Below are 57,671 nucleotides of genomic sequence, written 5' to 3' on the forward strand. Positions count from 1 at the left end.
TATAAAGCTCGTCATAAAGGGGTAAAATCGCGCCGCCGGGATAGCCAAAAATATGCTCAACGCCGTGACGCTTGAGGGAGTCTATCAAGGCAAACCCTCCCGTTACTCGTCTAGCAACTACTATGGGCGCGATCGCTCTTTCTATGCTTACGAGTTCTGAAGTTAGAGAATTATTTTTAAGAGGCGATTCCCCGGCGGGGATATTTCGTGAACGCACTGAATAAACCTCACGCAATAGCTAATTTAATAGTTAGGATTTTTTGTATTCAAAGATTCATTTTAATTGAAAATCTGACTTTATTAGCAATTCTTGTCAAGATTAGATTACATTACGCAGCACGCGCCGAGTGCTGTTCCAAGCCCATATACCTACAGTACAAACGATCGCACTCATTCCCACCAACACGATCTTTAAACCCAAAGTTTGCGACCCTACAGCGTTGCTAACTGCATCGGTAATCGGGCCGGTAATTGCTAAAGGCGCACTCAAGGCGATATTCACCAAATTATTTTGAAATCCAAACACCTTACCGTGCATATCCGAAGGAGTTTCTCTTTGAATCAACGTTTGCATTGGTACGCCTACCATTGCCCCACCTACTCCCAACAAAGCACTCAGCCCCAAACCCAGCCACAAATTGCTAACAAAGCTAAAAACAGCCAAAGCAAACGCCATTGTCAAAAAACCAACTAAAGGCAAGGGCTTATGATGAAAGACATCGCCCCAATGACCCAAAATTCCTGCGCCTAATACTATTCCCACTCCTGCCGCCGCCAACAAAAAGCCGTATTGCTTCTCTGATTGCAAGCCAATTTGCGGAGCCAAACTAAAAGTCAGCACAATCAGCGCCGCAATTACACAGTACAAAGTTGTCAGTTGCAACATTGCATTCCAAACTAGGCGGTTTTGCTTGAGATATCTAAAGCCAGCTTTGATTTCTTGCCAAGGATTCACCATGATGCCGCCAGCATTAGTTATGGTTTCTTTTAAAACAACGGTTTGTAACATCATTGCCGCCAAAACATACAAACCACCCACCAACAACTCTTGTCCTTGATCTCCTCCCCAGGTTTGGCTCAGACTTAAAACTGGTTCTCCGATCGCAAAGCCAACAATAAACGCCCCCATCATTGTTGTAGTAAATAGAGCATTGGCGGCTAACAAGTTCTCGCGGGGGATTAGTAACGGGATCGCGGCTTGTTCGGCGGGCGCAAAAAATTGCGTAACCGTAGAAACAATAAATGTTATTAGTAATAAAACAACAAATTCTTTGGGTAAAACCGGAATAGCAAATATTAAAAGCGCTCGAATCAAGTTGGAAACGACAAGTATTAACTTTTTTCCCAATCTATCTACAAAAATTCCCGCCGCCGAGCCAAATAAAATTGCTGGCAAAGTAAAAGTTAGTAGTAAAATTGAGCGCATAGAGTTTTCTGTTCCCGTTGCCGTGGGATAAACTGCTAAGAGCGCAATCAGTAGAGTTAAAAGAATTTTATCTGCTATTTGAGAAAGTAATTGTCCAAACCATAACGCTAGAAAGGAACGGTTTTTGAGCAAAGCGCGAAACCCAACTTGCTTTGCGGTTGGTTCTTCTACGGGAAACATAAAATATCTAATAAAATTTAAGTATTGCTCCCAATCTACTCAATTTCTTGGTAGCGCTTCAATAGCATCAAAATAAATTCCGCCTCGCTCAGGTACGATCGCACCAAAGGGCGATGGGGGCTAACTACCCATCCCTTTACCGTAGAAGGCGATCGCCACATTTGCAAATGCTCTATCCCCGGATCGGCATAAAAACTATCTTCCTGGCAACTTAAATTTATTGATGTTTTGTGGGTAAAATAATCGTGACTGAGTGTGTGGATAGGAAAATTACCCACCAATGGCACACCCCAACCATCAATAGCAATCACTGCTTTAACTTTTCCTCCCCTTAGCTCCCATCCCCAAGCCGCACCGAGCGCTCCAATTACTCCGGCACTAAAGCCTATAAGTAATATGGGTGCGGTTTGTGGCGGTTGTCCGTAATTTTTGACCAAATCGTGTGTTATGTGTAATGCTGATAAAACTGTATAACTTTGTACTGAAAAGCTACGTGTATTTGCTAGTAAGTTAGAGGGAGCTTGGGCAGATAATAGCAATTCTTGCAAAAAGCATTGTGTTAATTGAGGCAAGTGAAATCCAGGACAGAGAAAAATATTCATAATGAAAATCTAAATAAAATCTTAAAATCAGTAATGGAATGTAAGTTTTAGCAGCTTTTGTCCTTATACAGAAAACAATCTATAACTAAGATAGAAAATATGTAAACTGCCATCGTAGCCATAATCACAGGATGGCAAACTGCGATCGCCAGATTTAGGTAGCCAAAGATAAGAAGGTCGTCAGCCAAAGGTACGGGAAGTAAACTTTCTAAGTTGGTGATTGGTAAATAATGAAAAATAAAATTACACCGCCAGTACCTAAAAATGAAGACGCAAGGCTAAAAAACCTATGCCAATATCAAATTATTGATACTCCAACAGAAAAAGCCTACGACGATATTACCCGTTTGGCTGCTTCTATTTGCGGTACTCCTACAGCCATAATTAGTATTGTCGATGCCAATCGTCAGTGGTTCAAATCCAAAGTTGGCTTAGAGATCGAGGAAACATCCCGCGAACAAGCTTTTTGTGCTTATACAATTTTGGGACAAGAAGTATTTATTGTTCCTGATACTCTAAAAGATGAACGTTTTGCCCATAATCCGCTAGTAACTGCTGATCCTTTTATTCGCTTTTACGCGGGCGTACCGTTAATTACATCCCAAAACTACGCTTTGGGTTCGCTCGCCACCCTCGACTATGTACCTAGGGAACTGCAACCCCAACAAATTGAATCGCTCAAAGCCTTAGCACGTCAAGTTGTCAAGCTAATTGAACTACGCAGCGACCTAGCGGCATTGACAAAAACAGCTTTTAAGTCGCAACAACGACACCAAGAAAGCAAATCATTTTTCCGCAGAGTCATAGTAGGACTGGGACTCGCCTCCGCCATTCTAGCTGCTGGTGGATTTATTGCCCACGATAGCCTCAACAATACGGTGAATAATACCCAAAAACTGATAGAACGCTATAAAATAATTGACAATTTGGAAGATATAAATTTAAAAATGCAAAAAGTAGCGATCGCCAAACATCGCTACATCAATAGCCCGCAGCTAAAATATTTGGAGCCATACTACAGCGTTAAAGTATCGGTAAAGCAAGAAGTTACACAATTAAGAGCGCAAGTTGCCAACAACCCCGACCAACAAAAACGTTTAGCACTGCTCGATCGGCTAATCGATCAAAAACTAACAGAAGTAGAAAACGCTGTTAATCTCCGCAAACAAGGCTTTGACGCGGCGGCGCAATCGTTAAGAACCGAGCAAGGTAAATATATTTCCGATCGGCTCGACGCAACAATTCAAGAAATGGAAGCGGCGGAAACTCAATTATTAACAAGAGCTTCGCGCTCAGTTCAAGCCAATACCTACAACTTTGGAGTTGTATTTGCCACGGGTATCGCCCTCAACTTTTTGGTGTTGGCGATTGTTTATTATTTTATTGAACGAGAAATTAACGAACGCCACAAAGTAGAAATCGATTTAGAGCAAGAGCGAGACTTTACTTTTACGATTTTGGACACGATCGCCTCTTTAGTAATAGTTTGCAGCGCTGAAGGTAAAATTGTCCGCTTCAACCGCGCCGCCGAACAGATATCTGGTTATTACAGCGATGAGGTTAGAGGCAAATATTTATGGGATCTATTTTTACCGTCTGAGGAAGTAAGCAGGGTAAAAAACACTATCCAAAACATCCAATCGATTAGTGTCAATAGCTACGAAACTCACTGGCTAACCCGCAATGGCGATCGCCGTTTGATTGCCTGGTCAAATAGTCAACTGCATGACCAAACTGGCGCAATTGAGTATGTACTAGCTAGTGGTAACGACATCACAGAAAGCGCTGAAGCATCCATGGCTTTACAAGAAAGTCAAGGGCGCTATCACGATTTATTTGAAACCGCCAGCGACTTGATTCAAAGCGTCGCTTTAGATGGGCATTTTATTTATGTAAATCGGGCTTGGCGCGAAGCTCTAGGCTACAGCGAAGCGGAGATTAATCATATTTCATTGTTTGACATTATTTCTCTTGACTATCAAGCCCATTGTCAAGAGTTGTTTGGTCGCCTGATAAATGGAGAAACTCTAGGAGCGGTGCAAGCAGAATTTGTAACTAAAGATGGCAAAAATATCTTAGTGGAAGGCAGCGCTAGTTGTAAATTTGTGGATGGCAAACCCGTTGCAACTCAAAGCATTTTTCGCGACATCACTCATCGCACCCAAACCGAAGCCGAGCTTCAGCAGACAAACGAGCGTCTCAATCGCTCGATAAAAGAACTAGAACAGCGCAATCATGAAATCACTCTACTGAGCGAAATTAGCGATGTTCTCCAAGCTTGCCGCACTATTGAAGAAGCTTATACAGCAATTTCTACTTTTTTAAAGTTGATGTTTCCTGATGTTCCCGGCGGCATCTTTTTAATCAATTCCTCCAAAAATGTAGTTGAAGCTGTAGTAAATTGGGGCGATTTGCCCATGACTAGCAATACATTTTTTACACCCAACGATTGCTGGGCATTGCGGCGGGGGCGATTGCATTTTGCTGGCACGTTACACGGCAGCTTGCAGTGTCAACATCTAACTCATCCCCTGCCTACAGCCTCTCTATGCGTACCAATGATTGCCCAAGGAGAGGCGTTGGGAATGCTTTATCTAAGCTCCCTAGAGTCGGGAACGGCAATTGAAGCTAAACAACAGTTAGCAGTCACCGTCGCCGAACATATTTCCTTGGCGTTAGCAAATATCAAACTGCGAGAAAAATTAGAAAATCAAAGTATTCGCGATCCGCTCACAGGCTTATATAATCGCCGTTATATGGAGGAATCTTTAGACCGAGAAATTTTCAGATGCGATCGCAAACACCAACCCCTAGGAATTATCATGCTTGACGTTGACCACTTTAAGCGCTTTAACGATACCTTTGGTCATGAAGCTGGAGACAGCGTACTCAAAGAACTAGGGGATTTTCTCCAAAAATACGTTCGCGGCTCAGATATTGCTTGTCGTTATGGAGGAGAAGAATTTATCTTAATTTTACCGGAAGGCTCTTTAGAAATTACCAGTAAGCGAGCAGAGCAATTAAGAGAAGGTATCAAACACTTAAATCTCAAGTATCGTCATGAACCTTTAGGTCAAATCACCCTTTCTTTAGGGGTAGCAAGTTTTCCCGAACATGGGATGAGTGGACAAGATGTGATTCGCGAAGCCGATGCAGCGCTCTACAAAGCCAAACAGGAAGGGCGCGACGCTGTTAGACTCGCACCTTAAACAAATATAGACATTGCTTAAAACTCCTAGCTACTTAAACAATCCCCCGGTAGGGGATGTTAACCTAATGAATGAAGAATTGACTATTTAGCTCAACAATCTAAAATTTATCTAGCAGAGGATCTTTATAGTGGTAGCGACCCCTGAAAAATATCATTCAACTATGCCCGCAACAACTGGCAAAGACCGAGTTGCCGTATTGCTTATGGGTTATGGTGAAGTTGAAAGCTACGAAGATTTTGCCAACTACAACGAACAAGCCTTAAATCTACTTACAGCTAAGTTTGCTCCCGTGCCAACGTGGATTTATCCGCCGCTTGCAAAGCTATTAGCCTTGTTCGATCGCCATGAATGGGATCACCAGCACGATCATTTTGTCTCGCCTCACAATGCGATTTTTGAACAGCAGCGTGCAGGCATAGAAAAGTGTCTGCAACAGAAATGGGGCAATCAAATTCAAGTATTCAAAGCCTTCAACTTTTGCGCTCCTTTCCTTCCCGAACAAGTGTTAGAGGAAATTAAAGCGCAAGGATTTGACAAGCTGCTAATTTATCCGCTTTTAGTTGTAGATTCAATTTTTACAAGCGGGATTGCCGTCGAGCAAGTCAACTTAGCTTTAACCAAGTTAGCTGATGAAGGCGAACACTGGGTAAAAGGACAGCGTTATATTCCTTCTTTTTACAACGAAAATGCCTACATTAAGTTAATGGCACAAATGGTTGAGGAAAAAATAGCTACAGATTTAGCGGCGGCTTATTTGCCTTCCCAAATTGGCATCGTGCTAATGAATCATGGTTGTCCGCATAAAGCTAAAGGCTTCACTTCGGGAATTGTTGAAAGTCAAGCACTCTACGATCGCGTTAGAGATGAACTTATCAACCGTTATGCGTTAATTTCTGTAGGCTGGCTCAACCACGATACACCCTTAATTGACTGGACGCAGCCCAACGCCTTTGTCGCTGCCAATAATTTAATTGATTTGGGGGCAAAAGCGATCGTGTTTATGCCCATTGGTTTTGCAACGGAAAATCACGAAACGTTGCTTGATGTAGACCACATTATTCATGCCTTACAGCGCAAACATTCGGAAGTAAATTACATCCAAATGCCTTGTGTAAACGATCGCACGGAATTTGTAGAAATGGCGGCTTCTTGGGCCGATCCCCACATTGCCGAATTACTCTCAGAGCAAGCAGTGGCGGTCAATTCCCAAAGGGCTGTAGCTCCCAAGAGCGGTCATCACCACCATGACCACGACGGTCATCACCACCATCATTAAAGTTAGGAATTGGGAATTGAACTTATCACCAATTCCCAATTTACCATTACCCGTTACCCCTCAACTTTCGGGTATTATCAACCAAACTTTGAGCAAACTTATCGAAGCGTTGGGCTACTTGCTCGTCCAAAATTTTGCCTTCTGGTGAAAAAGCTTTCCAAGCTTGAGCAATAGCAATTTGTTCAGGAATTACCCAAGCGTGTACCCAACGCAAAATTACTCGTAAGTCATTGAGCGCATTACTATTAGCTTGACCGCCTAAGACGCTAATTAATCCTGCAACTTTGCCATCTAACTGCTCAAAACTCATTAAGTCAAGCGCATTTTTAAGTACGCCGCTAACGCTGCCGTGATACTCTGGTGTGGCTAAAATTAAACCATCGGCTGTTTTTACCGCCTTTTGCAGTTTCTCCACGTCGGGGTAGTCTGGATACTCCTCTCCCCCATCGCAAAACGGTAAATTCATTTTCCTTAAGTCTAATATTTCTACTTCTGCTCCCAAGGCTTCGGCGCGCTTTGCGGCTAGAGCCAAGACAATTTGACTGTAAGAATCAGCCCGTAAACTTCCGCCAATACCAACAATCTTGACCATAGTGGTTTTAACCCAACTTTAGTTGCGTGGGTACAAAGAATTTTTAATAACTCATAGTCGTAACGACTACATATAATAGTTTAACAGTTTTACCTAGATTTTGGCAAAGCATATATCGATAGTTTTTAGCGCCAAGCTCAAGCAGTAGTTGAGGGAGGAAAGTTAGACTAGATTTGAGTATAGGTATATTTAGAAATTGACTTAATTATTGAGTCAACAGCACCAATGATGGTTATTCGTTAACAGACAAAGGGCAATCAAATATGAGTAATTACCGGGAAAAAGCATTGATAAATCAGCAACCAGTAAAAAGGTTAGCAAAAAAAAATATTGGTACAGCAAAGCAACGTCTAGGCAGATTAGCGGCTTTTTCGCTGCTAATAGTGCAGTCAATGCTAATAGGCACATTTCCGGCTAATGCCCAAAAGTCAGAAACTGAAGCTTTATCCTATGGCGACTTGTTAGAAAAAATTGATAGCGGCGAAGTTACAAGGGTAGAGCTAGATCCAGAGCAACCAATTGCCAAAGTCAAACTTCGAGGACAAAAGCCCGACGAGCCTTTACAGGAAGTCAAAATTTTTGACCAAAATCCGGAGTTAATTAAAAAAATTCGTAGCAACAAAAATATTGAACTAGAAGTTAATTCTTCCGCTAATAGTAGAGCCGCGATGTGGTTTTTACTTAACTTGCTGTGGATTGTGCCATTAGTTGCCATCATGTTGCTATTTTTGCGCCGCTCCGCCAACGCGGGTAGCCAAGCCATGAACTTCGGCAAATCAAAAGCCCGCTTTCAGATGGAAGCAAAAACCGGAATAACTTTTAGTGATGTCGCCGGGATTGATGAAGCTAAAGAAGAATTAGAAGAAGTAGTTACTTTTCTCAAACAACCTGAACGATTTACAGCTATTGGGGCAAAAATTCCTAAAGGAGTGTTGCTAATTGGAGCGCCGGGAACAGGTAAAACCTTACTAGCTAAAGCGATTTCTGGCGAAGCGGGAGTTCCATTTTTTAGCATCTCTGGCTCCGAATTTGTGGAAATGTTTGTGGGGGTTGGTGCTTCCCGCGTCCGCGACTTGTTTAAGAAAGCCAAAGAAAACGCTCCTTGTCTAATTTTCATCGATGAAATCGACGCAGTCGGGAGACAAAGAGGGACGGGGATTGGTGGGGGAAACGACGAAAGAGAGCAAACCCTTAACCAGCTACTTACAGAAATGGACGGATTTGAGGCAAATACAGGCATTATTATTATTGCCGCTACCAACCGCCCCGATGTTTTAGATATTGCCTTATTGCGTCCAGGACGTTTTGATCGCCAAGTAACGGTAGATACTCCCGACTTAAAAGGGCGATTGGAAATATTACAAGTCCATGCTCGAAACAAAAAAGTCGATCCCTCTGTATCAATAGAAGAAGTTGCTAGACGCACTCCAGGCTTCACTGGGGCCGACTTAGCCAATTTACTTAATGAAGCGGCAATTCTCACCGCCAGACGACGGAAAGATGCCATTACGGTGCTAGAAATCGACAATGCTGTAGATAGGGTTGTAGCGGGAATGGAAGGTACGCCTTTAGTTGATAGCAAGAGCAAGCGCTTGATTGCTTATCACGAAGTCGGACACGCCTTAATTGCCACTAAGCTCAAAGACCACGATCCTTTGCAGAAAGTGACGCTAATTCCACGCGGACAAGCAAAAGGCTTGACTTGGTTTACTCCTGATGAAGAACAGGGTTTAAACTCTAAAGCGGAGATTTTAGCTAGAATTACAGCGACCTTGGGAGGTAGAGCCGCCGAAGAAGTTGTATTTGGTAGAGGAGAAATTACCACTGGCGCGGGTCAAGATATTCAACAATTGACCAATATAGCGCGGCAAATGGTGACTAAATTTGGGATGACCGATTTAGGATTAGTTTTATTAGAAGAACAAAATAGCGACGTATTTTTAGGTCGAGATTTAGGAAAGAAGTCGGACTCTTCGGAGGAAATTTCTAGCAAGATTGATGCTCAAGTTAGAGAAATCGTTGGCAAGTGCTACGTTCAGGCTGTAGAAATTCTGCAAGAAAATCGCGCGCTGATGGATTTATTGGTAGAGCAGCTAATTGAACTTGAGACAATAGATGGCGAAGTTTTCCGGCAAATTGTGACTCAATTTGCCCAGCCAACAGAGCAAAAACTATCGCTTGCTAAAAAATAGAGAATAGAGACGTTGCACCGCAACGTCTCTACAACAATTTAAAACTCTGAAACTTTGCTGTTGACTAGCTGTTGCTGGCTAACGGCAGTCTGTTGAACATTGGTTGGTTGTTGGGCATACATAGCTCTTAAAACCAAAGCCGGGTCTACATAATTACTGGCATATTTAAGCCCCCAGTGTAAGTGAGGGCCTGTGGTACGTCCAGTCATGCCTACACGTCCAATTCTAGTACCTGCGCCTAGCTGCTGACCTTCGCGAATTTGTACCCCACCTTCACGATCGACTAAATAGCGATCGCCTCCCGCCGTTGCCACATGACCTTTCATGTGGCAATATTTATGTTCCCACTGCCCCGATTGGATAATTATATGGGTTCCACAAGCATTGCGATCAGCAACTTTTACCACTTTTCCCGCCCACCAACTGCGAATATAACTCCCTTGGGGTGCAGCCAAATCTAAACCGCCGTGAAATTCCCAATTAGAGCCTCCGGTCGCCGAGCGACGATAGCCAAAAGCTGAAGTATAACCGCGAAAATTTTCCACCGGAAAGGACGCACCACGCCATGTATTTCTACTAGCTACTTGTTGTTCATCTGTCTCTAAGGCTTTAACACTTTGTTGCCCAGATACAAAAGCTGGTACAGTAATTATACTTATAAAAACTAATAGCAAACTTTGCAAACAACGGGCATTCAAAAATGGGTAATGGGGTTTAGATAGTTGGTTCATACTTGACACTCCTCAACAAAAAATACAAACACCGATATAAGTTAAGCGATCTTGGCATTTTTCCAATTGCGATCGCAACTATTGTGGCAATGATAACTGAGTAGTAAAAGTTTTAGATGCAGTTGCCCGCGCTAATTTTTTTTAGGAACAGCTACAAATAAAACTCAATTTTTGGAAACTATGATAAGCGATCGCCCTTAAAAGTAGTAATTGCTCCAATTGCCAAGGTTATTAAGTAGAAAAACTAAATAGTTAATATTTTTACTTAATTCAATAACAATCTTGAGCAAAGGTATTATTTTTCCTAAAGTTAGTAAACGATATATCTTACCTTATGCTGGAGCATTGTCAAGCAAAGCCAGAAAAAATTAGGTAGCCTAAAGCACAGTCTTGACAGAAAATTTGATAAGTAATTGGTTTTGTGAATAGGCTGGTTTATCGTTAAAATTTTTTAAGCAGTGTTTGTAAATTTAACGATCGCTTAACCTAGTATATGCTCGAAGATATTTTTCCTTTTAGGTTCGATATAAATGCTAGTGCGATCGCCGGGGCGAGTTTGTGGTCATTGGCATTATATTTAGGCTTTTCACCCTTTAGCGACTGGTTGATTTGGCAATTGCAACGCTGGTTTAACTTTGCCGAGCGCAGTTTATATATCAACGAAAAAGAATTTGAACGCACTCGCAAAGCCAGAGAAGCACAAAATGCTTTTTATGCGTCAATTTTTAGTATTTTGCCATTTTTAGGTTTGGGCGCACTGTGTAACTACGGCGTGGAATTAGGCTTAGGAGGTAGTTGGGCGATTAGCATGGGAGTCATTGCCTGTATGGGTTGTGGTGTTTATGAGCTAGGGCGCAGAGATGGACAATCTTCCAAATAAAGGGAATTGGTCATTGAAATTATTACCTATTACCCTAATTCAGCTTTAACTAAAACCGCTAACTTTCGAGCCGCTCCAGATTCGCCGCGTATACTCCGCAAGATGTCGCTTATTTTCTGGAGTTTTTCAGGATGCTCTAAATACTCCAGTACCATCGCCGCTACTTCGGTTGGTTGCAAATTACCTACAAGTTCTGGTACTACCTCAGATTTTGCCCAAATATTGGGCCAAGCATACAAACGTCTGGGTAAATGTAAGATTAACCAATTGATAAGTTTTGCCATACTTGTACCGACTATCGGCAAATTTGCCAATAAGCCCGGAATTCCATCCCAAGAACGCATCGCGTCTAATTGTTGCGTTGGCAGTAATATAATCATTGGTACAGCTAAAGCCCCAAGTTCTGCCGTATTCGCGCCTACGGTAGTCAAACACATACGACATTGAGACAAAACATCGTAAGCTGGCGACTTCAGCCACAAATCGACCTCTAAGCCACCAGCAGTTTTTAATTTGAGAGGATTGGAGACAATAATTGCACTAACTCCTCCTAGGCGCTCAATTACTGGATTAAATTTGGGATTGGCAAACTTGGCTAAAGTTTCTAAGTCAACGGTGGGAGCTACAGGAATCACAAAACGAGTTTGCGGACGAGCCGCCGCCACAAGTTCGGCGATCGCTAACATTAAAGGCACGCCTTGCCCTAGTTTTGCCGCCTTTGAGCCTGGTAATATACCGATTAGTTCTGTTTTAATGTCGCTTGCTGGTTGTTCCTGTGCTGCCTCTAGCATCAAATCCCCGACTACTGTAGATTTATGGGCAAATTTAGGATTAATAGCTTGGGCTTGCATAACTCCAAAACGGTCAATCCAGCGATGCCAGCGAGTTTCCCACTCGGCATATACTACCGTTTTATAACCTAAGCGTTTGCCAATCACTACGGAAAAAAAGCTATCGCCACCTAAAAACAGTACGACACCGCGATCGCAAAATTCCCAAGCTTCCGCCGTTTTTCCCCACAATAAAAACTGCCAAAAATCCTTAGCTTCTTGTACTCTGTCTACTTCCTCATAACTGCGGCAAATCTCCGCTTCTTTGCCCGTTGCGTGGGGACAAGGCGATAAAACTATCGAAATCCGGGTTTTGTCGTGGCTACCTAATTGCGATCGCAAAGCCCGAACCACCGGACGCACCCAGGTTGTGACTTCTCCTGGCCCATTGGCAAGAATCAAAACATCAAAATGTGTTGCTTTTGTCATAAATGGTTGAGTTACTACTACTTTTTTTGTCAAGTAATACAAAGAATTGTTGCGGTATATTAATACAAATTGTGTCATAAAAGCGCTTAACCCCCCATTGGTAAGCATTTTTTGATAAAAAATAACTTAGAAGTTATCAGTTAATAGCGTTTTTAAATCCTAGGGGCAATAGATCCCACATCACAGGAGATTTAGTCTATGTTCACTCACGTCAAGTCCACCATCCGACATATCGCGCCCGACAATCTACAGGGGCGATCGCTCATTAAAGTGGTCTATGTCGTGTTAGAGTCCCAGTATCAAAGCGCCCTATCGCAGGCGGTGCGGTCAATTAATGACAAACACCCATCGATTGCGATTGAAATTTCTGGCTACTTGATTGAAGAACTGCGATCTAACGAAAACTACGAAGAATTTAAAAAGGATATTGCTACAGCCAATGTATTTATTGGTTCGCTAATTTTCATTGAAGACTTAGCTGATAAAGTCGTAGCCGCCGTAGAACCTCACCGCGATAACCTAGATGTAGCAGTGGTTTTCCCTTCTATGCCTCAAGTAATGCGCCTAAATAAAATGGGTAGCTTCTCGATGGCGCAGCTAGGACAATCAAAAAGTGCGATCGCGCAATTTATGCGCAATCGTAAAGAAAAATCGGGCGCGTCCTTTCAAGATGGAATGCTCAAACTATTGCAAACTCTGCCTAAAGTGCTGAAGTATTTGCCCATAGAAAAAGCCCAAGATGCCCGTAATTTCATGCTGAGTTTTCAATACTGGCTGGGGGGATCTTCAGAAAACTTAGAGAATTTTCTACTGATGCTGACAGATAAATATATTTTTCCTGGCGCATCTAAAGCCGCATTAAAGTACCAAGATCCGGTAACTTATCCCGACATGGGGATCTGGCATCCCTTGGCAACGCGGATGTTTGAAGATGTCAAAGAATACCTCAACTGGTACAACAGCCGTAAAGATGTTAATGCCGACTTAAAAGACCCTCTAGCGCCTTGTGTGGGCTTAGTATTGCAACGTACCCACCTAGTAACGGGGGACGATGCCCATTATGTGGCAATGATCCAGGAATTTGAAGCAATGGGAGCGAAAGTAATTCCCGTTTTTGCTGGCGGGTTGGACTTTTCTAAACCTGTGGAGGCTTATTTTTGGGATAGCAAGGGTCAAGAAGGCAATTGTTTAGTTGATGTAGTCATATCGCTAACCGGATTTGCCTTAGTAGGTGGCCCCGCAAGACAAGATCACCCTAAAGCCATTGAAACGCTAAAACGCTTGAATCGCCCTTATATGGTGGCATTGCCTTTAGTTTTTCAAACAACCCAAGAATGGCAAGATAGCGATTTGGGATTGCACCCAATTCAAGTAGCATTGCAAATTGCGATTCCTGAATTAGATGGAGCAATTGAGCCGATAATTTTATCAGGACGCGATGCAAATACGGGAAAAGCGATCGCATTGCAAGATCGAATTGAAACAGTAGTAAAACGGGCGATGAAGTGGGCAAACTTACGCCGTCAGCCAAAATTACAAAAAAGAGTTGCTATCACCGTTTTTAGTTTCCCTCCCGATAAAGGCAATGTGGGGACGGCGGCTTATTTAGATGTATTTGGCTCAATCTACGAAGTCATGCAAGCTCTTAAGCGCAACGGTTACGACTTGCCAGAATTGCCCGAATCCGCCTCAGCCTTGATGCAGGAAGTTATCCACGATGCTCAAGCGCAGTACAATAGCCCCGAATTAAATATTGCTTACAAAATGTCTGTACCAGAGTACGAGGAATTAACCCCCTACTCTCATCGCTTGGAAGAAAACTGGGGAGCGCCTCCTGGACATCTCAACAGCGACGGACAAAATTTGCTAATTTATGGCAAACAATTCGGCAATGTATTTATTGGCGTACAACCTACCTTTGGCTACGAAGGCGATCCCATGCGGTTGTTATTTTCCCGCTCGGCGAGTCCTCATCATGGTTTTGCCGCTTACTATACCTATTTAGAGCAAATCTGGAAAGCTGACGCAGTATTGCATTTTGGTACGCACGGTTCATTAGAATTTATGCCTGGTAAGCAAATGGGAATGTCGGGGGACTGTTACCCAGATAATTTAATTGGTTCAATTCCCAACCTTTATTACTACGCCGCTAATAATCCTAGCGAAGCCACGATCGCTAAACGACGCGGTTATGCTGAAACTATCAGCTATTTAACCCCACCTGCGGAAAATGCCGGATTGTACAAAGGTTTAAAAGAACTCAGCGAACTAATTGCGTCTTACCAAACCCTCAAAGGCAGTGGTAGAGGGATTCCCATTGTCAACACCATTATGGACAAGTGCCGATTGGTGAATTTAGACAAAGATATCGCCTTACCAGAAACCGATGCTAAAGATATGTCCGCCGAGGAGCGAGATAATATTGTAGGGATGGTTTATAGACGGTTGATGGAGATAGAGTCGCGGCTATTACCTTGTGGTTTGCACGTGATTGGGAAGCCACCAAGTGCGGAAGAAGCGATCGCAACTCTCGTAAATATTGCTAGTCTCGATCGCAACGAACAAGAAACCAAAAGCCTACCGCGCATTATTGCCACCAGCATCGGGCGAGACATTAATGACATTTATCGCCTTAACGACCAAGGTATTTTAGAAGATGTTGAATTGCTGCAAAGCATTACTCTAGCCACTAGAAGCGCTGTTTCTGCCCTGGTAAAAGCTCAAACTGATGCCGATGGTAGAGTTGCCAAAGTTGCCAAACTCAACTTTTTCAACATGGGTAAAAAAGGACCTTGGACAGAAGCATTACATCAAGCAGGTTATCCAAAAGTAGATTCTCAAGACCTCAAGCCATTATTTGAGTACCTAGAATTTTGCCTTGTCCAAGTATGCGCGGATAACGAATTAGGAGCATTACTCAAAGCTTTAGAAGGCGAATATGTATTACCTGGCCCAGGAGGCGATCCCATCCGCAACCCGGATGTATTACCCACAGGGAAAAATATTCACGCTCTCGATCCTCAATCTATCCCCACAACGGCGGCGGTACTTTCTGCCAAAATCGTTGTAGATAGATTGTTAGAACGGCAAAAACTCGAAAATGGTGGACAATACCCAGAAACGATCGCCTGTGTACTTTGGGGAACAGACAACATTAAAACCTACGGCGAATCTCTCGCTCAAGTAATGTGGATGGTAGGAGTTCGCCCCGTCCCCGATGCGTTGGGTAGAGTTAATAAGCTAGAACTAATTTCTTTAGAGGAATTAGGAAGACCCCGCATAGACGTAGTTATCAACTGTTCCGGTGTATTCCGCGACTTGTTTATTAACCAAATGAACTTGCTCGATCAAGCCGTAAAAATGGCCGCCGAAGCTGATGAACCTTTATCTATGAACTTCGTCCGCAAACACGCACTAACTCAAGCCGAAGAAATGGGTATTAATCTGCGTCAAGCTGCAACTCGCGTATTTTCTAATGCTTCCGGTTCTTATTCTTCCAACGTCAACCTAGCTGTAGAAAATAGCACCTGGGATAGCGAAGCCGAGTTACAAGATATGTACCTTAGTCGCAAATCCTACGCCTTTAGCGCTGACGATCCGGGAATGATGGATAAATCTCAACAGATTTTTGAAACCGCCTTAAAAACTGTTGATGTCACCTTCCAAAATCTCGATTCCTCCGAAATTAGCTTGACAGATGTTAGCCATTATTTCGACTCCGATCCCACAAAACTTGTAGCTAGTTTACGCGCTGACGGTAAAACCCCATCGTCCTTTATCGCCGATACAACTACCGCCAACGCTCAAGTCCGCAGCCTATCAGAAACCGTGCGTTTAGATGCCCGTACTAAGCTGCTAAACCCCAAGTGGTACGAGGGAATGCTAAATCATGGCTACGAAGGAGTTAGGGAGCTTTCCAAGCGCCTAGTAAACACAATGGGTTGGAGTGCAACGGCGGGAGCGGTAGACAATTGGATTTACGAAGATACCAATACTACGTTTATTCAAGATGAAGCCATGCGTCAACGTTTAATGAACCTCAATCCCCATTCTTTCCGCAAAGTAGTTTCAACTTTATTGGAAGTAAATGGGCGCGGTTATTGGGAAACTAGCGAAAGCAACTTGCAGATGTTGCGCGACTTATACCAAGAAGTAGAAGACCGAATCGAAGGCATAGAATAAGAGTTATAAACTTGCGTGGAGGCTATGTTACAGCCTCCACGTTTAACTCTTTCTATTGTGACAATCCATGACAAATCAACAGATAGTAAGTAACCAGGATAATGTTGCAGCCATTATTAACCGAGTGGCGATAATAGATGTTGATGACTTCCTGGGAGCTTACAAGTTAATTTCTGATAGCCTCCGACAGAACATAACCAACCTTGAAGAACTAAAATCTGTTGATTTTATTCTTGTAGAAAACTTTTATAAAAATTATCAGCGCCAAGGTTACAATAATACTCTCGTTTTGACAAAGCCCCAGGACTCTATTAACGTATTGGTTTTAGGGAACTTCGATAGAGACTTTCCGATTATTTGGGAAGTTTCAAAAATCTTTGCAGATTTTTATTTAGAATTTTTAATTTTACCAATTATTACAACAATTAGCCACGAGCTATTTTTAGAAAAATCTCGTAGTTATACAAAAAAAATTCAAAACTATGTGATAGTGTATGACAGAAAAAGAGATATATAAAGAATTAGCTCAACGATACATCTTTAGTGCAGAACAGCACATAGTTAAAGGCATAAATGTTGAAGAAGTTATAGCTTTTATGGCATATCATGCTTTTGAGTGTCTCTGTTCAGCCGTAATAGTTGATTCTGGACAGAACCCCTCTAGAAAACATAAAGAAAAGTTGAGTAATTTCTTAACTCTATGCAGAAACAATTTTAAAAATCAAATAAATTCAACAGATTTAACAGATATTTCACAGATGATTGTGGCTTTAGAGAATATAAGAAATAAACTTCTTTATCCTGAATCCCAAGCTGGAAATATATTTAAGTCTCCTAAAGAGCAAATTATACTTACGGATGCGCAGACATTAGTACAAAATGTAGCCAACATAATTCAAAAAATTCTTAAAATTATTTAAAAAAAGTCAATTTATATCTGAAATTACATAATGGATGCCTTAACTATAAATTTTGCTCCAATTATTAACCTGACAGACGAGCAATTTTTTCAGCTATGTCAGCAAAACGAACTGATCCTATTTGAACGTAATGCTGATGGAAGTTTGATATTGATGCCTTTGGTTGGAGGTTTGACTAGCAACCGAAACGCTAATTTAACTTGTCAACTTGGGATGTGGAATCAAAAAGAAAATTTAGGAATTGCTTTCGGTTCTTGTACTGGTTTTACCTTACCAAATGGAGCGGTGAGAAGTCCGAATGCGTCTTGGTTGCAGCGCCGCCGATGGGATGCGTTAACTCAAGAGCAAAAAGAAATCTTTGCGCCTGTATGTCCTGACTTTATAGTGGAATTTTGTTCTGATACTAACTGTTTAAAACGCCTGCAAACTAAAATGCATGAATACCGAGATAACGGTACTCAACTAGGTTGGTTGATAGATTTTAAAAATCAGCAAGTAGAAATCTATCGCGCCCATAGAGAAGTACAAATAATTGTTTCCCCTAAAACCTTATCAGGAGAAACAGTTTTACCCGGTTTTATCCTCAATCTCGAACAAATTTGGTAGTAATTATTGCTTAACTAGCGTCCACTCCAACAATTTAATCGGCGCATTCTGCAACGCTGTAGTAAGTTCGGCGCTATCAGTAAACTGTACTTGGTCTAAATAACACGCTTCCACAGAGACGGTAAACTTTTCTTGTTCAAAAGGCCAAGGTTTGACGCAGACATTACCCTCGCTTGTTTCCATCACATCATACCGCTTGCCGTCGGGCCCCTTACTAATTTCTAAAGCTCGTTCTCCGGCGGGTAGTTCACGATTGCAAAGAATTAAGGAAAAGCGATCGCACCATTGAAAAAAAGCATAGGCTTTTTCTGCTTCTTCTTTGGTAACTTTTAATTCTTTGCGCCATTTAGCTTGATTTGCTAGTTGCTCATCTAAAAAACTATCGAGTTCCGGCGATTCTCCCCGTTTACCTTCATTGAGAAAGCTTGTGTGCATCGAAATTAGCATTGCTACCCATCTTCCCCGATAGCGAGAATTGACTGTTTGCTCTTTGAGCTTTTTTAAGTCAGTTTCTTTATCAAGCATAAAATCTAAAGGTGTACCTGCGGGGGTCAGGTTTTTTCCTTCCCATTCGCGCTCTAAATCGTCGTGATGAGAAATAGCCGCTACAGTTTCAATAATCCGTTGTGGTCTATCTTTAGAATGCCAATGTCCAGCTATTTCCGCCGCTAGTAAAGCATGGGCGCGATGGTATATTATTTCCCAGCCCTTTTCGTGTTGGTTAGCGATCATTTACTTTTGCTGTTATTTTTATTTTTCATCATCGCCCAAACTTAATAAAATTTTCCTCCCTCAGAATAAGGATTGACAAAATCAAATAGTGCAAAAATTGTTAAATTTAATACAAATAAAGCCTCAGATATGCTCTGAGACTTTACTTATGTTTTGATATTTGTGAGGAGTAGATAAGCACGACTTGAGACAAAGAATTGAAAACTTAACGGTAATTAAAGCGCTTCTTACAAAATGGCATCATGCAATTATTGCCACCTAAAACAAGCAGATAGATTTTACTCTCTATAACCTGGGGTTGTACTGACTACATCAGGATCGCGGTAAGCAGTAACAGTTTCTTTTTTACCAGATAAACCAGCTAAACCAGCTAAACCAATTAAGCCTAACCACCCCCAATCGAAATCGCGATCGCCTTGCTCAACATTATTAGTACCATCAATTGGTGCGGTAGTTGTGGTATCGGGGGCTGTAGTTGTTCCGGGAGCGGTTTCTGTTTGAGCAGAAACTGGGAGAGATAGAGGTAGAACTGCTAGGCTTAAACCAATAGCACTAGCACCAATAAGATTCGATAGGTTAGAACATTTCATAGCAGGTTATTCCTATTTTTGATTACGAGTCACTACTAAACTATCGGTTTTACTCGCTGTTAAAATCAACCTTCCGCTATAACCTTGGGGCATTACATAGTCTTACTAAAGAGATACAACGCCAAAGAGGTTTAATAATTTTTCATTGCTCTTTCTATGTCTCGCCGATCTTGACGGCGTTTTAAATCTTCCCGTTTGTCATGCAATTTTTTACCCTTACAAAGCCCAATACTGACTTTGACTAAACCTTTTTTTAGGTACATTTTCAAAGCTACTAACGTTAATCCTTGCTGTTCTACCTTGCCAATTAACTTGCGAATTTCTTGGCGATGAAGCAGTAATTTGCGGTTGCGGCGGGGTTCGTGGTTAAAATAACTCCCGCTACCTGTATAAGGAGAAATATGCACATTGATTAGCCATGCTTCACCTGCACGAATTAAAGCATAGCCATCCTGGAGGTTGGCTTTACCTTCTCGAATAGATTTTACTTCAGTTCCGACTAGCTGAAGCCCTGCTTCATAAGTTTCGAGAATTTCATACTGATAACGGGCTTGACGATTATCGCTAACTACTTTGTAACTGCTTTCGCTCTTTTCGCTCATGTACACTCATTGCCGCTTCAATGTTTTCGATCTAGAGATAGGAAGGGGTTTATCCATCTTAATCAAAAAATTTACCTAATTGTCTATTTAAAGGTACAAGTAGAGTTTTTGATAGTCGTTTATTCTAATAGAAAATAGCTGAAGGTCAAATACCTCTGCCTTAGCCGAGGATAATTTTTCAGTTTGTTTACTTATAACTATTTATTCGTTAGATGTTGTGATAATGAGTCAAGCATATTTATAGATCGCAGCTAATTGATTGTTTTAGTTCCAGTTACTTTAGTTATATTACGTTAATTTTTTATCATGCCTTTGACGATCCTAATTGCTGATGATGATTTAGGGACTCGTCTAGCGATCGGCGATTACCTTGAAATACATGGTTATAGCGTTATTATGGCTGTAGACGGTCAAACAGCGCTAGAGATGGTAGAAGCTTATCATCCCCATCTGATGGTGACAGACATTATTATGCCCCGGCTAAATGGTTATGAACTGGTAAGAAAAGTCCGCCAGCATCCAGTATTTCGTCTGCTACCAGTGATATTTTTGAGCAGTAGAAACAAAACTGAAGAACGCATCCAAGGCTATAAGTCTGGTTGCGATATCTATTTACCCAAGCCTTTTGAGTTAAAAGAATTAGGCGCAGCAATTCACAATCTTTTACAGCGAAATCAAATACTGCAATCTGAATATCGTGCATCCCCGATCGCCGAAGTTAGCCACTATTTACAGCCTTCTAGTGCAACTTTTGTCCAAAGTGATAATTTACTCCTACACCTAACTTTGCGGGAACAGCAGGTAGTCTTGTTGCTCACTCACGGGCTTTCTAATGCAGAGATTGGTGATAGTTTGCATTTAAGTCCTCGCACGGTGGAGAAATATGTTAGCAGTTTGCTGAGAAAAACTAATACTAGCAACCGGGCGGAGTTAGTGGGTTTTGCGATGAAAAATCATTTGGTAGAGTAGAGACGCGATTATTTTTTTGTTACTTCCAGCAACCCAGTACAGGCATCAACAAGTAGATCAATTACATAATTAAATCCTTCTGTACCACCATAATAAGGATCTGGAACTTCTTGATTGGAATATTTGGAGCAATATTCGCACATTAAATGGACTTTATGACTGTACTTACCTGTAGGATCAAGAGCCAAAATGTCTTGATAATTAGCCTTATCCATAGCCAGGATTAAATCAAAATCTTTTAAGTCCAACGGTTGCAAATGCCGAGCTTGACCAACTAGCTCAATACCTAGTTTAGTAGCGGCGGCGGCATTCATCCGGCGATCGGGTGGATTGCCAACATGATAACTTGCTGTACCCGCCGAATCGCAAGAAATCCTATTTCCCAAATCTGCCTGTTCGATCAACTGATTCATAATATTTTCCGCCGTAGGCGATCGGCAAATATTACCCAAACAGACAAATAAAAGTTTGTACGTCATAAGTATTGATTAGATTGAGTGCTGGCACTACTATTAAACTAGCGCCGCACTCACACCTATTTACATTCCTGGTAATTCTAAACCACTGGTTAATTCTTCCATGCGATCGCGCATTACAGCAGTAGATTTATTATAAGCATCCTTCATAGCTGCGGTTACAAGATCGGAAAGTACGTCGGCTCCCTCGGCGACAGCTTCAGGAGAAATTTCTACTCGTCTCGGTTCTTGATTGCCGCTTAAAACAACTTTAACTAAACCACCACCAGCTTCGCCGGGTATTTCCATCTGCTCTAATTCTATTTGCAGGGTTTTGGCATTCTCTTGAACTTGCTGGGCTTTTTTAAAAGCATCAGCTAATTCCTTCATTTTACCCAACCCAAAACCAAACCCTTGTCCTTTTGTCATGATATTGACCGCTTAATAATTTTATTTTAGTTCCATTAAATTATAGATGGGCAGTGGAAGTTACTAGCGCTATTGACCAATTGGTTGAAATTCTCCCAACATTCTTACTTCTGGATGCAGCCAAATTGACCAATTTTGTTGTACTTGTTGCTGTACGTGATAAATCAGGCTAAAAATATCGTTAGCTTTAGCACCGCCGCAATTAAGAATAAAATTGGCATGGCGTTGGGCTATTTGGGCTGCGCCGACTTGGTAGCCTTTAAGTCCGCTTTGCTCAATTAGCCAACCTGCCGTATAAGGTAAGGGGTTACGAAATACGCTACCACAACTGGGTAAATGATACGGTTGGCTGGTTTTTCGCTGCTCTAGGTGTTGGCTAGTAGTCGCCATAACTAAACTGGAGTCAAAGCCAGGTTGAAGTTGTAAAGTAGCTTGCGTAACAGTGCGATCGCTTCCTTGCAGTGAAGAAGTACGATAAGTGTAATTTAGTTCCTCTAAACTTAGTGTCTCTATTTTCCCTGACGGTAAAAGCACTTGAGCATTAACTAACATATCGGCGATGCAGCTTTTATGAGCGCCCGCATTCATTACTACCGCTCCGCCAATGCTTCCGGGAATTCCTACCGCCCATTCCAATCCTTGCCAACCTCTTTCGGCGGCTTGCCAAGCAAGGCGCGGTAGAGGCTCTCCGGCGGCAACGGTAACAGTACCGGTGTGGGGATTAAATTCACTATGGCGCAAATGACGAGTGCTAATTACTAATCCAGGAATACCGCGATCGCTTATAAGTAAGTTAGATCCTGCTCCCAGCATGGTAACTTTTAAGTCTCGCGCTTCGGCGTATTCAAAACTAGCTTTCAATTGTTCTAAATTACGCGGTGCGGTGTACCACTCCGCCGGGCCTCCCACTCGAAAGGAGGTTAAGGTAGCCAGAGGAATTTGGGCTTTAATTTGACAATCAGTAGCTGGTAGGTACATAGGGTTATAAGTTAAGCAGATATTTGATTGATGGCAGAAATCACATTAGGGATAATTTGATTGAGGTTTCCCGCGCCTAGAAACAATGCAATATCGCCAGGGCGGAGGTTCTTCAGCAGAAATTTAGAAACATCATTTAAGCTAGGTTGATAAGTTACTTGCTGTTGTAAAGCTATTAGTTCTACAAGTTTTTGACTACTAACTAACCCCAAGTCTTGCTCTCCTGCGCTATAAATATCTGTAATTACAACCAAGTCAGCATTTTGGAAAGATTCTGCAAACTCTGTTAAAAAAGTTTGGGTACGGCTGTAACGATGGGGTTGAAAAATTGCTATTACTCTTGCTTTGGGCTTTACTTGCAAACGCGCAGATTCAAGCGTGGCGCTGATTTCGCTGGGGTGGTGGGCGTAATCGTCAATAAAATTAATCCCCCCTGCTTCGCCGCGCATTTCAAACCGACGACTTGCACCAACAAAATTTTCTAAACTTTGGGCAATGGTGGCAAAATTTAGGTTTAATAACCTACCTACAGCAACCGATGCGATCGCATTACTCAAATTATGCTTTCCTAACAAGCGTAATTTTAACTGTCCTAAAACTTCTCCCCTTTCCCACACTGTAGCGCTTGTACCATCGGCGCGGTACTCAATATCGCTGACGGTGTAATCTGCGCCAGTTGGTTGCAAACTGTAGCTAATTTGGGGTTTGAGGCGATTAGCAACCGTTTCGCAATCAATGCAGCCAACCAAAATCTCACAGCGATTAGCAAAGGTGAGAAATGTTGTTACTACTTGTTCCAAATCTGCGTAATGATCGGGGTGATCTAGTTCAATATTTGTCACTACCCCAATCGCCGCCGATAATTTAACTAATGAACCATCCGATTCATCAGCTTCAGCGACTAAATACTGACTTTTCCCTACTCTAGCGTTACCTTCCCAAGCCACTACTTCGCCACCTACAACAATTGTGGGATCGATTCCTGCTTGCATGAGCATATAACCAATGGCGCTACTTGTCGTTGTTTTGCCGTGAGTTCCAGCAACGGCAATAGTAGAATATTCCTTAATTAAAGCCGCTAACAAGTCCGAGCGATGAAACACCGGACAACCCAACTCTAAGGCTGCTTTGTACTCTAAATTTGCTGTGTTTATGGCGGTAGAGTAGATTACTTGTGGTAAGGCTTTAGAGTTAGTAATTGCTGGCTTATTAATGGTTTGGGCGATCGCTCCTGTAGTTACCTCAGTTTCAACGGCAGCTTGACGGGTATTTTTTGTTAAGAAAAATTCTAAATTGTTTGCGTCTTGGCGATCAAATATATGCGCTCCAATCGCCTGTAGTTTTTGAGTAATATGGCTAGAGCGAGTATCTGAGCCAGATACAGGCAGTTGGCGTTTAGCTAAAATATAAGCTAAGGCAGACATTCCAATTCCACCAATGCCAATGAAATGAAATGGTTTGCCGCTAAAATCAACAGAATTTGGCATTTTTGCTCCTTACACCCCAACACACTACCGGATCGGGCATGAATGTCACGCGCTATCATATCAATAATTAGATTTTGTAGATAGTACAATCAGCAAAATTTTTCTATGCTTATTTAGAGAGATTTTTTACTATATTTTTAGGTAAGCTGAGTAATTGCAGTATAGGCAGACATTTTTAATAGTAAAAAATATTTAGATTCTCTTAACTTTTGCCTGGGATTAACAACTTAAATATTTTGTAATTTTTTTGTAAATTCTCCGTAGGAATATTTATAGGTATCCTTTGAAGAAGCGATCGCCAATATCCGCAGTTGTCCAAAAATATACGCAGCGCTGTAACTCATGTTGGAGTTAGATATAAAGGAATCTTGGATATTTTCGGCAAGCTTCCTAACAGCAAGTTATAATGAACCGCCCTTTGCGATATGATGTGGTTCAATACCAAAAGTTTATTCAACACACCAGAGGGCAAGACGCTGTGATTAGAGTCGCGATCAACGGGTTTGGACGCATCGGGCGCAACTTTACAAGGTGCTGGCTGGGTCGAGAAAATAGTAATATCGATCTTGTCGCTATCAATGATACTTCCGATCCAAAAACCAACGCTCACCTGCTCAAGTATGACACGATGCTAGGAACGTTGCACAGTGCAGATATTAGTGCTGATGACAACTCCATAATAGTTAATGGCAAGACGATCAAATGTACAAGCGATCGCAACCCCGAAAACTTACCTTGGAAAGATTGGGATATTGACTTAATTATTGAATCAACGGGCGTTTTTGTCAGCAAAGAAGGCGCATCTAAGCATATAAAAGCTGGTGCTAAAAAAGTTTTAATTACCGCTCCCGGTAAAAATGATGATGGTACGTTTGTAATGGGTGTCAACGATCACGATTACAACCACGAAAAGCACGTTGTTATTAGTAATGCTAGTTGTACAACTAATTGCCTAGCACCTATTGCCAAAGTGTTGCACGAAAAATTCGGCATTATCAAAGGTACAATGACTACTACCCACAGCTACACCGGAGATCAGCGTTTATTAGATGCTAGTCACCGCGATGTCAGACGGGCAAGAGCGGCAGCAATGAATATTGTACCAACTTCCACCGGTGCAGCCCAAGCTGTAGCGTTAGTATTGCCAGCCTTAAAAGGTAAGCTAAATGGTGTAGCTTTGCGCGTACCTACTCCTAACGTTTCGATGGTGGACTTGGTAATTCAAGTTGAGAAACACACCTTCGCCGAAGAAGTAAACAAAGTTTTGCAAGAAGCAGCAGAAGGCGATCTTAAAGGCATTTTGGCTTATAGCGATTTACCCTTAGTTTCGTCAGATTACAAAGGTCATGACGCATCTTCAATTGTGGATGCTAGTCTTACGATGGTTATGGGTAATGACATGGTTAAAGTTATGGCTTGGTATGACAACGAGTGGGGCTATAGTCAAAGAGTTGTTGATTTAGCGGAATTAATGGCGCAAAAGTGGGTTTAAGCAATCCCTAAAGGTCAAATTTCTGCCCTTGGTGGATAATACACACAACTAAAAGTATTGAAAGCCCCGGTTGAGGTAAATAACTTCGTCGGGGTTTTCGTTTAGGTAAAATTTTGATAGGTTGCCCATTTTGGAATCAATCAAAATCCTTGTAGAGACGTTGCATTGCAACGTCTCTACACTAAATCAATGCCGTATTTGTTGGTAAAAAAAATGACGATCATTGAATATGACTTGAAAGAGATCCTGATTAGGCTAGAAAACAAAATTGACAAAATTGGGGAAGATGTTTCAGATTTAAAGGTGAAAGTTGAGGTACTCGCAGAAAAAGTTGATGGTATAACTAAACGATTAGATACTCAAGAGTTTATTAATCGCGGGGTGATTATTGGCTTAATCTTGGCTGTTTTGGGCGGTTTTGCTAAAATTTTCGGACTCACAAATTAGAAATGTTGAAAGCTACGGTCAAAAGTAAGTAATTGATCAGAGTTTTGGTTAGATCCGTCGCATAATACTACTTCTTGATTAGCTGTAATTGTGCCAATAATCGCTGAATTTGGGAGTTTTTGGACTATTTGTTGAGCTTGAATTAATGGCATACACAACACTAACTCAAAGTCTTCACCGCCGTATAAAGCGTAATCTAAGGCTTGATTTTGAGGCAACCAGTTAGTAAAGGCGCTAGGTATAGGAATATTTTGATGTTCAATTTTTGCACCTACACCACTAGCTTTACATAGCTGCAATACCGCATCGGCTAACCCGTCGCTACTATCCATTCCGGTAATTGGTAAAGCAATTTGTTTAAGTAAAGGTAATACATCTAGTCTAGGATTGGGGCGTTGGTGGGCGGTAATTAAAGAAATGCGATCGCACTCCCGCAAATTTTCTCCTAATTCTGGATGTAGTAATAATTCTAATCCCGCGCGAGAAGCACCGTGTACGCCCGTGACAACGATCGCATCTCCAACTTTAGCAACATTTCGGCGAATAACATTACAGGGTTCAACTTGTCCAAAAGCTGTAATTGCAACAGTAATCACCGACGACTTGCAAACATCACCGCCGAGAATTGCCGTATTGTAAGTTTGCAGACATTGACTCATTCCCTGATATAAACGTTCTACCCAACTAACCGCCACATCTGGGGGAAGTGCTAACCCTACAGTAACACCCAACGGAGTCGCCCCCATCGCTGCTAAATCTGACAAATTAGCAGCTACAGCACGCCATCCAGCATCTTCCGGGGAAGTAGTGCGATCGCTAAAATGGACTTTATCGACCAATACATCGGTAGTTATAACTAAATCCTGTCCCGGTAACGTGGGAATCACCGCCCCATCGTCGCCAATAATTTCGGCGGGACAAAAACGCTGCAACTTTGCTAAAAGACCTTTTTCGCCAATGTCTCGAACTAATTGCAAAATAATTTACTTATTCATCGCGTTTTAAGTCGTCTCTTTCATTGCCTGATTCTTCGTACATTTGCGGTGCTACTGCTGGGTTACTAACACGTTCTTCGGGGCTTAACTCCATCATCGCATCTTCAATAGCTGGTGGATGCTTAATGCGATCGCGCATTTCTGCTGTTAGTTCGACTTCTTCGTTTTCTGTACTTTTCTCAGCTTGGCTTGGAGTTGTTTCGCTATTCATGAGTATTTTTTAAAAGGACTCTTTAGCTTAGGTTTTCTTCCATTACTAACCCACTATCAAAAGACAGAAAAACAGTCTATTTTAAAGCCCTGCTGACCCCCAAAACGTGCTAGAATTGTAGCAGAAAATGACATAAATATAGCAGCTATTTGGAATGATTTGGCGCTTTATTGAGTTTGTCTATTAAAATCTCAGGTTTTTGGAGCTTTTTGAGCTATGACGATCTCTCAGGAGAGGATTATCCCCACCGATTTGCGTAATGAAATGTCCCGGTCTTACCTAGAATACGCCATGAGCGTAATTGTAGGTCGGGCGCTTCCAGATGCCAGGGATGGTCTAAAACCTGTGCATCGCCGCATTCTTTACGCCATGCACGAACTCGGACTAACAGCCGATCGTCCTTTTCGTAAATGCGCCCGTGTAGTCGGGGAAGTATTGGGTAAGTATCACCCGCACGGAGATACGGCGGTTTATGATGCTTTGGTGCGGATGGCGCAGGATTTCTCCATGCGATCGCCCCTCATCAACGGACATGGTAATTTTGGCTCGATAGACAACGATCCACCCGCCGCGATGCGATACACCGAATGTCGCTTGCAGTCATTAACAGGGGACTCGTTATTACGGGATATAGAAGCAGAAACGGTAGATTTTAGCGACAACTTCGACGGTTCACAGCAAGAACCTACCGTACTACCCGCCCGCATTCCCCAGTTATTGCTTAATGGTTCTTCGGGAATTGCAGTCGGGATGGCGACAAATATTCCCCCCCACAACTTGGGTGAAGTAATTGATGGCTTAGTCGCCCTAATTCATAATCCAGAAATTACCGATCTGGAATTAATGCAATACATTCCTGGCCCAGACTTCCCCACCGGGGGACAGATCCTCGGAACTGCGGCAATTAAAGAAGCTTATACTACCGGGCGCGGCTCAATTTGTATGCGCGGGGTGGCAACAATTGAAACTATTGAACAAAGAGGTCGTCCCGATCGAGAAGCGATTATTATTACAGAGTTGCCTTACCAGACAAATAAGGCAGCACTAATTGAGAAAATCGCCGAAATGGTGAATGAAAAGCGCCTAGAAGGGATTTCGGATATTAGAGACGAAAGCGATCGCGATGGGATGCGAGTAGTTATAGAACTAAAGCGCGATGCCTATCCCCGCGTAGTGCTAAACAACCTGTACAAACAAACACCTGTACAGGCAAACTTTGGCGCAAATATGCTGGCGCTGGTAAATAATGATCCGCAGTTGCTAACGCTGCGGCAGTTTTTACAGGTATTTTTAGACTTTCGCATCGTTTCGATTACCCGCCGCACCCAGTACGAATTGCGGAAAGCTGAGGAAAGAGATCATCTGTTGCAAGGCTTGTTAATTGCTCTAGCAAATTTAGACGCGATTATCATTACAATTCGTCAAGCCGCCGATTCACCCACTGCCAAAGTAGAATTAATTGAGTCCTACTCTCTTAGCGAACAACAAGCCGATGCAATTTTGCAGATGCAGTTGCGCCGATTGACAGCATTAGAAGCCGATAAAATTCGCCACGAACACGATGATTTGCAAGTGCAAATTAACGACTTGCAAGATATATTGGCAAGACGCGAACGAATTTTAGAAATTGTTGAAACTGAAGTAGGACAAATCAAAGCCGCCCACTCCACTCCCAGACGCACAGTAATTGAGCGAGACTTGGGGGAACTTGGAGATATTGACTTAATCGCCAATGAAAAAGCTTTAATTTTGCTAACAGAGCAAGGTTACATTAAACGGATGCCTGTAAGCACCTTTGAGGCGCAAAGTAGAGCAACGCGAGGTAAAGCGGGAGCAAAAATTAAAGAAGATGATGGGATTGAGCATTTTCTAACTTGCTGCGATCACGACAGCGTACTATTTTTTAGCGATCGCGGTGTAGTTTATTCCCTCAAGGCTTACCAAATCCCCGCCGCCTCCCGCACTAGCCGAGGTGCGCCGATTGTGCAGATGTTGCCCATCCCCAGAAATGAAAAAATTACCTCTATCGTTCCCGTAAGCGAATTTACTAGCGAGGAATACCTAGTAATGTTGACTCGCAACGGCTACATCAAAAAAACTGAACTAACAGCTTTTAGCAACATTCGGGCAAACGGTTTAATTGCAATTTCTCTAGAAGATGGCGATCAATTACGGTGGGTACGACGCGCCAGAAATGAAGACAGTATTATTATCGGTTCGCGTTCCGGGATGGCGATTCACTTTAGAACCAATAAAGAACAATTGCGCCCTCTAGGGAGAGCAACTCGCGGCGTAAGAGCAATGAAGCTGAAAGCTGGCGACGAACTAATTGGGATGGATATATTGCCTAGTGCAGTTCTTGCTACTTTACCCGTTTTAGATAATGACACGGAAGAAGTCGAAATCGAAGAAGTAGAAGTTACGGACACTGAAGTAGAAATTGCTGAAGTAGAAGTTATAGAGACTGAAGTAGAAATTACTGAAGGTGAAGAAGTAACGGTTACAGAAGGAACAGGCCCTTGGGTGTTGATCATTACTATGGGCGGCTATGGTAAGCGAGTTCCAGTAGCTCAGTTTAAATTGTATAACCGAGCAACTAAGGGTAAAATTGCCACCAAATTTAAACCCCGTAAAATGCAAGACAAACTTGCCGCTCTCTGCGTTGTCAATACTGATGATGAGTTGATGATGGTAACAAGTCGCGGGATTATTATTCGTCAAACCGTTAATGCCATTCCTACGCAGTCTAGAACTGCTACCGGGGTTAGAGTGCAACGATTGGATGAAGACGATGCGATCGCCGATGTTGCTTTAGTACCGCCTAATGTCATTGATGATGATGTTGAGGAAGAGTAAACAACTAAAAGCGGGGGGTTTGCTCCCGCTATTTATTGCTCTAATTGCTGGGGTGCTGATGGGTTTAACCGTCGCACCCTTTGGCGCATGGTTTTTAGCCTGGATTGCTTTAGCGCCGCTATGGATTCTTATTATTGAAGGGAAAACTAATACTTTCCTTTGCGCCTTGCTGTGGGGAATTGGCTATCACGGGGTAGCGATTTGGTGGATTACAGGGATTCACCCGATGACATGGATGGGAGTACCAATTCTTGCTAGTTTAGCGATCGCTACTTTTTGTTGGATATTCCTTACCCTGTGGGGAGCAGCTTTAGTTGCAACTTGGGCAACTTGCATAAGTTTTTTAGGGAAAAATTTAGCTTTTCCCCTGCGCGTTTTAGTTGGTACAACCTTATGGTGCGGTTTAGAAAGTCTTTGGAGTAGGGGCGCGTTGTGGTGGACTACACTGGCGTACACTCAAAGCCCCCACAACACAGCTATTTTACATTTAGGTCAAATATCGGGAACTACCGCAGTAACTGCCGCTCTAGTTACCGTTAACTTGTTAGTTGCTGAAGCTTGGCTGAATACACCTGTTGCACGAATCCAGGAACGCCCCCTAAATCCCCCAACTTTGGGGGACTTAAGATCCAGTCCCCCCCAGAATTGGGGGGTTAGGGGGGCAAAATATTATTTATGTAACCGTCCTAAAGGTTACTTAAATGCGATCGCTCTACTAATCGGATTGCATTTACTTGGTTGGGGATTAGCCAGCCAGCCATTAATTCAACCTCCCGAAACCGCCTTAAAAGTAGGCATCATTCAAGGTAATATTCCTAACGAAATCAAGCTTTATCCCGGCGGTTTACGTCGGGCAATTGAAGGTTATACTACAGGCTACCAAACCCTAGCAGAGCAAGGAGTTGAGGCAGTTTTAACCCCGGAAGGAGCTTTGCCTTTATTTTGGCGAGATATCCCCAATAGTTCTTTTTACAAGGCGGTGCTTGAAAAAGGTGTTGTTGCTTGGTTGGGAGCTTTTGGAGAACAAGGAAGCAGTTATACAAATAGTTTATTTACACTCACAGGTACGGGACAAATTTACAGCCGTTATGACAAAGTAAAATTAGTACCTTTAGGCGAATATATCCCTTTTGCAGAAGTTTTAGGGGGATTAATTAATAGACTTTCCCCCTTAGAAGCCCAACAAGTTGCTGGTGCAGACAACCAAATATTTGATACACCCTTTGGACGTGCGATCGCAAGTATTTGTTATGAATCCGCCTTTTCTGAGCATTTACGCCGCCAAACAGCTTTGGGAGGTCAATTTATCCTCAGCGCTGCCAATAACGCCCACTATAGCCCCGCTATGCCCGCTCAACACCACGCGCAAGATGTAATGAGGGCAATTGAGAGCGATCGCTGGGCAGTACGAGCCACAAATACGGGTTACTCTGGCATTATCGATCCGCACGGCAAAACAGAGTGGATATCTAAGCTCAACACTTATCAATTACACGCTGCAACTATTTATCGCCGAGAAACCAAAACCTTGTACGTGCGCGCTGGAGATTGGTTAATGCTCTTACTATTGACGTTGAGCTTGATAGTTTTGGGGATAACTTTAAATAATAGTAGAAGTCACAACGAGCAACCAAGGCAACTTTAAAATTACCTCTAGTATCAGTTATGATTCAGACCATATCTAAACAAGTGACCTTTGACGAGTTTATTGCTTGGTATCCAGAAAAATCAGAATCTCGTTACGAATTGCACGATCGCACTATTGTAGAAATGCCTAAACCGACAGGAAAACACTCAGAAATAGCAGGCTTTCTGGCAGCAGAACTTAATTTTATAATCAGACAGCAGAATCTCTCTTACTTTATCCCCAAAGAGTGCGTAATCAAGTCTGATAACGACAAATCGGGCTACGAACCCGATTTAATAGTTTTAGATAGACAAGCTATTACAAGCGATCCTAGATGGGAAAGAGAATCAATTATCACATCTGGTAATTCTGTTAAATTAATTATCGAAGTTGTTAGCACTAATTGGCGCACGGATTACGGATATAAGCTTACTGATTACGAAACTTTGGGCATTCCTGAATACTGGATTGTAGACTATTTAGGTTTGGGTGGCAAGCGATACATAGGCGACCCCAAACAGCCGACAATTTCTGTTTATAGTTTGGTTGAAGACGAGTATCAAGTTAGTCAATTTCGGGGTAGCGAAGTTCTACAATCCCCAACTTTAAAAGACTTGAATCTAACCGCCGAGCAAGTTTTTAATGCGGGAATACTTATTTAAATACTTATCTCACAACTATCGTCTTGGGGCGGATGCCAACCACCTTGTATCCAAAAAGTACGCGCTCTTTGAATAAATTTATCATTGTGCAATTCATCATTTAGATCGAGGCGATTATTAGTTGCTCTACCAACAGAAGTTAAACTAATAATTTTCACTCCATCAGCCGTCCAAGTAAAATGTTCTGCCCATAGTTGCTGACGTGGCTGAAATAAAGGACTTTCTAACCCACTTTCTAAGTCAATTCCAGTTGTGAAATTATAGCGACGTTCATTGCAACGACGACAAGCTAGGGCTAAATTATCTAATTCGTTAGAACCACCTAACGATTGCGGAAGCAAATGCTCTAATGTAAACAAATCGGCGCTACTCCATTCTGGGGAGTGGCAATACTCACATAAAAATTTAGCTCTTTCTCGCACTAACTGACGAGTAAGCTTGTTAATTGTCATTATTGAGCCATAACCATAGCGTTAATCAAAGTAAAAATTCTAGATAACTCTGATATTCCGGCTAGTTCTGTTGCTTCGTCTAATGTAAGCAATCCATTTTTGTTGCGTTCTAATAGTTCATCAGAACGAGACTGTAGCTCGTCAGTAAACTTAAATAAATTGAAATTATTTACTTGTCTAATTTCAATACCATTAGGAAGTAGGGATGAAGGCTGTATCATCATTTGTGCAGTCATTATTTTTACTTTATTTTTCAATAGTGCGTTTTTTTATTGATTCTGTTGCCGATTCATAATCTTCATTAGATGGAATACATAAGTTGTAGCTATTATTTGCCTCAAGATAATCTTTTTGTAACACTTTAAACTCTCTGAGTAAAGAGTCTTGCTCTATCATGCTATCTTCATATTCAGCCAAAAGTGTTCCCGCTTTGTGATAAATGCTTGCATATTTATCTCCAGCACTTAAATGTAACTCTACATCTTTTTGAAAATTAAAAATTGTTTGAACTCCAGCCAAAGATGCGCTAAGAATGGCTAAAAACTTTACCCCGATAGCTAAATAATTAGGTATTATTAAATCAAGTAGTGGAGAAAAAATTACAATATTAGCTAGGATAATACAACAGCTTAGGTTTCTGTAATAGCTTTGTTTTGTTTGCGCCGCTTTGAAGTGAGCAGTTTTTACATTTCTAGAATTCTTTTCTAAGTCTAATACTTCTTTGCAAATTTTTTCTGCGCTGTTAGACATAGCTAAAAATTAGTAGTTGAGCAATCTAATTTTGAATTATATCTTGCTAGTAAGCCACTGTATAATTACGGTAATTGTTTGCCCAACATTTTTTAAATTGGTAACAGTTAAACTAGGGTATGTTGCCCCTTCGTAGCGAGCAAAACTTAATTATTGAGTGAGTTTTTAAAGTTGTTAAGAAGCTCCATCACTAATTGTCTTTGCAGACTGATTAAATAATAATTGTCTCGACTTTTCAATATCAAGGGGTTGATTTTTAAACGCTTCGGCTTTTGCGTAAGCGCGAATAGTCGCGCTCCGTGTTTTAATTGCTTCAAACCAGCGCTTGAGATGGGGAAAATTATCTAAATTTTGACTCTGCATCTCGTAGCCTGCAATCCAAGGATAAGAGACAATATCGGCAATTGAATAAGTACCAGCAACAAACTCTCTGTCTTCTAAGCGCTTATTTAATACGCCATACAAGCGTCCAGTTTCATTAACATAACGGTCTATAGCATAGGGAATTTTTTCGGGTGCGTAACGGTTAAAATGGTTGTTTTGTCCCGCCATTGGGCCTAATCCGCCCATTTGCCAGAATAACCATTCTAAAACTGACACGCGATCGCGTATATCAGTAGGAATTAATTTATTAGTTTTCTCAGCTAAATACAGCAAAATCGCCCCAGACTCAAATACAGATATAGGTTCGCCGCCGCCCGTAGGTTCTCTATCAATAATCGCCGGAATCCGGTTATTAGGAGAGATTTTCAGAAATTCTGGCTTAAATTGGTCGCCCATGCCGATATTAATCGGAATAATGTTGTAAGGTAAGCCAGTTTCTTCTAGAAACATCGTGATTTTGTGACCGTTGGGAGTTGTCCAATAGTAAAGGTCGATCATGGGGTTAATTCTTATATTGTCTTACTTCAATACATCGCGCCTCTGCTCAAAAACATTCTACCCAAGGACGTAGTTGTGGGATGGCAATAAATATCAACCCTATTGGTTGTTGATTAATTTTTATTAAGATAGTTAAGTAATGTCTATTTATATTTATGTCCTTATCAGCGACACAAGAACCTAGAGTAACTACACAGCCTTGGCAAATTAAGCTCTTATACGATGGTAAATGCCCTTTGTGCCTGCGGGAAGTCAACTTTTTGCAGAAACGGGATGCTGGGCGAGGATTGGTAGCTTTTGTCGATATAGCCGATGATTTTTATAGCCCTGAAGATAACGGCAATATTGATTTTAAAACAGCTATGGGAAGAATCCACGCCGTGTTACCGGACGGTACGATAGTTAAAGATGTTGAGGTTTTTCGCCGCGTTTACGAAGTTTTGGGGATGGGGTGGATTTACGCGATTACCAAGCTACCGATAATTGGGTTTGTAGCCGATAAGTTATATGGTATTTGGGCGGATTTACGGCTTAAACTTACGGGAAGACCAGATTTAGCTACAATTGAACGCGATCGCACTCAAAGGCTTTGTAACTTAGAAGGGCGCTGTAAAAAAGTTGAATAACCATCCCGATGCTAGACAATACGCCCCAGCAACTGAACGCAACCGCGAGGCAATTTTAGAGGTATTGCTAGAAATTTTACCCCCCACAGGTACAGTTTTAGAAGTTTCTAGCGGTACGGGAGAACACGCGGTATTTTTTGCCCCTCGCCTAACTCCTCGCTATTGGCTACCAACGGATCTTAATCCTTTGGCGATCGCTAGTATTAATGCTTGGAGAAGTTATACTAACTTTGAAAACTTGTATCCGCCAATTGTTATCGATGTTTGTCAGCCAAACTGGGAATTAGGTAGTATTAAACCAATTGTGGCGATCGCTAACATTAACATGATTCACATTGCCCCTTGGGAAGCTTGTCTAGGCTTGATGACTGGTGCAGGGCAGATTTTACCTTCTGGTGGCATTTTGTATCTTTATGGCCCTTTTACTCTCGGCGGAAAGCATACTTCACCGAGTAATGCAGCCTTTGACGAAAGTTTGCGGGAGCAAAATCCTAATTGGGGTGTCAGAGATTTAGATGAAGTAGTCGCCGTTGCTAAATCTCAACAGCTTAATTTAGTTAAAACCGTTGCTATGCCTGCAAACAACCTTTCTGTTATCTTTCAACTAGAGTAAGAAAGTTTATCTTAAATAAGATAAGCGATTTCTCAATCTGGCTCATAGGCATGGGAGACATTTCAATGAAGCGCAAACCTACATACTTAATTACTTTCCTGTTGTCTTTGAGCGTATTATCGTCATTGTCACCTGTTTTAGCACAACAAACCTCGCCTCAAAGTTCGATAACGCAAACAGAAGCAAATCGGGAGTTTAATCGCACTGTCACGCTCTTTAATATATTACTGGGTGTTTTGGTGTTGCTGCTGGTAATTGCGATCGCAACTTTATTCGCAACCCGGCGCAAAATTGTTAAACAATTAACTGAAGTAATTAAAACTAATCTCCACGATTTAGAAGCATTAGAAATAAAACTTGCTGAAGCAAATAAGTTAGTCGAAAGTACAATAATTTCTGCTCAAGATACCGCCGACGAGCTAAATATTGATGCGGAAGATTTACATCAAGAAATTACTGCTCAAAAAGAACAGTTATCTAAACATCAAGCAGAAATTACAAAAGCGAAACAACAGCTATTAACTAATTTAGAAACGCAAATAAATAGAGCAAAGCATACTTTAGAAGAATCGGAGACAAACTTTACAGAACGTTTGCAAGAATTACAAAATGACGCGCAAAAACAACATTTTTTAATTCTTAAAGATTTAACTCAATTAAAATCAGAACTTCCTCAAGAATTAACAGTTCTTCAGCAACAAAAAGATGAGGTAGTAGCCAGCCTTAAACAATCAGAATCAAAGTTTATTAAAGCATTGAATCAACTGCAAGTTAAAACGGAAGAAAGACAGCAATCAATAGTTCAAAATTTAGAACAACTAAGTGCAGATTTTCCTAATCGACTGGAAGCAGATTTGCAAGGTCAAAAAAATGAGATTATCAAAAATATTCAACAATTAGAAGCAGAGTTTGCAGAAAAGATAAAAAAGTTGCAAATAGAAATAGATACTAGACATAATTTGTTGACGCAAAACCTTAGACAATTAAATACAGAGTTTGCCCCTCAAATTAGGACGGCTTTGCAAGAGCAAAAAGATATAGCTTTGCATAATATAGAGCAATCGGAAGCAGACTTTATTGAGAAATTAAGTACCGCACAAATCGAAGTTGAGACTAGACAAAAACTGTTGATTCAAAACTTAGAACAGTCAAGGGTAAAGCTTGCTCCCCAGTTGCAAAGCGAATTACAGAAGCAAAAAGATATTGTATTGCAAAACTTTCAACGAGCAGAATCGGAGTTTAGCGAAGGTTTAAGTCAATTAAAAATAGCAACAGCAAACAGTCAACGCTCTTTAGTAGAAAATATAGAGAATTTAGGGCGCGAACTTGCTCCCCAATTTAAAGCCGAGTTGCAACAAGAAAAGACAAAAATCTTGCAAAGCTTTCAACAAACTCAAGCAGATTTAACTAAACAGTTAGCTAATATTCAATCGGAAACTCAAGAGCGAAAAAATGTAGCTTTAGCCAACCTAAAAAAGGTAGAAAATGAAGTAGCTCAAGAAATAACGCAACTAAAATTAGAAGCACAAAAACAGCAGGATGTAATTAAGCAAAACTTAAGTCAGTTAGATGCAGAATTAGCGCCACAATTGGCAGAAATTCAAGCTCAAGCAAAACAGCAAGTTCAAAAACAACAAGACTCAAGTTTAAAACAGTTAGAACAATTGCATTTTGATGTTATTGCTCAAGTGGCTCAATATCAAATAAAAATGCAAAGTCAAATAGAAGCAGAATTGCAAAACCTTAAAGCTTTAGAAACAAATTTTGCCAGCCAAATAGAAAAAACTCAAGAAACAATTAACTTACAAGAAAACAAAGCAGCAGAAAGTGTCAAGAAATTAGAAACAAATTTTGCAGCGCAACTTACAGAGTTGCAGACAGAAATTCAAACTCGCAAAAATGTAGCTTTAGATAAGTTAAATATCTTAGAAGATAAACTAGCCGCAGAATTAGAACAAGTACAAATAGATGCTAAAACCCAAAAAGAGCAAATCTTACAACAATTAGCTAGTAATATTCCCCAATCGTTAGTAGAAGTAGCTTTTACAGAAATAACCCAAACAATTCAACCGCTATCAGCAGAAATAGAAAAGCTTAAATCTAATCATCCTCAATTATTTGTCAATCCAGAAGACTATATAAATGAGGGAAAAGTACAACTAGCGACGGAAAATTACCCTGACGCGATCGCTTTATTCGACTTAGCTTTAGCAATCAAACGCGATCGCCCGGAAGTATGGCACGATCGCAGTATGGCATTTTGGCACTTAAAACAGTATGAAAATGCGATCGCCTCCTTCGACAATGAATTAGAACTTAACCCGATTAATCCCGATAGCTGGTACTATCGAGGGCTAAGTTGCAAAGAGTTGAAAAGGTACGAAAATGCGATTTTTTCCTTCGATAAAGTAGTAGAAACTCAAACAGACAACTACCAAGCTTGGTTTCATCGCGGGATTGTGTTAGGGAGAATGAAAAAGTACGAGGAAGCGATCGCATCTTACGACAACGCGATTAAATTCTCGCCTAATTATCATCAAGCTTGGGTAGATAAAGGGGTAGCTTTAGGGAAACTCCAAAGACACCAAGAAGCCTTTGAAGCCTTCGATCGCGCCGTCCAAATTCAGAGCGAAGATGCGGTAGCTTGGTTAAATCGAGGAATGGCTTTAGAAGTAATCGAAAGATATGAAGATGCGATCGCATCTTTTGACAAAACTATCGAACTTAACCCCAATTCCTATAAAGCTTGGAATTCTAAAGGTTATTTACTCGTGCAATTAGAGCGCGATGAAGAAGCCCTAGCCAGCTTTGACCAAGCTTTGACCATTGAACCCACCTATGCGCCTCCTTACTACAACAAGGCGCTCTCTTACGCTCTCCAGGGACAACCGAAGTTAGCTATTGAGAACTTGCAAAAGGCAATTGACATAAATCCTCGCTATAAAGAAGACGCAAAAACCGAACCAGACTTTGCAGAAATTGCCAATTCTCCGCGCTTTCAAAAATTGGTAACTTAGATAGAATTATTGCTTGCTGCTCATTCTCCGCTTGATTCCTAGAGCGTATAGAGCAATTGATGCGATCGCGCCCGTTACTAAAAATACTATCCCATCGTTAGGCTTAACAAAGGTTTCTTTTGCCAGCATAAAACCAACTGTAGCCATTCCCGCTAAAACTATAAGTCTTACAAAGTCTGAAAATAAAAGAGAATTGTTAGTTTTACTTAGGAGGAGTTTGAAAAATGCGATCGCGTCAACAATCAAAAACGAGCCAATACTTGCAAATATTACCAAGCCGACAAAATATTTAACAGCATCCATTTTATTTCGCGGTAAAAACGCGCCACATCACAAAAACTGTAAAACCTACATAACCAAATACGGTTAGCCAATCAAAGGTATTTTCCATAAGTAAATATTATGTTGTCATTTAAACTATTACCTAATTTATTTTCTCTCGTATGGTTCTAGTTTTTCTCATATTTCTTTAATTCCTATAAACACTTACTATGCTCTTTATACATGGATTTTAACCTATCTTTAACCTATTAGCTTTCTGAGAGTTCTATGTATGTTCGTTACAATTAGCATTTTTGGTTAATAAATATTGCGGTTGCTTGCTTTTATTGTTAGCTTGTGCGTAGTAAAACAATTTACTGCCCATCTTTACAAGCAGGAGGCTTTATGCTTCTATTTTTGATAACTTTCGCTACCATGATGTTGTTTGGTGGCTGGATGTTTGGAGCAACTTTTCCTCGCATTAGGGATAGAAAAAATTTATCTCCCTATCCCACCATAACGACTAAAAAAATATCTCTGTATTCGCTGATTTATTTGCTGTTTTTCTACCAACTACCATCGCCAGAACCGTCCCCAAAATCCTGGAGTAAGTTTTATTAAATAATAGCGATCGCATTAGTTTTTGATCTTCCCTCTGCTAGAGATTTGAAGAGTTCAATCCTACGTCGATACTTTTATTGAGAGGGAGTAGCAAAACTCGTCTAACCCGCTCGGCGATTTTAGTCCAGTTAAAATTAGTAGTAGCATACTCCCGACAAATATCGCGATCGGGTAAAGAAATTTCTCCACTAAGCAGAGCTTTTAACTTTGTCGCGATCGCCTTGGCATCCGCAGAACTTGTAATTAATTCGGGAGAGAAGTTCATCAACACTTCTGGCATTCCTCCCACAGGGGTACAAAGCACGGGCGTACCGGAGGCTAAAGACTCTAACAAAACCAACCCAAACCCCTCAAAGGACTGACTAGGCATAATTGTTAAATCCGCCGCTTGGTAAGCAACTTTGAGGTCTTCTTCCGGCACATAACCTAAAAATTTGACGTGGTTTTCTAATCCTAATTCTAATGCTTGCTGTTCCAAACTGTCTTTTTGAGAACCTTTCCCAGCGATCGCCAACCAAATATTTGGATGTTCTAGCTTAACTTCTGCTAGAGCATTTAATAGCACATCAATACCCATGCGCTGCACGAGACGACGGGGTGTAAACACAATAAAGCGATCACTTTGCCATCCTAGTTGTTCTCGCGCTTGGGAGCGAGACAAACTAATTTGAAATTGGGTGGGATCGACTCCTCCGGGGATCACGTGAATTTTGATCCACGGAACTTTGTAACGTTCGTGGAGAATTGTCCCAAAAGCTTTACTTAACACAATAAAGCGATCGCACCGTTGATAAACTAATTGTTCTAGCCATGACTTAATCCACACGCTTAACTGATTACTTCCTTCTTGCTGGCTTTCTAGCGCCCAAGGGCCGTGAAAAGAAAAAGTAACTGGTACTCCTGATGGTAGAAGCTGTAAAAGTGGAAAGCTATAAAGGGCAAAATGAAGATTAATTGCATCAGGTTGGATAGTTTTCTGGTTCATAAAGTGCAGGAAATTAGAGCGAATCCGCCACAACCGTTGCCATATTCGTTCCTCTGGTGCAGCTAAATTGATTAGTTCTATTGCAGAAGATTCCGGTGACATTTCTGGTAGCCCAACTCCACACAATTCAACTTTATCGTTACTCGCTACTAGATGATTTACCAGTTCGTATACATATCGTTCTAGTCCTCCAGGCTTATTGGGAAACCATGCCGAACCAATGCAAAGAATGTTTGCTGCTGTAGCTTTTTTTACTTCTATCATTTACAAGTACACGTTATTTAAGAGCAGTTTGGGTCGGACTTTCTTCCTAGATGTAGGAAATAAAGAGAGTGCAGGGTTTAGCATTAAATCGTTTTTGCCTCGTTATCCAGAAGTTCCAAAATCACTACGATTTATTGTTGGTTATACAATTGGTACATCAACATACAAAATTTTAAGCATAAAAAGGCAACAATAATATTTTTAACCTCCTGAAATTTCTGCTGAAAAATCAAGATGGGTTAGGGGTTGTACTCTTATGTAGTATGTAGGAATAAGTTTTCGGGCAAATACTCAAGGGGTCGTATTGTCAAAAATACCTAGGTACTTTACTTTTGGTAATATGGTACTAACTTGAGCAACAGACAAATCAATATAAATTGCGATCGCCAACAGATACAATGATATTAACCAGCCCTCCTTTAGTTTCTGTAATTATTCCAGCTTTTAATAGTGAAAAAACGATTCAAGAAACGATTGAATCAGTTTTAAATCAAACTTGGAAAAATTTAGAACTAATCGTAGTTAACGATGGTTCTCAAGACGCAACTTTAGATGTTATTGCTAGTATAAAAGACCCGCGCTTGACGGTACTGTCCTATCCTAATTCTGGTGTATCAGCTAGTCGCAATCGGGGAATTTCTCAAGCAAAGGGTGAGTTTATTAGCTTTCTAGATGCAGACGATTTATGGACGTTGGACAAGCTAGAAACTCAATTAAAAGCCTTACAAGATAATCCACAAGCCGGAGTAGCCTACAGTTGGACTGACCATATTGATGACAATAGCAAATTGTTAAGAGCCGGCGCTCACTACATTATAAATGGGGACGTATACGCAGAGCTATTGAAAAGTAATTTTGTAGCTAATGGTTCTAATATATTAGTTCGCGCCCAAGCTTTGAGAGAAATAGGTGGATTTAATCAGTCATTTACTCCTGCGGAAGATTGGGATATGTACTTAAGATTAGCCTCCCGCTATCACTTTGTTGCAGTTCCATCGGCGCAAATTTTATACCGAATAATTTCTACCTCTGCATCCAGCAATGTTTTTAAGATGGAAGCGGTATCTTTACAAATTATTGAACAACATTATAGTCAAGGTTCTAAATTTCTTCAGCCTGCAAAAAAAGAAAGTTTAAGTAACCTTTATAAGTATCTAATCTACAAAGTATTTGAAGAACCAACAGGACGGGGAAAAGGATTTAAAGCAGCAAAATTACTTTGGCTTTATCTAAAAAAAGATAAAGCTAGACACCGACTAATTCGCTCTAAGTTTTCCTTATTGTCTAAAGTTGTAGCAACAATTGTTATACCTAATTATCAGCCTAAGTTAGATTGGTAAAATATTGAATTATTGAATATTGTAACTGCAATTTAAAGCTTAAATACTGCGCCGCAACTTAATAATTCCTGACGCTGCTTATTTGTAATCCCAATACCTACGCCAAAGTTGCAGTTTTTTACTATTGCACTACACCAGATAGTTTCGTTTAGGGTAGTTCCTTGAAGATTAGCGTTGCTCAAGTTTGCCTTAGTAAAATTAGCAAATATTAAATCTGCATCAACTAAGCTACTATTACTTAAATTTGCCCCAGATAAATCGCCACGAATAAAATTTACACCATCTAAAACTAAACCAGATAGTGCTACTCCTTGTAAGTTAGGAAATTTAGCCCTACTGGGATTACTAAAAAAACGCATTATGCAGGCTATATTAGCCTCAGTAAGGGGCATAATAGTTAAAAAATTTGCATATCGAGCTAATCCCATTTCTTTGAGAATTAACAGGCGTTTTTGCGGCGATCGCTCTAAAAAATCTATACTTATTTGATAAAGATTTTGAGTTAGCATTTATCTTGCTGCTAATAAACTATATTCAGATTCCGCCGTTGCTAAGTGTTTAATAAGCGTAGATTTTGGTAAAGCTATTTGCAAATGTTCCCAAGGCAATATTTGCTCAACAGACCAGGTTTGATAAACATAAAAATCCATTTCAGGAATTTTACCCCGCAACTCCTTAAAGGCGCGGCGATAACTACCCAAAGTGTCGCCATAGTGTCGCGTTAATTCTAGCAAATAAGACAATCTGCGATCGCCTCTAGACAATAAAGCTTGTATAACCGACCAATTATAGCTTTCTGGGCGAAAATTTATCCCTTGGGGTTTCAACTGTTTTTGTAATAACTGCAAACGTTTCTCGGCTTGAGGATTGACACCAAACCACTGAAAAGGCGTATGAGCTTTTGGTACAAAAGTGCTGCATCCGAAGGTTAAACGCAAACCAGGAGCAGCTTTTTTAATTGACCTCATCATCGCTACAGTTTGTTCTACGTCCTCTAATTCTTCCCCAGGTACGCCAACCATACCGTAAAGCTTTAAAGCGCTTAATCCCCCTGCTTTGGCGTTGATTGCAGCAGTAATAATTTCATCGTTAGTTAGTTTTTTGTTGACAATTTGGCGAATACGAGGAGAGCCACTTTCTACAGCAATTGTAAGCGATCGCGTGTCTCGTTTTGCTAGAGTTTCTGCTAACTTTTGAGTCACCGTATTTGTACGCACCGAAGCAATGCTCAAACGCACATTATCGTATTGCGGTTTACTTAAATAATCGAGCAAAGTTGCAAATTCTGGATGTTGAGTAACCGACGCACCCAGCAAGCCTAATCTATTTGTTACCGCCAATCCGCGCTCAATGGCGGGAATTAAAGAAGATTCCAAACTTGCGGTGCGAAAAGGTAAAGTTAAATAGCTTGCAAGGCAAAAACGGCACATTTCTGGACAACTCCGCACCACTTCTACCATGTAAATGTTTTCCCAAGCGGCTTTCTCGGTGACAACTGTAGAAGCTGATAAAACATTCCCGCGATAAGTCTGTTTATCTACATAGCTGGGAATGGCATTTGTAACAGGTTGAATCGATTTTATATCACTTGTGCGATCGTTGTAAGTTACTTCATACAAACTCGGAATATATACCCCTGGTATTTGGGCGAGATGAATTAATTGCGTCTTTTTATCAGCATTTCTAACTTGCTTATATGCGTCTAAAAAGTTACCTAACAAATTTTCCCCATCACCTAACAATATAATGTCAAAAAAATCTGCAAAAGGTTCAGGATTAGCACTAAATACCGTACCTCCACCAAAAACTAAAGGGTGATTTTCGTTTCGATTGGTTGCTCTAACTGGGATTCGCAGAGATTCGAGCAAATTGAGAATATTAACGTAATCTAGCTCCCAAGAGCAGGAAAAACCAACTAATTCCGGCGAACGAGGTAATTGTTCGTGAGTATCCGTAAATAAGCGACTAACCGCCATATCTGAGCGCATAGCTAAAGTAGCCCATACTACTTGATAGCCTAAGCTAGTAATGCCTACTGTGTATTCGTTGGGGAAGGCAAAAATAGTTTGTATAGCGTCGATGTCGGGAGTAGCGGGCGTAAATAGCAGTTTTTCAGCAGCAAAAGCAGTCACAATATTTTTTAAAATTAGATATCACTTATATTTAATTTTAAGCCATACAATTATCATGTTGAAAATTAAAGTAAATAAATTAGCTAGAATAATTGGCAAAGCGTTAAGATAAATTCCATAAATTAGCCAAAGAAAGATACCTATATTAAAAAAAATTAGGGTATTAAAAGAAATATCTTTAGCCGATTTAGTTTGCCAGATTTTAAATAATTGCGGTAAAAAAGCAAGGGTTGTTAGTGTACCTGCAACTAATCCTAAAATTGTAATTAAATCCATTTAAAAAGTTGTAACTATTCTTGCTCAATAAAAAACTACAAAACAGGCAAAATGCCTGTCTCAAAGTTAATATATAGATTTAAACCTAGTTTCAGGGTAACACCTTGCACTGTCCGTAATGTCGTAATAAATGGTCGCATAATACTAATGCTACCATTGCCTCCACCATTGGCACGGCTCTAGGAAGTACGCAAGGGTCATGTCTACCTTTACCTTTTAATAACATTTCTTCTCCTTGCTTATTAACGGTGCGCTGCTCTTTACGAATTGTCGCCGTAGGCTTAAAAGCTACTCGTAAAATAATATTTTCACCGTTAGAAATGCCGCCTTGAACGCCACCAGAGCGATTAGTTACCGTGCGAATTTCCCCGTTTTCATCTGTATAAAATTCGTCGTTGTGTTCGCTCCCATTTAGCAGAGTTCCCGCAAAACCCGAACCAATTTCAAAGCCTTTAGTTGCCGGGAGAGACATTACACCTTTGGCAATGTCCGCCTCAATTCTATCAAAAACTGGCGAACCTAAACCTTTTGGAACGTTACGAACGACACATTCCACCACACCGCCAACAGAATCCCCTTGTCTTCCTACTTGCTCGATTAGTTCAATCATCCGCTCGGCAGATTCTGGTTCAGGACAGCGTACAATGTTACTTTCAACTTGCTCTAAAGTTACCGTACTTGGATCGATTACCGCTTCTAAATCTTTGATCCGCTTAACATAGCCAACAATTTCTACATTAGCAAAGGTAGCCAGAATTTTTTTAGCGATCGCACCCGCCGCCACTCGTCCGATAGTTTCCCTAGCTGAAGAACGTCCCCCACCTTGCCAATTACGGATTCCATACTTAGCATCGTAAGTAGCATCAGCGTGAGAAGGACGATAGGATTTTGCCATCTCATCGTAATCTTGAGGGCGAGTATCTTTGTTTCGCACTAGAATAGCGATCGGCGTACCTAAAGTTTTACTTTCAAATACTCCCGACAGAATCTCACAAGTATCAGCTTCTTTGCGCGGTGTGGTAATTTTACTTTGTCCTGGTCGCCTACGGTCTAATTCCTTTTGGATTTCTTCTGCTGTAATCTCTAGTAATGGCGGACAGCCATCTATTGTCACCCCAACACCACCGCCGTGAGACTCACCAAAAGTAGTGACTCGAAACAAATGCCCAAAAGTATTACCCATGATGCGTCTTTAAGATAGCCTGATGTTTTCTAGCATAAACAAGTTGCAAGTCAAAATTCATAAGTTTTAGTTTAAAAGTACGCATTTAATTGAATAATTTTTAGGTATTTAGATAAAATGCCGATCCGATATGATTCATAAACGTTAACTGTGGGGGCGCAATGCTTTGCGCCCCCACTTCACAACTGATTTAGGATTGCTATATGCAGATTATTGAGTGTTTCCATACCGCTTTGCTTGTAACAGACTTACAAAAAGCTGAGGAGTTTTACAGTAATGTCCTCGGATTAACCAAAATCGACAGAAGTCTCAATTATCCCGGTACTTGGTATCAAATCGGTAACTTTCAACTTCATCTCATAGTTGACTCATCCATCTCAACGGACATCCACAACTCCCAAAAACTAGGACGCAACCCTCATCTAGCATTTAAAGTTGCAAACTTAGAAACCGCCAAAAGCCAGCTAATGGCTAACAATTGCTTTATTCAAACTAGCGCTTCCGGTCGAGCGGCTTTATTTACCAGAGATCCAGACAACAATATTATAGAACTCACCCAAAACTAAACTTTTTCTAGTACGGTTTGTTGATGAAAATTATCGCCTACACCTATACAAACCCTCTCCTAGAACCCCCGCCAGAGCCGAATTTATGGGGATGGGAGCTAGATAAATTGTATCAAGACTTGGGAAAGCGATCGCAATTGCAACAACTCTTGCGTGACGCAAAAACCGAAAGAGCAGACTATCTCCTCATTCGCCGCATTGAAGAACTTGGTGACTCTATCCCAGAAATTAACAGCCGACTAAGCGAACTTGTAGCGCTCAATATCAAGCTAATTACCACCGAACAAACGGCGGATATGCAGGCTGATTTAGTGCAACTGCAACAAATTCAATACGAACAACGCAGTCGCAGTATCCGCACTGGACACGCCCGCAACCGCCTAAATGCCCTCACCCCACCCGGTAAAGTTCCCTACGGCTACCGCAGAATCAAAGATCGTTATGCTATAGATCGCACTACATCCCCCGTAGTTAAAGACTTTTTTGATCGCTTTCTTCTTTACGGATCTTTGCGGGGTGCGGTACGTTATTTAGCCCAAAAATACGGCAAAAAAATCTCTGTCACTACCGGAAAACGTTGGTTAATTAATCCCGTCTATCGTGGCGATACGGCTTACCAAAACGAACAAACTTTGTCTGATACTCACGCGCCAATTATTTCTAGAGAAGAAGCCGCCCAAATCGATCGCCTATTACGCCGCAATCGTCGATTACCCCCGCGTACCGCCAGCGCCAACCGTTCTTTAGCGGGATTAGTTAGTTGCACTTCATGCTCGTCACCAATGATTGTTGTGAGCGTTACTAAACCCCGTAAATCTAACGAATATTTATATTTGCGCCCTACTTCTTGCCCCAACAAGCCTAAATGTCGCTCTTTAGCTTACGAAGAAGTATTGCAACAAACAATTTCCACAATTTGCCGCGATTTACCAATAGCAGTAAGTGGCATGAATTTTTCGCAATTAGATGGTGTAAAAAATTCTTGGTTAGCAGAAATTGCCACTAAGCAAGAAATTCTCGCCCAAATACCACCTTTAATCGATAATGGGATTTTGGACTCGGAAACGGCGACACTACGCACTTACAACCTCCGTACCGAAATTTCGGATTTACAGGGAAAATTAGCAACTTTGCCGCCTGTAAACTTGCAATCAGTGGCTCAATTAGTCTCTATTCCTCAGTTTTGGCTCGATTTATCCGAATCGGAGCGACGATTTTATTTTAGGGAGTTTATCCGCCAAATTCAAATAGTACGCCAAGATAAAAGTTGGCAGTTGCAAATTATCTTTATTTTTTAGAAGTCACTTCCCTTTCATGGCTCGTTTGCGTTATAAAAATTTTACTCAAAAACTCCGCCCGATGGATTGGTTGTGGTTTGTTGGGTTATTAATCGCCGCTTTGATACTATTTACGCTCAATTTGGGCGGAGTAGCGCTGCGAGACTGGGATGAGGGTACGGTGGCTCAAGTGGCGCGGGAAATTTCTCGCCATCCCATTGCTTCGGAAGCTTGGATTTATCCCACTCTTGGCGGCGAAGCCTATCTAAATAAACCGCCGCTTATCCACTGGCTAATTGCTTTGACTTACCGTACTTTTGGGGTAAATGAATGGACATCGCGCCTACCTGGAGCAATTTTAACAGCGTTTTCTGTACCGTTACTTTACAGCATTGGGCGAGAAATATTCCCGCAAAGAATAACGGCTATTTTTGCCAGTCTAGTTTACTTGACAATGCTACCAATGGTACGTCACGGACGACTAGCGATGTTAGATGGCGCGGTAGTAAGTTTTTTTGTATTTACAATTTGGTGCGTGTTGCGAAGTCGGCGGAATCTGGGCTACTGCTTAGGTGTAGGCATTGGGTTAGGGCTAATCTGTTTTACTAAGGGGCTTTTAGGTTTATTATTAGGGGCGATCGCATTATTATTTCTGTTATGGGATACACCGCGCCTACTCACCAGTTGGCAAATGTGGTTAAGGCTGGCAATTGGGACAATTCCAGTAATTAGTTGGTATACTGCCCAATGGCTGCATTATGGTAGCTTTTTTACTCAAACCGCCTTAGTTAATCAATCTTTTAATCGCATTTGGCAAGGGGTAGAAAATCATGCCCAGCCACCTTGGTATTATTTATTAGAAATTGTTAAATATTCTTTCCCCTGGTTGCTATTTTTACCCCAAGGATTTCGTTTTGCTTGGATAAATAGCAATATTAGTTACTCCAAGCTAATTGTAGTTTGGCTGGGGGTTTACTTACTGGCAATTTCTATAATGACTACTAAATTGCCTTGGTACGTTTTACCAATTTATCCCGCCTTTGCTCTAGCGGTGGGAGTCCAGCTAACCCAAATTTGGCAGAAACCACACTTAAATTATTCTCGCAACGCGATCACAATTCTGACATTATTAGCAACAATTGCCTGGGGTGGTAGTTTATACTTTAGCCCTCTAAGTCCCGCCAAAGACTTGCAAGTACAGATAATCTCAACTTGTGTAGCGCTGACGATGACCATTGCCGCAATTTTAGCCCAAGAACGCGATCGCCAATTTATTGTAATTTTATTTTGGGGTTGCTATCTTTCTATCGCTTTATTTGTCACTTCTCGTCATTGGGTATGGGAATTAGCGGAAGCTTACCCAGTAAAACCTGTAGCTGCATTAATTCAAAGTAATACACCCATCAATGGGAAAATTTATACTTCTTTTCCTGATCATCGACCATCATTGGACTTTTATAGCGATCTCCACATCAGCCCTGCCACTAATGACGAACTTCAACTATACTGGCGACAGCAAACAAAAGCCTACTTTCTTCTGGATACAGCTACATTAAAAAGTCTCCAGTTAAAATCGGTTCAAAAACTGGGGACAAGAGAAGGTTGGAGCTTAGTTAAGGCTAATAGCAATAGGTAAAAACTGTTATTTCTGCCTATACTTTTACAAGCTTGGTGGATGATTGCGATCGTTAATTTTTTCTACTACTTGATTAATAGGATTTTGCTGACGCTGGACGCTATCAATTGTAAAAACACTAGCACCCATAATTAACAAGCCTACCGCCACATACATAAACGGACGCTTGATTACACCTAAGTCACGAATAATTCTTGCCCAAGGCTTGCTTTGACGGCGCAGTAGTTGAGCAACTAATACTTGTTTACCACTAAAGGGGTCGCGGACATAATGACCGCTCCAAGTTACTACTAACTTCTCTTGGCATGAATTACAAGTAAATAATCCATTACACATTTTGACCAGCTTAAGGTTGCTGCTTCTTTGACAAATGGGGCAAGTAGTATTTTGATTACCAAAGGTGTGAGTATTCATACGTCAGCCTAGTTTACGTGAGTCGCTTTGCTCCAACAGAATTTATTGAGCGTCCTAATTAAAGTATTGCCCTTTTTTTGTCATAGATCGCACTTTTGCCTTGCAGAAAATTTCTAATTTACTGCACCTAGTAAAACCCCATCTGCCAATAACAGCGATGCGTTAGCTTCTCTATAGGATTTGTTGCAAGGCATTTTGCCAATCCATTGAGCGAAGCTCTTTCCTAGTTTAAGCAATCTTTGCCAGCAATATTGAGCAACTTTTCAGTTGTAACACATTGCCTAGCCGTACCTCAAAAGCATACTGGTTGTATACCTAGGCAAGCTTGTTATTTCTGGTAATTGGCAACAAAAATTAAAGATTTTGGCAGTTGCAGCCAAGCCCACAACCTATTGTTAATCTATCTTGGGAGGCAGCAAAGTTATAACAACTACTTGCTAAGACCAAAATTCACTCGCAAAGCATTGTCTTGTCTTGTTTAAGATTTTAAGAGCAATGCCTGAAAGTTTTTAAATTTGTTCGTAACTCTAACTGCACTATCTATGCATTAATTGCATATTGTAAATGTAACTAATGCATATTGTAAAAATTAATACAATTTGAAAACATAAATTTGTAATTGTTCCTTGCTAAAATTTTATCTAAAAGAGCAATCAAAAATTAGCACCGTTATCTAACTAGCGGAAACATCGACGCGGCTATTAAAAATGTATTGTTTCAATCGGTAATTTTGCAGCAACAAATAATGCTTTCAGGCATTAGTTATTGCTACTTTACCAGTGGTAGATGCTTGAAATTTGCGATAGTAGTGAGGAATGAGGTTGAGATTTAGTAAAAAACTTACTCCTCTTTTCTGTAGTTTAGGCTGTAGCTTCAGTATCGTCTTCACGTTCTAATTGCTGCAACCGGATGTGTTTGCGCCCTAAAGTTATTTTGAACTCGTCGCCCGGCTCCAAGCCCATTTGTTTTGTATAAGCTGAACCTATCAATAAGTTTTTATTTTGCTGAACGCTAATTTTGTAGCTGGCGCTACGACCTCCCCGCCCATCGGAACTACTGTGGCTATCTAATTCAATGCCTTCTGCATCAATTAGAGCATTGAGAAACTTCATCATGTTGACTCGCTCAACACCATTTTTGGTGATAGTGTAGTAGCCACACTCTTTAGCTTTTTGTTCTTTGCTAATACTCTCTAGCTCTTTAACTTTATCAAGAAGTTCTTGCCCAGTTAATGGCTCTACTTTTTTCTTTTTATTCATCGGCTTAAGTCAGGAAACTAATGGTTTAATGGTTCGGCTAGTTTTTATTCTAGCTAATCATAGCTTTAAAGCAATGGATTTTGTGGTTTAAGCCAGTAAAACTAAGCAAAATGCTGTATTCAAATAAAGCAAACTTTGAGTTTTATTTTTACTTTGACTCTTAACCAAACCTTGGCAAAAGTTAGTTATGCCAATTTTATGATATTACTTAGCTTTGCTTTAGCTTCACGAATTATACTACATTAATTTTGATTATAAAATGATAATATCTCGGAGATTAAAAAAACCTAAAAATAAAAATAATGATAATAATTGCCAAGAATAGCAGTAACTTAATAACATTAGATAGATGCTTGCAAAGCTGGCAATTGCTCTAGGTTAATAGATTTTATTGCCAGGGGAAGTAAACTAAAAATATAAACTCAGCAATAATAGTATTAAGTAGTATTACTAGGAAAAGAACTGATTTACAAAGAAAAAAGCGCAAAACAAAGCATAAACCCAAAAATTGGCATAAAATTCTCACTTTTAAAAAATCTTTTAGGCATTACTAGAAGAATAATCTAAATTATTGAGCCTTAGCAAAGCTGGCATCATAGGTTTAGTTGTGTATATCTACGGTTAAGAATTTTGATTTGATATCAAAGAGTTGGCAAATAACTTCGCCTAATTGGCGATCGCATTGGTTTAATATTTAGCTAATAAATGAAATTGACAACTCGCGGACACTATAGCGTCAAAGCATTACTAGATTTGAGCTTACAACCAATGGGGGAGGCGATCGCTGTAAAAACCATCGCTTTACGGCAAAATATCCCCGCGCCTTATTTAGAAAAATTACTAATAGAAATGCGTCGCGCGGGATTAGTAGAATCAGTACGAGGAGCTTCGGGGGGGTACAAATTAGCCAAAGCGCCCGAAAAAATATCTTTAGGGCAAATTCTCGCCTCTGTAGGCGAAACCATCGAACCCTTACCCCATCACAGTCCAACGGCGGCGCAAGCAGAGGATTGGGTAACATTTACCTTGTGGCAGAGACTACACCAAAAATTAAAAGAAGCACTGTATGCTATAACACTTGCCGATCTTTATTACGATGCCCGCAGTTGGCAAGCATCGCAAGGGGAATCTGCGAGTTTTGTTGTTTAGGTGGTAATGGGTAATTGGTTGACCAATATTAATGATTATTTTGCTAGTGGCGGCGGTTTTAGATTATTTAATTGGCGATCCTTGGACTTGGCTGCATCCAGTGCAGGTAATGGGTTGGGTAATAAATCGCTTTAGGCAACTAAATGGATTTAAGGAATGCGATCGCCCTTTACTACAACGCTTTTATGGAATATTCTTAGGACTGACTCTAATAATTGGTAGTGGTGGGTTTGGTTGGGCAATTTCTTACGGCTCAAACTTGATTCATCCCCTATTTGGCATTGTTACTCAAAGCATTATTGTAGCTAGTTGCTTTGCCCAAAAAAGCTTAAGACAAGCAGCAGATAACGTTTTACAAGTCCTTGCTACAGGGGATTTAGCCCAAGCTCGAATAAGTTTAAGTCAATACGTGGGTAGAGATACCGAAAACTTGACAGAACCAGAAATCTTACGAGCGGTAATGGAAACTGTCACCGAAAATGCCACCGATGGGGTAATGTCTCCCTTATTTTATGCAATTGTTGGGGCGTTTACACCTCTTGGTAGCGCTGCTTTAGCCTTAGCCTACAAAGCTGCTAGTACCTTAGATTCAACGATTGGCTACCGGGAAGCACCTTACACTTATGTTGGCTGGTTTAGCGCCAGACTTGAAGATTATCTGACTTGGCTTCCTTGTCGGCTTACAGTTTTAACTTTGGCATTATTATCTGGTAAGCCTAAGCAAGTTTGGCTTATTTGTATTCGAGATGCGGTAAAAGATGCGAGTCCCAATTCTGGCTGGAGTGAGGGGGCTTACGCGGCGGTGTTGGGTGTACAAGTAGGCGGAACAAATTGGTATCGTGGAGTAGCTAAACCCAAACCTTTAATTGGCGACGCTATTTATCCAATTACCTCCGAGCGGATTTACCAAGCGTTGCAACTAACACAGTATTGTTTTTTGACTTGGCTAATAATTGCGATCGCGCTTGCTATTATCGCAATCCTAAATCAATTGTGAACGTAGTAGGGGGCGGCATTTTTGGGAAGAAGGATTCTCCCCAAAAGATGCCTTCGCAATGCATTGCGCCCCTACGGTTAATATTTATGAATTAAATAGGATTGTTATAGTAAATACTTAAATTATTCTACCTACTAGGGATTAATAACTATGGCGGCTAAAGTCGTTGAAATTTTATCCTCTGAAGAAATCCGGCGGACGATGACGCGCCTCGCTTCCCAAGTTATTGAGAGATCCCGCGATTTGTCTAACTTGGTAGTTTTGGGTATTTATACTAGAGGTGTAGTTTTAGCGGCAAATTTGGCTAAACAAATTGAAATCCTAGAAGGTGTAGCTGTTCCAGTGGGTGCGATAGATATTACCTTTTATCGAGACGATTTAGACCAAATTGGGGTCAGGACTCCTGCTAAAACCGATATTCCCTTTGATTTGACAGGGAAAACAGTTTTGCTCGTAGATGATGTTATTTATAAAGGGCGGACAATTCGCGCTGCTTTAAATGCCGTCAATGAATATGGTAGACCAGCAACTATATGGTTAGCGGTACTTGTAGATAGAGGTCATAGAGAATTACCAATTCACCCAGATTTTACCGGAAAAAAGCTACCTACTTCTAAAGATGAAAAAGTCAAAGTTTACTTGCAAGGTTTTGATAACCGAGATGGGGTGGAATTGATTAGTAGTTAATTTAATTTTTATTTCTTAAAGTGTGGCAGTAGTTTTGATTCCCGCGTCAAACTAGATAAAACCAGTATCAATATTTTTAGGTATGCAAACTCTCGAAAAAACTCATCCCAAACTGCAAGAATTAAAAACTCGTTTGGCAGAAGTTAACGATATTGAATCCGCCGCTTCTTTGCTGTACTGGGATCAGGCTACTTATATGCCTCCCGGCGGTGCGGTGGCGCGAGGGCGACAAATAGCTACTTTGAGACACATTGCCCATACCAAGTTTACTAATCCTGAAATTGGACAACTATTAGAAGACCTGCGCGATTATGAAGGCGATTGTGACTATAACTCCGACGAAGCTAGTTTAATTCGGATTACCCGCCACGACTACGATCGCTCTGTCAAAATTCCCCCAGATTTTACCGCCAGATTTTCCCAACATAGCGCCGATTGTTACGAAGCTTGGGCAAAAGCCCGACCAGAAAATAATTTTAAGGCGATCGCACCTTTTTTACAAAAAACCTTAGACTATAGCCGGGAAATGGCTAATTATTTTCCTGGCTACTCTCATATCGCCGATCCTTTAATTGATGAGTCCGATTATGGCATGAATACCCAATCGGTGCGCGTCCTGTTTGCTCAATTACGCCAGCAATTAGTCCCCATTGTTGCTGCTATTTCTTCCCAACCCCTCGCCGATGCGTCTTGTTTGCATCAATATTTCCCTGAAGCCGAGCAATTAGCTTTTAGCCTCAAAGTCATTCGACAGCTAGGCTATGACTTTAATAGAGGAAGACAAGATAAGACATTGCACCCTTTTATGACTAAGTTTTCTACCGGAGACGTGCGAATTACTACGCGCATTCGCGAAAATGACTTAAATGAAGGGTTATTTAGCACTATTCACGAAACAGGTCATGCTTTGTACGAGCAAGGTATAGCTAGGAAATTTGAAGCAAGTCCTCTGGCTTCTGGGACATCTTCAGGAGTTCACGAAAGCCAATCTCGCCTGTGGGAGAATTTAGTTGGACGCAGCCGCAATTTTTGGCAATTTTTCTATCCTCAGTTGCAAGCTGCTTTTCCTAGTCAGTTTCAGCAAGTACCTTTAGAAACTTTTTACCACGCTATTAATAAAGTCGAACGTAGTTTGATTCGCACTGACGCAGATGAAGTTACTTACAATCTGCACGTGATGATTCGTTTTGACTTGGAATTGGATTTGCTCGAAGACAAGTTAACAGTTAAAGACTTGCCTGAAGCTTGGAAAAGCCGCTATCATTCCGATTTAGGAATTGTACCGCCTAATGATAGTAACGGCGTATTGCAAGACGTACATTGGTACGGGGGAATGATAGGCGGAATGTTTCAAGGTTACACCCTAGGGAACTTGATGAGCGCTCAATTTTTTGAGGCGGCGCTTAAGGCAAATGCAGACATTCCTCACCAAATTGAGCAAGGTAATTTTAATTTGCTCCATGACTGGCTTAAGCAAAATATCTACCAACATGGACGCAAGTACACGGCGGCGGAACTCATCGAACAGGCGACGGGTAAACCTTTGAGTATTGACCCTTTTATTGGTTACATTAAACAAAAATTTGGCGAGTTGTACGCCTTGTAATAGTTCGGAGTTGGGGAAATTTCTCTAACTCCTTTTTAATTAGCTGGTGTTGCTAAATTGGTAATGGGTAATGGGTAATTGGCAAGAAAATTATCGCACTTTCAGTAATGCCAAATAGTTTACTATCCTCTAGAAAGAAGCCGAAACTCGTAAAACTTTGTAAATTAATTGTTTGATAGTTATCAATCTATTGTAGGAGTTACCATGTCAGCAGAATTGATCCAAAATGCGATCGCTGAAGAAAAAAATGATTTGCGGTCTTTTATTAGCGAATTGCGTCATCAAGAAAACCGCTACTTGTTACGCAACGACATTCTTAACGCCTACAGAGAGTATTGTACTAAATACCAGAAAAGCGAAGAATTTTATAATTCTTCCAACATAGGTAAACTGATTTACTATACTCAAGAGATTATCCGCGAAGATGCTAGTATTTGCTTGATTTTACGCTCAAAAATTGCTAGTCAGGAGGCATACAGACTAACGGAGGAATTGAATCTTGAACCGTTAAATGTCCAAGAATTGCTAGATGTGCGCGATCGCTTTGTCAACCACTATCACCCCAACGAAGGCGATATATTAGAGCTAGATTTTCAGCCTTTTTACGACTACACTCCCACAATCCGCGACCCCAAAAATATTGGTAAAGGCGTAGAGTTTCTTAATCGCTATTTATCTAGCAAACTTTTTCAAGATCCCAAACAATGGCTAGAAAGTTTATTTGATTTCTTGCGCTTACACAAATATGATAGTACGCCATTATTGATTAATAGTAGGATTCAATCTCAACAGCAATTATCAGAAAAAATTAAAAAAGCTTTGACCTTTGTAGCGGATCTTGATGTTGAAGAACCCTATGAAAAGTTCCGCTTTGTTTTACAATTGATGGGCTTAGAAGCTGGCTGGGGTAATACGGCAGGGAGGGTTAGAGAGACTTTAGAAATTTTGGACGAACTAATCGATTCTCCCGATCACCAAACCTTAGAAGCCTTTATTTCACGGATTCCAATGGTTTTTAGGATTGTCCTTGTATCTCCTCATGGCTGGTTTGGTCAAGAGGGCGTTTTAGGACGACCAGATACGGGAGGTCAGGTAGTTTATGTTCTTGATCAAGCAAAAAGTTTAGAAAAACAACTGCAAGAAGATGTAACTTTGGCGGGATTAGATGCCCTTGGAGTTAAACCAAAAGTAATTATTTTAACTCGCTTAATTCCTAATAGCGACGGTACGCTTTGCAATCAACGTTTAGAAAAAGTTCACGATACTGATAATGCTTGGATTTTGCGCGTACCATTGCGGGAATTTAACCCCAATATGACGCAAAATTGGATCTCGCGTTTTGAGTTTTGGCCCTACCTAGAAACTTATGCAATAGATGCAGAAAGAGAATTATTAGCAGAATTTAAAAGTGCGCCAGACTTAATTATTGGCAACTATTCTGATGGTAACTTGGTAGCATTTTTGTTAGCGCGGCGATTGAAAGTAACCCAGTGTAATATTGCTCATGCTTTGGAAAAGTCAAAATATTTATTTAGTAATCTTTACTGGCAAGAATTAGATGATAAATATCATTTTTCTTTGCAGTTTACTGCTGATTTAATTGCCATGAATGCAGCTAATTTTATTATTAGTAGCACCTACCAAGAAATTGTTGGTACGCCAGACAGTATAGGACAATACGAGTCTTATCAATGCTTTACAATGCCAGAACTGTATCACGTAGTAAGTGGCGTTGAATTATTTAGTCCCAAGTTTAATGTTGTACCACCGGGAGTTAATGAGAAAGCTTATTTCCCTTACTCAAGGACAGAAGAACGAGTAATTGGCGATCGCACTCAGTTAGAAGACTTGCTATTTACTCTAGAAGATCCGGCGCAAATATTTGGTACTCTTGACGATCCAAGCAAACGCCCAATCTTTTCTATGGCGAGACTTGACCGCATTAAAAATATGACTGGTTTAGCGGAATGTTTTGGTAAAAGCCCTCAATTGCAAGAGCATTGTAATTTAATTTTAGTTGCGGGTAAACTGCGCGTAGAAGAATCGGGAGATAATGAAGAACGAGACGAAATAGAAAAGCTGTATCGA

Annotated in this window: 53 protein-coding genes (2 of these 53 running past the window's edge); 26 read left to right on the top strand and 27 right to left on the bottom strand. The window is 41.0% G+C overall.

Translation table 11 applies throughout. The features are described 5' to 3' along the window. From ilvB to SYN7509_RS0216415, 3 genes are all read right to left on the bottom strand, one after another. On the bottom strand, positions 1-133 hold the start of the coding sequence (ilvB, locus tag SYN7509_RS0216405; RefSeq protein ID WP_202807342.1) for a biosynthetic-type acetolactate synthase large subunit. It extends 1,694 nt beyond the left edge of the window; 133 of the gene's 1,827 nt are visible here — the first part of the coding sequence; its start codon is at positions 131-133; its stop codon lies off the left edge, out of view. A 186-nt stretch (positions 134-319) separates the two neighbouring features. Then, a complete protein-coding gene (locus SYN7509_RS0216410) occupies positions 320-1,606 on the bottom strand; it encodes an MFS transporter (RefSeq protein WP_009632305.1) in 1,287 nt (428 codons plus the stop codon). Between the two features lie 35 nt (positions 1,607-1,641). After that, positions 1,642-2,208: a hypothetical protein gene (locus SYN7509_RS0216415; RefSeq protein WP_009632304.1), complete on the bottom strand. Its 567-nt coding sequence runs from the start codon at positions 2,206-2,208 to the stop codon at positions 1,642-1,644. Positions 2,209-2,438: 230 nt separating this feature from the next. Between SYN7509_RS0216415 and SYN7509_RS27740 the strand changes: the two genes are divergently transcribed. Both SYN7509_RS27740 and SYN7509_RS0216425 read left to right on the top strand, forming a co-directional pair. Beyond that, positions 2,439-5,417 (top strand): diguanylate cyclase, encoded by a 2,979-nt coding sequence (locus SYN7509_RS27740; protein ID WP_009632303.1) that lies wholly within the window; start codon positions 2,439-2,441, stop codon positions 5,415-5,417. A gap of 163 nt (positions 5,418-5,580) precedes the next feature. Beyond that, on the top strand, positions 5,581-6,696 hold the full coding sequence (locus SYN7509_RS0216425) for a ferrochelatase (RefSeq protein WP_148298014.1): 1,116 nt from the start codon (positions 5,581-5,583) through the stop codon (positions 6,694-6,696). Positions 6,697-6,742: 46 nt separating this feature from the next. Here SYN7509_RS0216425 and SYN7509_RS0216430 read toward each other — a convergent pair whose 3' ends face one another. Next, a complete protein-coding gene (locus tag SYN7509_RS0216430) occupies positions 6,743-7,288 on the bottom strand; it encodes an NADPH-dependent FMN reductase (RefSeq protein WP_009632301.1) in 546 nt (181 codons plus the stop codon). 392 nt (positions 7,289-7,680) lie between these two features. Between SYN7509_RS0216430 and ftsH the strand changes: the two genes are divergently transcribed. Beyond that, the gene (gene ftsH / locus SYN7509_RS0216435; RefSeq protein ID WP_202807344.1) at positions 7,681-9,480 is read left to right on the top strand and encodes an ATP-dependent zinc metalloprotease FtsH; all 1,800 of its coding nucleotides are present in this window, start codon (positions 7,681-7,683) and stop codon (positions 9,478-9,480) included. Positions 9,481-9,518: 38 nt separating this feature from the next. Here ftsH and SYN7509_RS0216440 read toward each other — a convergent pair whose 3' ends face one another. Continuing rightward, a complete protein-coding gene (locus SYN7509_RS0216440; RefSeq protein WP_009632299.1) occupies positions 9,519-10,211 on the bottom strand; it encodes a M23 family metallopeptidase in 693 nt (230 codons plus the stop codon). Between the two features lie 493 nt (positions 10,212-10,704). On the opposite strand from SYN7509_RS0216440, the gene SYN7509_RS0216445 reads away from it, so the two are divergent. After that, positions 10,705-11,091: a hypothetical protein gene (locus SYN7509_RS0216445; RefSeq protein ID WP_009632298.1), complete on the top strand. Its 387-nt coding sequence runs from the start codon at positions 10,705-10,707 to the stop codon at positions 11,089-11,091. Positions 11,092-11,120: 29 nt separating this feature from the next. On the opposite strand, the gene SYN7509_RS0216450 is transcribed toward SYN7509_RS0216445, so the two are convergent. Next, positions 11,121-12,350, bottom strand: coding sequence for a glycosyltransferase family protein (locus SYN7509_RS0216450; RefSeq protein WP_028954382.1), 1,230 nt, complete (start codon positions 12,348-12,350; stop codon positions 11,121-11,123). Positions 12,351-12,548: 198 nt separating this feature from the next. Between SYN7509_RS0216450 and SYN7509_RS0216455 the strand changes: the two genes are divergently transcribed. The 4 genes from SYN7509_RS0216455 (at position 12,549) to SYN7509_RS0216470 (ending at position 18,058) form a co-directional block, all read left to right on the top strand. Beyond that, the gene (locus SYN7509_RS0216455; RefSeq protein WP_009632296.1) at positions 12,549-16,532 is read left to right on the top strand and encodes a magnesium chelatase subunit H; all 3,984 of its coding nucleotides are present in this window, start codon (positions 12,549-12,551) and stop codon (positions 16,530-16,532) included. Positions 16,533-16,599: 67 nt separating this feature from the next. After that, positions 16,600-17,049: a hypothetical protein gene (locus tag SYN7509_RS0216460; RefSeq protein ID WP_009632295.1), complete on the top strand. Its 450-nt coding sequence runs from the start codon at positions 16,600-16,602 to the stop codon at positions 17,047-17,049. Then, the gene (locus SYN7509_RS0216465) at positions 17,027-17,452 is read left to right on the top strand and encodes a hypothetical protein (protein ID WP_009632294.1); all 426 of its coding nucleotides are present in this window, start codon (positions 17,027-17,029) and stop codon (positions 17,450-17,452) included. Before SYN7509_RS0216460 ends, SYN7509_RS0216465 begins: the two co-directional genes overlap by 23 nt. A gap of 30 nt (positions 17,453-17,482) precedes the next feature. Further along, the gene (locus SYN7509_RS0216470) at positions 17,483-18,058 is read left to right on the top strand and encodes a Uma2 family endonuclease (protein ID WP_009632293.1); all 576 of its coding nucleotides are present in this window, start codon (positions 17,483-17,485) and stop codon (positions 18,056-18,058) included. 3 nt (positions 18,059-18,061) lie between these two features. Here the strand turns inward: SYN7509_RS0216470 and SYN7509_RS0216475 are convergent, their stop codons facing one another. The 3 genes from SYN7509_RS0216475 to smpB all read right to left on the bottom strand — a co-directional run bounded on the left by SYN7509_RS0216475 (position 18,062) and on the right by smpB (position 19,982). Continuing rightward, entirely contained in the window at positions 18,062-18,790 is a 729-nt protein-coding gene (locus tag SYN7509_RS0216475) for a DUF3891 family protein (RefSeq protein ID WP_009632292.1), read from the bottom strand. A gap of 278 nt (positions 18,791-19,068) precedes the next feature. Continuing rightward, positions 19,069-19,380, bottom strand: a complete 312-nt coding sequence (locus tag SYN7509_RS0216480) for a WGxxGxxG family protein (protein WP_009632291.1) — start codon at positions 19,378-19,380, stop codon at positions 19,069-19,071. 131 nt (positions 19,381-19,511) lie between these two features. Next, positions 19,512-19,982 (bottom strand): SsrA-binding protein SmpB, encoded by a 471-nt coding sequence (gene smpB, locus SYN7509_RS0216485; protein WP_009632290.1) that lies wholly within the window; start codon positions 19,980-19,982, stop codon positions 19,512-19,514. Positions 19,983-20,288: 306 nt separating this feature from the next. On the opposite strand from smpB, the gene SYN7509_RS0216490 reads away from it, so the two are divergent. Beyond that, positions 20,289-20,951: a response regulator transcription factor gene (locus SYN7509_RS0216490; RefSeq protein ID WP_009632289.1), complete on the top strand. Its 663-nt coding sequence runs from the start codon at positions 20,289-20,291 to the stop codon at positions 20,949-20,951. An 8-nt stretch (positions 20,952-20,959) separates the two neighbouring features. Here SYN7509_RS0216490 and SYN7509_RS0216495 read toward each other — a convergent pair whose 3' ends face one another. The 4 genes from SYN7509_RS0216495 to murC all read right to left on the bottom strand — a co-directional run bounded on the left by SYN7509_RS0216495 (position 20,960) and on the right by murC (position 24,300). Beyond that, positions 20,960-21,430: a low molecular weight protein-tyrosine-phosphatase gene (locus SYN7509_RS0216495; RefSeq protein WP_009632288.1), complete on the bottom strand. Its 471-nt coding sequence runs from the start codon at positions 21,428-21,430 to the stop codon at positions 20,960-20,962. 60 nt (positions 21,431-21,490) lie between these two features. Continuing rightward, entirely contained in the window at positions 21,491-21,835 is a 345-nt protein-coding gene (locus SYN7509_RS0216500; RefSeq protein WP_009632287.1) for a YbaB/EbfC family nucleoid-associated protein, read from the bottom strand. Between the two features lie 69 nt (positions 21,836-21,904). Continuing rightward, the gene (gene murB, locus SYN7509_RS0216505; protein WP_009632286.1) at positions 21,905-22,813 is read right to left on the bottom strand and encodes a UDP-N-acetylmuramate dehydrogenase; all 909 of its coding nucleotides are present in this window, start codon (positions 22,811-22,813) and stop codon (positions 21,905-21,907) included. Between the two features lie 11 nt (positions 22,814-22,824). Then, positions 22,825-24,300, bottom strand: a complete 1,476-nt coding sequence (gene murC, locus SYN7509_RS0216510) for a UDP-N-acetylmuramate--L-alanine ligase (RefSeq protein ID WP_009632285.1) — start codon at positions 24,298-24,300, stop codon at positions 22,825-22,827. Between the two features lie 478 nt (positions 24,301-24,778). Here murC and SYN7509_RS0216515 point away from each other — a divergent pair, with 478 nt between their 5' ends. Together SYN7509_RS0216515 and SYN7509_RS0216520 are read left to right on the top strand one after the other, a co-directional pair. Continuing rightward, positions 24,779-25,792, top strand: coding sequence for a type I glyceraldehyde-3-phosphate dehydrogenase (locus SYN7509_RS0216515; RefSeq protein WP_028954384.1), 1,014 nt, complete (start codon positions 24,779-24,781; stop codon positions 25,790-25,792). 213 nt (positions 25,793-26,005) lie between these two features. Next, entirely contained in the window at positions 26,006-26,239 is a 234-nt protein-coding gene (locus SYN7509_RS0216520; protein WP_028954385.1) for a hypothetical protein, read from the top strand. Here the strand turns inward: SYN7509_RS0216520 and thiL are convergent. Both thiL and SYN7509_RS0216530 read right to left on the bottom strand, forming a co-directional pair. Beyond that, positions 26,236-27,216, bottom strand: a complete 981-nt coding sequence (gene thiL, locus SYN7509_RS0216525) for a thiamine-phosphate kinase (protein WP_009632281.1) — start codon at positions 27,214-27,216, stop codon at positions 26,236-26,238. The genes SYN7509_RS0216520 and thiL overlap by 4 nt on opposite strands. A 10-nt stretch (positions 27,217-27,226) precedes the next feature. Further along, positions 27,227-27,445 (bottom strand): hypothetical protein, encoded by a 219-nt coding sequence (locus SYN7509_RS0216530; RefSeq protein ID WP_009632280.1) that lies wholly within the window; start codon positions 27,443-27,445, stop codon positions 27,227-27,229. 216 nt (positions 27,446-27,661) lie between these two features. On the opposite strand from SYN7509_RS0216530, the gene gyrA reads away from it, so the two are divergent. From gyrA to SYN7509_RS0216545, 3 genes are read left to right on the top strand one after another with little or no spacing between them, the layout of a single operon-like run. Beyond that, positions 27,662-30,301: a DNA topoisomerase (ATP-hydrolyzing) subunit A gene (gene gyrA, locus SYN7509_RS0216535; RefSeq protein ID WP_009632279.1), complete on the top strand. Its 2,640-nt coding sequence runs from the start codon at positions 27,662-27,664 to the stop codon at positions 30,299-30,301. Next, complete coding sequence (lnt, locus tag SYN7509_RS0216540) at positions 30,270-31,946, top strand: apolipoprotein N-acyltransferase (RefSeq protein ID WP_009632278.1); 1,677 nt, start codon at positions 30,270-30,272, stop codon at positions 31,944-31,946. Before gyrA ends, lnt begins: the two co-directional genes overlap by 32 nt. 20 nt (positions 31,947-31,966) lie before the next feature. Then, positions 31,967-32,590, top strand: coding sequence for a Uma2 family endonuclease (locus tag SYN7509_RS0216545; RefSeq protein WP_009632277.1), 624 nt, complete (start codon positions 31,967-31,969; stop codon positions 32,588-32,590). Here SYN7509_RS0216545 and SYN7509_RS0216550 read toward each other — a convergent pair. The 4 genes from SYN7509_RS0216550 to SYN7509_RS0216565 form a co-directional block, all read right to left on the bottom strand. After that, entirely contained in the window at positions 32,587-33,042 is a 456-nt protein-coding gene (locus tag SYN7509_RS0216550) for an HNH endonuclease (protein ID WP_009632276.1), read from the bottom strand. The two genes, SYN7509_RS0216545 and SYN7509_RS0216550, sit on opposite strands and share 4 nt — an antisense overlap. Next, entirely contained in the window at positions 33,042-33,278 is a 237-nt protein-coding gene (locus tag SYN7509_RS0216555; protein WP_009632275.1) for a hypothetical protein, read from the bottom strand. The genes SYN7509_RS0216550 and SYN7509_RS0216555 overlap by 1 nt, the downstream gene beginning before the upstream one ends. Positions 33,279-33,288: 10 nt before the next feature. After that, positions 33,289-33,792 carry an SLATT domain-containing protein gene (locus SYN7509_RS0216560; protein ID WP_009632274.1) on the bottom strand — a complete coding sequence of 168 codons (504 nt, stop codon included), beginning with the start codon at positions 33,790-33,792 and terminating at the stop codon, positions 33,289-33,291. Positions 33,793-33,966: 174 nt separating this feature from the next. After that, the gene (locus tag SYN7509_RS0216565) at positions 33,967-34,674 is read right to left on the bottom strand and encodes a glutathione S-transferase N-terminal domain-containing protein (protein ID WP_009632273.1); all 708 of its coding nucleotides are present in this window, start codon (positions 34,672-34,674) and stop codon (positions 33,967-33,969) included. Between the two features lie 155 nt (positions 34,675-34,829). On the opposite strand from SYN7509_RS0216565, the gene SYN7509_RS0216570 reads away from it, so the two are divergent. The 3 genes from SYN7509_RS0216570 (at position 34,830) to SYN7509_RS0216580 (ending at position 38,930) form a co-directional block, all read left to right on the top strand. After that, entirely contained in the window at positions 34,830-35,300 is a 471-nt protein-coding gene (locus SYN7509_RS0216570; protein WP_009632272.1) for a thiol-disulfide oxidoreductase DCC family protein, read from the top strand. Then, positions 35,293-35,913, top strand: a complete 621-nt coding sequence (locus SYN7509_RS0216575) for a DUF938 domain-containing protein (protein ID WP_009632271.1) — start codon at positions 35,293-35,295, stop codon at positions 35,911-35,913. The genes SYN7509_RS0216570 and SYN7509_RS0216575 overlap by 8 nt, the downstream gene beginning before the upstream one ends. Positions 35,914-35,978: 65 nt before the next feature. Continuing rightward, the gene (locus SYN7509_RS0216580) at positions 35,979-38,930 is read left to right on the top strand and encodes a tetratricopeptide repeat protein (protein WP_009632270.1); all 2,952 of its coding nucleotides are present in this window, start codon (positions 35,979-35,981) and stop codon (positions 38,928-38,930) included. 6 nt (positions 38,931-38,936) lie between these two features. Here the strand turns inward: SYN7509_RS0216580 and SYN7509_RS0216585 are convergent, their stop codons facing one another. Next, positions 38,937-39,233 (bottom strand): hypothetical protein, encoded by a 297-nt coding sequence (locus tag SYN7509_RS0216585; RefSeq protein ID WP_009632269.1) that lies wholly within the window; start codon positions 39,231-39,233, stop codon positions 38,937-38,939. Between the two features lie 616 nt (positions 39,234-39,849). Further along, the gene (locus SYN7509_RS0216595; RefSeq protein WP_009632267.1) at positions 39,850-41,061 is read right to left on the bottom strand and encodes a glycosyltransferase family 4 protein; all 1,212 of its coding nucleotides are present in this window, start codon (positions 41,059-41,061) and stop codon (positions 39,850-39,852) included. Between the two features lie 398 nt (positions 41,062-41,459). Here SYN7509_RS0216595 and SYN7509_RS0216600 point away from each other — a divergent pair, with 398 nt between their 5' ends. Beyond that, complete coding sequence (locus tag SYN7509_RS0216600) at positions 41,460-42,401, top strand: glycosyltransferase (protein ID WP_009632266.1); 942 nt, start codon at positions 41,460-41,462, stop codon at positions 42,399-42,401. Positions 42,402-42,433: 32 nt separating this feature from the next. On the opposite strand, the gene SYN7509_RS0216605 is transcribed toward SYN7509_RS0216600, so the two are convergent. The 4 genes from SYN7509_RS0216605 to aroC form a co-directional block, all read right to left on the bottom strand. Next, complete coding sequence (locus tag SYN7509_RS0216605) at positions 42,434-42,910, bottom strand: pentapeptide repeat-containing protein (protein ID WP_009632265.1); 477 nt, start codon at positions 42,908-42,910, stop codon at positions 42,434-42,436. Further along, on the bottom strand, positions 42,911-44,533 hold the full coding sequence (locus SYN7509_RS0216610) for a B12-binding domain-containing radical SAM protein (RefSeq protein ID WP_009632264.1): 1,623 nt from the start codon (positions 44,531-44,533) through the stop codon (positions 42,911-42,913). 21 nt (positions 44,534-44,554) lie between these two features. Then, positions 44,555-44,809, bottom strand: a complete 255-nt coding sequence (locus SYN7509_RS0216615; RefSeq protein WP_009632263.1) for a SemiSWEET transporter — start codon at positions 44,807-44,809, stop codon at positions 44,555-44,557. 91 nt (positions 44,810-44,900) lie between these two features. Next, the gene (gene aroC, locus SYN7509_RS0216620) at positions 44,901-45,992 is read right to left on the bottom strand and encodes a chorismate synthase (protein ID WP_009632262.1); all 1,092 of its coding nucleotides are present in this window, start codon (positions 45,990-45,992) and stop codon (positions 44,901-44,903) included. 203 nt (positions 45,993-46,195) lie between these two features. Here aroC and SYN7509_RS0216625 point away from each other — a divergent pair, with 203 nt between their 5' ends. From SYN7509_RS0216625 to SYN7509_RS0216635, 3 genes are read left to right on the top strand one after another with little or no spacing between them, the layout of a single operon-like run. Next, positions 46,196-46,558, top strand: coding sequence for a VOC family protein (locus SYN7509_RS0216625; RefSeq protein ID WP_009632261.1), 363 nt, complete (start codon positions 46,196-46,198; stop codon positions 46,556-46,558). A 23-nt stretch (positions 46,559-46,581) separates the two neighbouring features. Continuing rightward, positions 46,582-47,856, top strand: a complete 1,275-nt coding sequence (locus SYN7509_RS0216630; RefSeq protein WP_009632260.1) for a recombinase family protein — start codon at positions 46,582-46,584, stop codon at positions 47,854-47,856. 16 nt (positions 47,857-47,872) lie between these two features. Next, on the top strand, positions 47,873-49,471 hold the full coding sequence (locus SYN7509_RS0216635) for an ArnT family glycosyltransferase (RefSeq protein ID WP_009632259.1): 1,599 nt from the start codon (positions 47,873-47,875) through the stop codon (positions 49,469-49,471). A 24-nt stretch (positions 49,472-49,495) separates the two neighbouring features. Here the strand turns inward: SYN7509_RS0216635 and SYN7509_RS0216640 are convergent, their stop codons facing one another. Further along, on the bottom strand, positions 49,496-49,885 hold the full coding sequence (locus SYN7509_RS0216640; RefSeq protein ID WP_009632258.1) for a hypothetical protein: 390 nt from the start codon (positions 49,883-49,885) through the stop codon (positions 49,496-49,498). Positions 49,886-50,745: 860 nt separating this feature from the next. Continuing rightward, complete coding sequence (locus SYN7509_RS0216645; RefSeq protein WP_009632257.1) at positions 50,746-51,144, bottom strand: AbrB family transcriptional regulator; 399 nt, start codon at positions 51,142-51,144, stop codon at positions 50,746-50,748. Between the two features lie 705 nt (positions 51,145-51,849). On the opposite strand from SYN7509_RS0216645, the gene SYN7509_RS0216650 reads away from it, so the two are divergent. The 5 genes from SYN7509_RS0216650 to SYN7509_RS0216670 all read left to right on the top strand — a co-directional run. Further along, positions 51,850-52,293, top strand: coding sequence for an Rrf2 family transcriptional regulator (locus SYN7509_RS0216650; protein ID WP_009632256.1), 444 nt, complete (start codon positions 51,850-51,852; stop codon positions 52,291-52,293). 31 nt (positions 52,294-52,324) lie between these two features. After that, a complete protein-coding gene (cbiB, locus tag SYN7509_RS0216655) occupies positions 52,325-53,290 on the top strand; it encodes an adenosylcobinamide-phosphate synthase CbiB (RefSeq protein WP_009632255.1) in 966 nt (321 codons plus the stop codon). A 150-nt stretch (positions 53,291-53,440) separates the two neighbouring features. Further along, a complete protein-coding gene (gene pyrR / locus SYN7509_RS0216660; protein ID WP_009632254.1) occupies positions 53,441-53,977 on the top strand; it encodes a bifunctional pyr operon transcriptional regulator/uracil phosphoribosyltransferase PyrR in 537 nt (178 codons plus the stop codon). A gap of 82 nt (positions 53,978-54,059) precedes the next feature. Next, a complete protein-coding gene (locus SYN7509_RS0216665; RefSeq protein WP_009632253.1) occupies positions 54,060-55,583 on the top strand; it encodes a carboxypeptidase M32 in 1,524 nt (507 codons plus the stop codon). A gap of 204 nt (positions 55,584-55,787) precedes the next feature. Further along, positions 55,788-57,671, top strand: partial view of a sucrose synthase gene (locus SYN7509_RS0216670; protein WP_009632252.1) — the 5' portion only. 537 nt of this gene lie beyond the right edge of the window; the window shows 1,884 of its 2,421 coding nt (coding positions 1-1,884); its start codon is at positions 55,788-55,790; its stop codon lies beyond the right edge, outside the window.

This window comes from Synechocystis sp. PCC 7509, assembly GCF_000332075.2.
Lineage (GTDB): Bacteria > Cyanobacteriota > Cyanobacteriia > Cyanobacteriales > Chroococcidiopsidaceae > Aliterella.

Excerpts from the sequence above, each read along its gene's own strand:
- SYN7509_RS0216445 (WP_009632298.1), top strand. The coding sequence starts at position 10,705 with ATGCTCGAAGATATTTTTCCTTTTAGGTTCGATATAAATGCTAGTGCG.
- smpB (WP_009632290.1), bottom strand. The coding sequence starts at position 19,982 with ATGAGCGAAAAGAGCGAAAGCAGTTACAAAGTAGTTAGCGATAATCGT.
- SYN7509_RS0216580 (WP_009632270.1), top strand. The coding sequence starts at position 35,979 with ATGAAGCGCAAACCTACATACTTAATTACTTTCCTGTTGTCTTTGAGC.
- SYN7509_RS0216600 (WP_009632266.1), top strand. The coding sequence starts at position 41,460 with ATGATATTAACCAGCCCTCCTTTAGTTTCTGTAATTATTCCAGCTTTT.
- SYN7509_RS0216585 (WP_009632269.1), bottom strand. The coding sequence starts at position 39,233 with ATGGATGCTGTTAAATATTTTGTCGGCTTGGTAATATTTGCAAGTATT.
- SYN7509_RS0216635 (WP_009632259.1), top strand. The coding sequence starts at position 47,873 with ATGGCTCGTTTGCGTTATAAAAATTTTACTCAAAAACTCCGCCCGATG.
- SYN7509_RS0216430 (WP_009632301.1), bottom strand. The coding sequence starts at position 7,288 with ATGGTCAAGATTGTTGGTATTGGCGGAAGTTTACGGGCTGATTCTTAC.
- SYN7509_RS0216410 (WP_009632305.1), bottom strand. The coding sequence starts at position 1,606 with ATGTTTCCCGTAGAAGAACCAACCGCAAAGCAAGTTGGGTTTCGCGCT.
- SYN7509_RS0216465 (WP_009632294.1), top strand. The coding sequence starts at position 17,027 with ATGACAGAAAAAGAGATATATAAAGAATTAGCTCAACGATACATCTTT.
- SYN7509_RS0216630 (WP_009632260.1), top strand. The coding sequence starts at position 46,582 with ATGAAAATTATCGCCTACACCTATACAAACCCTCTCCTAGAACCCCCG.
- murB (WP_009632286.1), bottom strand. The coding sequence starts at position 22,813 with ATGTACCTACCAGCTACTGATTGTCAAATTAAAGCCCAAATTCCTCTG.
- SYN7509_RS0216650 (WP_009632256.1), top strand. The coding sequence starts at position 51,850 with ATGAAATTGACAACTCGCGGACACTATAGCGTCAAAGCATTACTAGAT.
- SYN7509_RS0216555 (WP_009632275.1), bottom strand. The coding sequence starts at position 33,278 with ATGACTGCACAAATGATGATACAGCCTTCATCCCTACTTCCTAATGGT.
- SYN7509_RS0216480 (WP_009632291.1), bottom strand. The coding sequence starts at position 19,380 with ATGAAATGTTCTAACCTATCGAATCTTATTGGTGCTAGTGCTATTGGT.
- SYN7509_RS27740 (WP_009632303.1), top strand. The coding sequence starts at position 2,439 with ATGAAAAATAAAATTACACCGCCAGTACCTAAAAATGAAGACGCAAGG.
- SYN7509_RS0216665 (WP_009632253.1), top strand. The coding sequence starts at position 54,060 with ATGCAAACTCTCGAAAAAACTCATCCCAAACTGCAAGAATTAAAAACT.
- cbiB (WP_009632255.1), top strand. The coding sequence starts at position 52,325 with ATGATTATTTTGCTAGTGGCGGCGGTTTTAGATTATTTAATTGGCGAT.
- SYN7509_RS0216470 (WP_009632293.1), top strand. The coding sequence starts at position 17,483 with ATGGATGCCTTAACTATAAATTTTGCTCCAATTATTAACCTGACAGAC.
- SYN7509_RS0216645 (WP_009632257.1), bottom strand. The coding sequence starts at position 51,144 with ATGAATAAAAAGAAAAAAGTAGAGCCATTAACTGGGCAAGAACTTCTT.
- SYN7509_RS0216475 (WP_009632292.1), bottom strand. The coding sequence starts at position 18,790 with ATGATCGCTAACCAACACGAAAAGGGCTGGGAAATAATATACCATCGC.
- lnt (WP_009632278.1), top strand. The coding sequence starts at position 30,270 with ATGTCATTGATGATGATGTTGAGGAAGAGTAAACAACTAAAAGCGGGG.
- SYN7509_RS0216500 (WP_009632287.1), bottom strand. The coding sequence starts at position 21,835 with ATGACAAAAGGACAAGGGTTTGGTTTTGGGTTGGGTAAAATGAAGGAA.
- SYN7509_RS0216595 (WP_009632267.1), bottom strand. The coding sequence starts at position 41,061 with ATGATAGAAGTAAAAAAAGCTACAGCAGCAAACATTCTTTGCATTGGT.
- aroC (WP_009632262.1), bottom strand. The coding sequence starts at position 45,992 with ATGGGTAATACTTTTGGGCATTTGTTTCGAGTCACTACTTTTGGTGAG.
- gyrA (WP_009632279.1), top strand. The coding sequence starts at position 27,662 with ATGACGATCTCTCAGGAGAGGATTATCCCCACCGATTTGCGTAATGAA.
- SYN7509_RS0216560 (WP_009632274.1), bottom strand. The coding sequence starts at position 33,792 with ATGTCTAACAGCGCAGAAAAAATTTGCAAAGAAGTATTAGACTTAGAA.
- SYN7509_RS0216425 (WP_148298014.1), top strand. The coding sequence starts at position 5,581 with ATGCCCGCAACAACTGGCAAAGACCGAGTTGCCGTATTGCTTATGGGT.
- SYN7509_RS0216640 (WP_009632258.1), bottom strand. The coding sequence starts at position 49,885 with ATGAATACTCACACCTTTGGTAATCAAAATACTACTTGCCCCATTTGT.
- SYN7509_RS0216605 (WP_009632265.1), bottom strand. The coding sequence starts at position 42,910 with ATGCTAACTCAAAATCTTTATCAAATAAGTATAGATTTTTTAGAGCGA.
- SYN7509_RS0216495 (WP_009632288.1), bottom strand. The coding sequence starts at position 21,430 with ATGACGTACAAACTTTTATTTGTCTGTTTGGGTAATATTTGCCGATCG.
- SYN7509_RS0216415 (WP_009632304.1), bottom strand. The coding sequence starts at position 2,208 with ATGAATATTTTTCTCTGTCCTGGATTTCACTTGCCTCAATTAACACAA.
- SYN7509_RS0216570 (WP_009632272.1), top strand. The coding sequence starts at position 34,830 with ATGTCCTTATCAGCGACACAAGAACCTAGAGTAACTACACAGCCTTGG.
- pyrR (WP_009632254.1), top strand. The coding sequence starts at position 53,441 with ATGGCGGCTAAAGTCGTTGAAATTTTATCCTCTGAAGAAATCCGGCGG.
- SYN7509_RS0216440 (WP_009632299.1), bottom strand. The coding sequence starts at position 10,211 with ATGAACCAACTATCTAAACCCCATTACCCATTTTTGAATGCCCGTTGT.
- SYN7509_RS0216455 (WP_009632296.1), top strand. The coding sequence starts at position 12,549 with ATGTTCACTCACGTCAAGTCCACCATCCGACATATCGCGCCCGACAAT.
- SYN7509_RS0216460 (WP_009632295.1), top strand. The coding sequence starts at position 16,600 with ATGACAAATCAACAGATAGTAAGTAACCAGGATAATGTTGCAGCCATT.
- SYN7509_RS0216615 (WP_009632263.1), bottom strand. The coding sequence starts at position 44,809 with ATGGATTTAATTACAATTTTAGGATTAGTTGCAGGTACACTAACAACC.
- SYN7509_RS0216520 (WP_028954385.1), top strand. The coding sequence starts at position 26,006 with ATGACGATCATTGAATATGACTTGAAAGAGATCCTGATTAGGCTAGAA.
- SYN7509_RS0216625 (WP_009632261.1), top strand. The coding sequence starts at position 46,196 with ATGCAGATTATTGAGTGTTTCCATACCGCTTTGCTTGTAACAGACTTA.
- SYN7509_RS0216490 (WP_009632289.1), top strand. The coding sequence starts at position 20,289 with ATGCCTTTGACGATCCTAATTGCTGATGATGATTTAGGGACTCGTCTA.
- SYN7509_RS0216530 (WP_009632280.1), bottom strand. The coding sequence starts at position 27,445 with ATGAATAGCGAAACAACTCCAAGCCAAGCTGAGAAAAGTACAGAAAAC.
- SYN7509_RS0216565 (WP_009632273.1), bottom strand. The coding sequence starts at position 34,674 with ATGATCGACCTTTACTATTGGACAACTCCCAACGGTCACAAAATCACG.
- murC (WP_009632285.1), bottom strand. The coding sequence starts at position 24,300 with ATGCCAAATTCTGTTGATTTTAGCGGCAAACCATTTCATTTCATTGGC.
- SYN7509_RS0216545 (WP_009632277.1), top strand. The coding sequence starts at position 31,967 with ATGATTCAGACCATATCTAAACAAGTGACCTTTGACGAGTTTATTGCT.
- ftsH (WP_202807344.1), top strand. The coding sequence starts at position 7,681 with ATGCTAATAGGCACATTTCCGGCTAATGCCCAAAAGTCAGAAACTGAA.
- SYN7509_RS0216550 (WP_009632276.1), bottom strand. The coding sequence starts at position 33,042 with ATGACAATTAACAAGCTTACTCGTCAGTTAGTGCGAGAAAGAGCTAAA.
- SYN7509_RS0216450 (WP_028954382.1), bottom strand. The coding sequence starts at position 12,350 with ATGACAAAAGCAACACATTTTGATGTTTTGATTCTTGCCAATGGGCCA.